The following is a 56,979-nucleotide window of genomic DNA, read 5'->3' on the forward strand; positions in this document are numbered from 1 at the left end:
TCGAAGAACAAAAGATCCCCTACGAGGCCTGGGCTGGCGCACTCTATCCTTTTATGGATATCCCGGCGCTGGTAACGGCGATCGTGGTGGCTAACATTTATCTTAACAAGAAGAAAAATAAACAAGCGGCCTACGACCATGAGTCTTTTAGCAAGCAGCCGGTGGCGGCCGGGGATTATTCCGATCAGCAGGATTATCCCAGCAGTCGGCAGGAGTATCTCAGCCTGCAGCAGCCGGCGGATAATCGGGTCAAGATCTGGCCGATCATTGAAGAAAGCCTTCGCGGACCGGCCCTATCGGCCATGTTATTAGGTCTGGCCCTGGGCATATTCACCCAGCCGGAAACTGTCTATAAAAGCTTCTACGATCCCCTCTTTCGCGGCTTGCTTTCGATCTTGATGCTGGTCATGGGAATGGAGGCTTGGTCAAGGGTGGGTGAACTGCGTAAGGTGGCCCAGTGGTATGTTGTCTATAGCGTCCTAGCACCGTTTGTACATGGGCTAATCGCCTTCGGTCTCGGTATGATTGCCCACTACGCCACTGGGTTCAGTTGGGGCGGTGTCGTGGTTCTGGCCGTCATCGCTTCCTCTAGTTCCGACATCTCTGGGCCGCCCACGTTGCGGGCCGGTATCCCCTCGGCTAATCCCTCCGCCTATATAGGCGCGTCCACGGCCATCGGTACGCCCGTAGCGATCGGCTTATGTATCCCGTTCTTCCTTGGTCTTGCCCAGGCCCTCAGCGGCGGCTAGGATTGTGGTCGGTGGGCGCTCCCTTGACGGGGCCTACCAAGCAAATAAGTGTACACATTTAAGGAGATAATCAACATGGCCAAACCAGCCAAAAAGCTCGTCATCGTCACAGAAAAGATTTTGCTGAAAAAAGTCGCCAAGATCATCGAAGAATGCGGGGCGACCGGTTACACGGTGATGGATACTGGCGGTAAGGGCAGCCGCAACGTGCGCTCTTCGGGACAACCCCACGTTTCCGAAACCGACAGTAATGTTAAGTTCGAGGTACTCACCCCCGATCGAATTATGGCCCAAAATATTGCCAAGCAGGTTGCCGATCAGTTTTTCCTCAATTTTGCGGGCATGATCTATATCTGTGACGCGGAGGTTCTGTACGGACAGAGTTTCTGTGGACCAGAGGGCTGTGGAATCTAGACAACTAATGCTTGTCTTGATCTGGGCAACCCCATCTGCAGCCTGACTGTCCTGGAGCGGTAGCCCTTTTTCCTATCCCCCAGTTTTATGACCACCTAAAACCTTTAACCCTCATCCCTTTAAACTGATGATTTTGTCCCCTATTCTGCCTCCTTCGATCGGGGAGATAGCGGCTCCCATGGCTCCGCTCCCCTTGCTCGCCACCGTTGTGGCCGAGGATTCACCGATTATTCTCTCCGGGGTATTGCTGACGCTGGTGGTGATTTATCTGGCCAGCAAGCTCGGCGCAGAGGCCGCCCGACGATTGGATTTTCCGCCCGTACTGGGAGAACTGGTCGCCGGTGTGATCGTCGGCGTTTCGGCCTTGCATCTGCTCATCTTTCCCGAAGGGGGACTATCGGCCTCCGACTCGCTGATTATGACGGTACTGCAAGGTTTGAATCAATTGGCCCCGGCTGCCGTAGACCGGATCTTTGAGTCCCAAAGTGAAGTGATTTCGGTTCTAGCTGAAATCGGTGTGATTATTCTGCTGTTTGAAATTGGCCTGGAATCGGATCTGCGACAACTCAAGGAAGTGGGAATTCAGGCCACGGTTGTGGCCTGTGTGGGGGTTGCAGCACCTTTTGCGGCAGGTACGGCCGGGTTAATGCTTGTCTTTCATGTGGCCGCCATCCCGGCGATTTTTGCGGGGGCTGCCTTAACGGCAACCAGTATCGGTATTACCTCGAAGGTGTTGTCAGAGTTAGGTCAACTCAAATCCAAAGAAGGGCAAATTATTGTCGGTGCGGCGGTGATCGATGATGTCCTTGGTATTATTGTTCTGGCTGTGGTCGCTAGTTTAGCCAAAACCGGTGAGATCGATGTGGTCAATGTTATTTATTTGATCGTCAGCGCTACGGCCTTTTTGATCGGATCAATTTTGTTAGGAGGTGTTTTTAACAAAAGTTTTGTGGCGATCGTGGAGCGGCTGAAAACAAGGGGAAATATTGTTATTCCAGCATTTGTCTTCGCTTTCTTTATGGCATTTTTGGGCAATGCTATTCATCTTGAAGCGATTTTAGGTGCTTTTGCTGCGGGTTTGGTGCTTGATGAAACTGATACCCGCAACGAGTTGGATGAGTTAATCAAACCGATCGCCGATTTGCTTGTGCCGATTTTCTTTGTGACGGTGGGAGCGCGTGCCGACCTCGGTGTTTTAAACCCAACGGTACCGGAGAATCGGGCCGGACTTTTGATTGCTGTCTTTTTGATGGTTGTGGCGATTATCGGTAAACTGGTGACGGGCTGGGCAGTTTTTGGTATATCCGGAATCAATCGTCTCGCCATCGGTGTGGGTATGATTCCCCGGGGTGAGGTGGGTCTAGTTTTTGCTGGGATTGGCTCGGCCAGCGGAATTTTGGATAAGCCTTTGGAGGTGTCGATTATTATTATGGTGATCCTGACCACTTTCCTGGCCCCTCCCTTCCTCAGAATCGCTTTTGGTAAGACGGAAGCTGTTCCCGAAACCCTAGAAAGCAAGGAACCGGCTAATCCTATTCCTTAATTTTGCGGGTAAAATCTGATTTTTTAGACGAGGCTGAAAATACTTCAGCCTTTTTTGTCGTTGATCACCGGCACGAGACAGGGCCGATGCCAATTTTGACATCCCGATTTAATCTTGACTGTCCCCTAACCGCTCCCTGAAATGAGGATAGTTCTGGGATTTATCGGTTAGAAAGAGCGCAGTTTCCCCGCGACCAACCCCATTCTTCCACTCCCACGGAAATTTGCGAACCGGGACGGACATCTCCTTTCGATAAGTCTATCAGAGTCACACTGACTGCGGCGAATAAACTGCCCCGATAAATCGGTTGTCCTTTGTTGTTAGTATTTTTAAAACTAAGGCTAGAAACTTGGGGGGGTTGACCGGAACGCGTCCAGCGAATGCGTTCAAAACGTCCATTGATAAATTCTGCCGAATAGGACCAACCGTTATTCATGCGGCCTCGACAAAAAAGCTGTTGTGTGGCTACGGTAGGGGGAATATTGACAGATAAACTCAGAAGGCTGAATGTAGCGAGAGCGATCGGCAAAAATTTCATAAAAGTTGGCACTATAGGGTCAAATAATCCTATTATAAGTTTTTAGTTCGCAAATTTAACTATCGCGGCCGCGGTAAGTTCCGGTTTTTCGAGATGGGGAACATGACCACAGCGAGGAATCCAGACCAGTTGATTATTGGGTAAGGCCTGCTGAAATATCTTCGCGTCTTTTGTGCCTAAAATTTGATCGTTTTCTCCCCAAATAATCAGCGTTTCTCGGTTTATTTGGCTTAATTTCGGTAAAAATGCCCCATAACCGCCACTTTTGGTAAAGGAGATTAAAGCCTCACTCCAGTGGGGACAATTCAGGTGCAGATTAGCACAGGTGCAAGCATCAACAGTGGCCAAAGTTGCATCAAAATAGGCGGTACGACTGATATTTTGACGCACGCGGGGATTGGCTAAAAAATTAGTTGCCCACTTATCGAGGGGAGAAAACATCAATTTACCCAAGACCGGGGGATTAGCTAGTCCTGCGCTGTCAATCAGGACTAATTTTGCCACTATTTCCGGGTAGGAGAGGGCGAAATCCAGGGCCACTGCACCCCCCATGGAAGCACCGACTAAAATTATCGGTTCTGCGATCGCAGTTCTCCAGAAATGGTAAAGATGGCTTTTAATAGTTTTCGGAGATACTTGTAAATCTGGGTATCGCTCAGTAAAACCGAAGCCGAGTAGATCTATCGCCCAAGTTTCCCTATTTCGGGCGAGTAAAGGTAGTAAACGCCGAAATTCCAGCAGGGAACTATCAAAACCGTGCAGGAGGACAAAAGGCGGTTGACCTTGCCCTTGTTGACTATAGGTAGTTAGAATCGAGCGGGGATAGATGGGGCTATCGATGGCAATTTGTTGGATATTTTCGAGGAGAGCAAGGGAGGTATCTTCACTCAATCCCTCCCTAACAGTGGGTAAAAAGTTAGGATAATTCACGGATGAGGGGGACAGTTTGATGAGGCAAGGGGCAAGAGGCAAGAGGTGTTTAGATATGTGTGGTTAATTAAACCTCTTGCATAATTAATTTTTGAGGGTTCAAAAACGGTAAGGATAAGGATTAAATTGCATAAAATCCTTAAATAGACCATTTAATTGATTATTGTTCATTCCTAATTCTCCTGACTCCTGACGACCGGCTACTGACTCCTAACCCTAACAACAATTTTTGATTTTTACAAGAGGTCTATTGTCTCTAGCTACAGATCCTAATAGCTAATTTCGAGGGTGACAGCAGCCCGCAGGGTTTGTTCCCCTCCGATAACCGGGCTACTGGCAGCATCGGCACTCCGAAAAACCGCTTCTGAGCGGGCTATTGGCACGGGATTACTGGTATTACCCACTTGGATAGAAACCGTTTCTTTCGGCACTAAACCGAGGGCTTGTAACACGATTGTAGCCTGTTCTCTAGCTTGTTCCGTGGCTTTGATGAGAGCGGTTCTTTGGGCAGCTGCGATCGCTGATTCTCCAGCAGTAAAACTGACCCCATCGATGCGTGTTGCCCCGACTTTGACCGCTTCATCGATTAAAATACCCGCTTGGGCTATATCAACCTGAAAACTAATCAAATTAGCCCCGATATAACCGATTAAACGTCTTTGATTGTTGCTGAAGTCGTAATTGGGCTGTAAACTGATGCCGGTGGTTTCCAATTTTTCCACTTGACGGGAACGGAGAAATTTAACCACCGCATCGCTACGATTGGCGGTTTCCCGCTGCACCTTACCCGCTTCTTTGCCTTGAATTTCTACCCCTAAGCGCACTATTGCTTGAGAAGTGGCGATATTTTCTATTCCTTCCCCCGTTACGGTAATTGTCCTCAATTCTCTTTCGTTTGCGTAACTAGGCATAACTAATCCAGTGTTGATGAGGATAAGGGACAGCAAAAAAGCCAAGCAAAATTTTCTGTAATTCATGAAAAATCCGTAGCGATCGATACTATATTTCGATTCTAGCCTTTATTTTGGGCAATTGAGTGGAAGATTATCCCTTTTCTGTCACTTTCGGAATATTAGTGACTAAGCTCTGGGAACTTGAGAAGGGGCCTTTAAGCAATGAGTGTGAAGAACCACAGAGACACAAAGAACACAAAGACCGATCGCTATTATAGCGGTTCTCGCATCTGTGCGGCACACTCAAACCTTTGCTGATTAAGCTGTTCAGGATCGGGAATGTACCTCTTGTGAATCAGAAACGCTATATATAAGCTAAACTTGTTACACAAAGAATAAGAGATCCGATTGGTTCGCACACTGGTGCTGTTGATTAAAAAGATAAATTCTCAAAACTTGCTATGATCTAACAAGATTGTTAATGCACTTTCTCGGCTTAATTATCCCCTGCAATGACGCGCCAAATTCACGACCAATTTGCCAAGGAATATTTAGAAGAACTCTTAGGGACTCTAGGGACGATTAAAAAGAGCAAGAAAGTCAAGAGTGAAGTCCAAGAAATCGATGTCTGGTTTGAACCAGCCAGTTCAGCATCAAGGACTGAATTACCCTTGGGCATACTCGCTAAAATGGCGGCGACTTGCTGCTTATTTGAACCCTTCCGTAACCCACCCTCCGAGGTAGAGATTCGCAGTTGCATCTCAAAGTTATATGCGGTTCATGGCGAAGTCTTAAGGAAGGCGAAAAGGACAAGCAAAACTCTAACAGAAGCTGAACTACCAGTTCTCTGGATTTTAACGCCTACTTTTTCGGCGAGAATGATTGAAGAAGTCGTGGGAATCCCCCCTTCATTCCTACCAGAAGAGGGGATGAAAGAGGAGTGGGGAAAAGGAGTTTATTTTTCCCCTAGCCTGTTCAAAACAGGAATCGTCGCCATCCATCAATTACCAATCAATGAGGAGACTTTATGGTTGAGGGTGCTAGGGAAAGGAGGTACACAGAAACGAGCAGTAGAAGAATTAGTGCAATTGCCTGAAGGTAATCCCTTCCAAGAGAATTTACTGGAAATTCTGGCCAACTGGCGCAAGAGTTTGGAATTAAGAGATAATTTAAGTGCCGAAGAACAGGAGGAGATTATGAACCTATCACCAGCTTATTTACAACAACGAGAAGAGTGGAAACAAGAAGGGATACAAGAAGGGATACAAGAAGGGATACAACGAGGCAGTTTAGAAGAACGGTATTCCCTGATAACCAGTCTTCTGGAAGGACGCTTTGGCAGCCTGGATGCAGAATTATCTGGTCTGGTGGAACAGATTGCCCAACTTCCCATCTCGGAACGCACCGGGTTACTTCTTTCTCTGGCTAATTTATCTCGCTCAGAACTGTTAGAAAGATTCAGGGAAAATTAAACTTTTAATACCCCTAAGCTAGGAAAAACTATTCCCAAGCATTAATAGAAAACGGGTTTCTCGGAGAAACCCGTTTTCTGTGCGTTACTCAACGGATTTAGTATGACAACTGATAAAAACACCTCCAATTAATGAAGGGGAATTGTGGGATTTTATTGATGGTTTTAGGAGACTTTTGTGGTTTCTTTTTCCGAAAAGACGGACAACAAAATGACAATACATATTTTGCTTTTTATAACTGTATTATAAGCTACATTTTTATAAATATTTTACATTCCTCTCCGTCAGGCTTCTTTGGCAAGGTTAAGAGCGATCGCATTCTATCTCTAGTAGTCATTAATGCCGTTGACTAGAGCTAAGTTAAGATTGAAGGGCATTCAGTTGTTAACTCATGTAATTCTTGAGTAGGGCGAAAATATGACGACACTACTTGTGCAAGCGACCTCGGCTCCTCTGATGATTGATCTTCCTTGGATTATGCCGATGACGGAGGAGCAGTTTTATGAATTTTGTTTAGCCAATCGAGATTTACGCATTGAACGCAGCGCTAGTGGAGAAGTGATCGTTATGCCTCCTGCTTTTTCAGATACGGGTAATCGCAATTTTAATATAGCTGTGCAACTGGGGAGTTGGTCAGAACTAGATGGAACGGGGCTTGGGTTTGATTCTAGTGCGGGTTTTACGCTGCCCAATGGCGCGACTCGTTCACCGGATGCTGCTTGGATTAAATTAGAACGCTGGAATGCTTTAACAGAAAAACAAAAAGCCTCTTTTGCCCCCATCTGTCCCGATTTTGTGATTGAATTGCGTTCTGCTAGTGATACGGTATCCAGTTTGCAGAAAAAGATGGAAGAATATATTGCCAATGGTACTTTATTGGGTTGGTTAATCGATCGCCAAAATCGCCAAGTCTATATTTATCGTCCCTATCGAGAACCGGAGATTTTAAATGCTCCTGAAACCATTAGTGGTGATCCAGAATTGCCGGGGTTTGTATTAGTAATGGCTAAGATTTGGTAAATGCGATCGCTGATGAAAGGTTCCGTCAATATAGAACAACTAAGCACGATTAACGCTGTTCTATCGGTGTTGCTCACGGGAATTCTCAACACTGATAGAACAGCGATAACTAATCATCCTGTTAAGATTGGGTCAGGGTAGCCAATTCTAAGGCTAAAGGATCAACCCGGCGTAAATTTGCCCCTAATGCTCTTAATTTACCCTCTAAATTATCGTAACCTCGATCGAGGTGATGGAGTCCCTGCACAATAGTAGTCCCCTGGGCTGCTAATCCTGCTACCACCAAAGCTGCCGAAGCGCGTAGATCCGTGGCCATCACCGGCGCTCCAGAGAGGAAAGGCACACCGCGCACTAAAGCCACATTTCCTTTGACCTTGATATCTGCTCCCAGACGCTTTAATTCGGCCACATGACGCAGACGGTTTTCAAAAACCGTCTCATTAACCACGCTACTGCCCTCGGTTAAAGTTAACAGAGCCATAAATTGGGCCTGCATATCCGTGGGAAAACCGGGATAGGGCAGGGTTTCGATATCGGTGGCTTTTAAGTCTTTAGGGATAATCCGGAGACGATTAGGGCCATCTTCCACCACTTCCGGACCGATTTCGTGCAGTTTGGCAATTACCGAAGCTAAATGGCTGGGAATCACGGGATAAAGACTAATTTCTGAGCGGGTAATCGCCCCGGCTATCAGTAAAGTCCCGGCTTCAATGCGATCGGGAATGATATTATAATCGGTACTGTGCAGACGGGAAACTCCCTCAATGACAATTGTATTGGTCCCAGCACCGCGAATTTTTGCCCCCATGGAAACACAAAAATTGGCTAAATCAATCACCTCTGGCTCCTGGGCCGCATTGCCGAGAATGGTTTCCCCGAACGCTAAAGTCGCCGCCATCATTAGGGTTTCCGTCGCTCCCACACTGGGATAATCCAGATAAATATTCGCCCCTTTCAGACGACCATTACCCTTAACGCGGGCGTGTACCATGCCACCATCGATTAATACATCTGCACCCATTGACTGTAGGCCCCTAACGTGCAGATCCACTGGTCTAGCCCCAATGGCGCAGCCGCCGGGGAGGGGAACTTTTGCTTCTCCTAAACGGGCTAAAATCGGTCCGATGGCGAAAAAACTGGCCCGCAACTGGGAGACGAGATCGTAGGGCGCTTGAGCTTGTTTGAGGTCTCTGCCATCAATCTCTAGTCTATCTCCAGTGCGACGGACCTGCACGCCTAGGGCCGAGAGAATTTGACTCATCCGCTCGATATCGGCCAGGGCAGGTACATTACTAATCTGGCACTCGTCGGAGCAGAGTAAAGCTCCCGCCATAATCACGAGAGCGGCATTTTTGGCACCACTGATCTTGACTTCACCCCGGAGAGAGTGACGACCTTGAATTTCTAAATAGGGATGCTCGGTATCGATGGTCATAGGATGATTCATTTATCTTAGTTGGGAGTCTTGGCTAAGGAAAGCTTCAGCAAAATGAGACTGCATCTTATCAGATTTTTGAACGAATTATCGGTGATTCTACCTCGAAAAACGATTTTTGTCTTAATTATCTCAACTATCTTGACTTATGGATTGTCCGATAGTATAATAAGAGATCGTGAAAGAAAAATGCGGAACTGGCGGAATTGGTAGACGCGCTAGATTCAGGTTCTAGTGTCTGCAAAGACTTTCGGGTTCAAGTCCCGAGTTCCGCATTATCTCCCTCAAAACGTAGTTATTTAGGGCAGCCCTAGCGGGGTGAAAAATCCGATTGGCTATGATTAGCAGTGTTCAAAACCCTTTAATCAAGCAAATTCGCAAGCTACACCGCACTAGAGAGCGACAGGAGCAGAATTTGTCCTTAATTGAGGGAACCCACTTACTAGAGACGGCTTTAGCGGTGAATTGTTCCCTAGAAACGGTCTGTTTGACAGAAAAGTGGCAGCAAAGACAGGGAGAATTAGCAGAGAAACTTCAAAATCAAGCCAGACGAGTCGAGATAGTTTCCCCGGAAGTCCTCGCTTCCCTAGCAACCACGGTTAATCCCGATGGTGTGATTGCCACTATTGCCCGTGATCACCTTCATCCAGTCCCCCAAAATCCGCTACAATTGGGCTTAGTTTTGGAAAGATTGCAGGATCCGGGTAATCTCGGCACTATTATCCGCACTGCCGTGGCTACAGAGGTACAGGGTATCTGGTTAAGTCTTGATAGCGTCGAAATCGATAACCCCAAAGTGATCCGCAGTTCCGCCGGGGAATGGTTTCGATCGCCCCTGGTGGTAGAATCGGATTTATCGGCTTTGGTGAAAAAATATCAAGCACAGGGGGTAAAAGCGATTGCGACTTTACCCACAGCCACAAAAAACCACTGGGAGATTGATTTTACCCGTCCGACTTTAATATTATTAGGCAATGAAGGAGCCGGTTTATCACCCCAATTAGCGACTTTAGCCGATGAAACGGTGAAAATTCCCCTCTTTGGTGGTGTGGAATCTTTAAATGTTGCGATCGCTACTGCTGTCATCCTCTACGAAGCTAGAAGACAATTATCCTACAGTAGGGTGGATTAGCGTCAGCGTAATCCACCGTTAAACTAGACAAGAATTAGAGATTTATGTATTCTCGTTTTCTGTCTCCCAATTTAAATCATCTAGCATCTTCAATAATAAATCGATGAATACGATAATTGCTCCACCCTCCTCTGGTTTAGGATCGATGAATCGATGAGCGTAACGGTTACGAAAAAGCTTCATTGTACCCGAATATAAATCACGGTATGCCTCTAATTCTTCTGATGGAAGCTTATCTTTTTGTACAGATTTATTACTTCCAAAAATTAGGTTAACAATACCATTACCCGTGGCTTTTTGATTAATATTATCAATATTTCCCAGTTTCCTCATGCGGTCCTCTAAAACCACTGTCGCATTGCGAATCGCAGTATCCCACGCTTTTGGATTATCTCCACCCGCACTCACAGAAAAACGGACTCTCTCCCATAGTTCGGAGTCTAAATGTTCAACTTCAGTCAAGGGAATTAGATGAGGAATAGCCGAGCGATTGGGTTCAGCAAAGTTAGAATCAACCGCTTCATAAGCTTTTCCTGTTAGAGTGCCTTTGTATTGATGCTGGCTTTTTTGTTGCCATTTAATATAACCATATTCTTCTAATATATCGAACGTTGCGAATGTGAAAGGAGGCCAGCTATCAGAACCCTTGTAATCAACCCAACCATAATCTGTAAGATTCCTAATGTACCAAATACTGTCCTCTTTAAGATTACCAGCCCGTACTTCTTTAACTATCCATTGCAAAAGGTTTTTTTGTTTTTCTGTTAAGGTCATATTTACGCCTCGAAAAATAAACAACAGTACCATTGTACTATGTAGTTTTGATTTTCGTAACGGGAATTTGCTAAAACCGACATCTATATAGGGTCTGCTGAAAAAGTACGGGCGAAGCATTCGGATAGAAAATCTACGGTTTCACCGATAGGTTATTGCCCGAATGCTTCGCCCCTACAGGACACGGGCCGATGAAGACGCAAGGTTTTGAACGACGATTCTCTCAAAATCTTGCACCTGTGAGAGCAAAACAGAACCCTAAAACCCTTACCTCGTCTATATTTCACATTTATTCAGCAAGCCCTATATAAATCCCTCGGATAGGTGAAACTGTTTCTATGAATAGTGAAATTTGAGACAGTCAACCAATTTTTTACACTTCCGTTTTTTTGGCAAGTTTTGGCGGAATTTGCTCGGCTGTTAAGGTGACGATTTGGCCATCTTTGAAAATGCTGATAGATTCTCCTAAGAGGCGGTGTCTCTCAATTGCTTCTGCGATTGCGACTCTAACACCTGTATCGATTTTCTGATGCAGTTCCGTTAAGGTGGGTTCAGTCATTTTGGTTTCTGGTAATGATTCGGAAGGTGTCTGGGTTATAAATAATAGGAGGTTGATTAAATCCTAACGCAGCAACTAAGTGCGGTTCATCCCCAGAATTATTATAGATCACCCAAGTATCGCATAAAGGTAAATACAACTGCATGAGGTTAATACGTCCCCGCTCATAACGACGACGAACCACATCTTCAGGAATATTATGACCGCCACTGGCTACCCTTCTGTGAACTCTCTCTAAAGCTAATTGTGGACTTTGTAGCCAAAAATAAATAAGATTGAGCCTATAGCCAGAACTGCGACAGTCTCTCAAAAAACGGGCAAAATGTCGGGCTGCCAGGGTGCTTTCAAAGGCAAAATCTATTCCTTGGCACTTCAGTGTTATCAGTCTTTCTAACATCAACCGTCCTGCTTGGATAGCAACCGACTCAGGATTAAAAGGTGAGAGTCCGGCGGCAATTTCATCGGCGTTAACGTACTCGATAACGCCTAAAAAGTTGGGTAAAATTTTTTTAGCGACGGTGGTTTTCCCGGAACCATTGGGGCCACCAATTAGATAAACATCAGACATGAGGGAAAAGGTCGTCCTCCAGATTATTTTGAGATAACCTCGAACTAACTATCAGTGGCTCTCAAATTTCCGTAAGAAAAGGTGCGATATCGATGGGGAACCAATCCCCGTCTAATACTTGTTCGAGAGTGAATATAGACTCTAGGGGAATTATATTTTTATCGACAATTCTCCCATCAATTAGGGTTTGTCTTGCGTCTGAATAGGCCTCCCCAAAGGAATTAATGGCATGATTTTTTAGCGTTTGGGTTTTGATCTTTTTTTTCAGTTGCACTCGAAAAGTGGCTATCTCTCCCAGCCAATGACGCGCATTTCGTTCTCTTTCCGTTGTCCAATAACTCAGTTTTAAAAGATGGATTAATAGTTGAGTTAATAAACTTTCGACAGCTTCGCGCTCGCTTCTCCCCATGCACTCCACTTCCTCGATCAGATTTTCCCAGTCCACTCTGTCAAACTCTTTTCGCTTTAAAAGTTCGGCGGTTTTTTCTGTCCAGAGAACAAAATCTTCCTCGTAGAGCATGAAGATCAATGGTGGGGTTTGTGCGGTCATAATAGATTTCTGGGGTTGCTGATTTGTGATAGGAATCTTCTTGTGTGGGGTTTTTAAAACCTGGAGCCAAACTAACTTTTGGATAGGATGCACAGTTGGCATTCATAGCTTGAGTCAGCAACACCGCAGAAAAATTAATTCTGACTCAAAAATAAACTGGGCAATCCGATAAGATTATCCTGCTTAAAAAAGATCGAATTTTGTTGTCGCAATTTACCGATTAATCTTGTTACTGTTACTCTGGTAGTGCCGATGGCGCTGGCAATTTGAGCGTGAGTTAGGGGATAGGGGAGATAATAGCCTTCCCCACAGGGTTGACCGTATTCTTCCAATAATAGAACCAAGAACCCCATTAATCGATCGAGGGAGCGTTTTTGACCGAGAATACTCAACCAAAATAACTTACGCTGGTATTGATGGCGAAAAGTTTCCATAACAGCCGATCGCAATTGCGGCCATTGTTGTAGGTCTTCCCAGTATAACCAGACTAACTCGGTTCCGTCTAGATGAGCTTGGGCTTGTAATTGAAAGGGAAATTGAGAAACAATCTCAAAAGGTTGACCTGCACCCACAAAACCGAGAAATACTTCCTCACTATCGGCAATAGGTGGTTGACGGGCGGATTTTTGGTCGATAACGTTAACTTGTGCCTTACCAACAATACGAATCGCCCCAGATTCGACAAAGTATAACAGTCCGGGGCGCGTGGCTACTTTTTCATCTTTGGCAAAGGTATGGTTACGATAATGGGATTTTGCCCAGTTAAAGATTTCTGTTTCTTGACCGATTAAGGGTACAAAATCCGACGAAGGAACCGAAGAAGACATTAAAATTAATAACCCACTGGGGCGTTGAGGGAACTGTAAACTAATGTAACAAAAAATTGCTGCGATTGGGGGGGTGTCTTGTGGCCGCTAGATGGTTATTGGTCAATAATGCCTAGAAGTCGCGGGGATTGGGCAGATAGGGGAATTATTAAGCATTCTTAACAGAATACCCGCCCCAATGTTACAAAAGCTAGATAATCAGCTTATCTATTCTTAACTTTTTCTCGCTTTTCTGGGGACTATGGCATAAGATAGGATGCGTAACTATTAGTTTTCTATCTATGATATAGCGTTTCTCTTAAAGATGAAGTATAAAGAAATTTGGCATTATCTCTTGGCGACCAGCTCCTGTTAACCGTTCCCTGTTCCCTAAAACCAGATACTTCGTACCTCACTATTAAGATAACTGCCATAGATGATAGTTGATAGATAATTTAAATTTATACTTTTCCTTAAAAACTTCGGTCAAACTTGTATGAATAGCATTAGACAAAAAGTGGAATCCCTCTTGAATCAATTACCCGATGATTGTTCAATTGAAGATATTCAGTATCATTTATACGTTCTGGAGAAGGTGCGTCAAAGTTTGAACGCTGCCTCTCTGGAGAATACAATCCCCCAAGAAGAAGTTGAGGGTCTTTTAAACAAATGGCTGATCGAGTGAATTATCGCCTTGTCTGGTCGCCCAAAGCAATTGAAGACGTGGATGCGATCGCATCTTATATCAGTCGAGATTCCCCGTCCTACGCGGCGGCCGTCGTGCGTCGAATTCTTGATATAAGCTATTCTTTAGAAAATTGTCCCCTAGAAGCGAAAAAATGCGCCGAATTTAGCGATGATACCATCCGAGAAAAGTCTGCCTATGCCTACCGTCTGATCTATCAAATTCAAGGGGCGGTAGTTATTATAGCGGCGATCGTCCATAGTAAGCATTTCTTGGATTGATCTAGTCAGTGATCAGTTATCAGTGATCAGTTATCAGTGATCAGTGGTCAGATTTGAATTTTCAGTTCACAAGGGCTGAATCTAATACCAAATTTGTTAAGCTAAAAGCTTTAATCTACTCAGTTTCTACCCTTCTTTTTAGGTAGGAGAATTGCCAGATTCTTTCTGGGAGCCTCTTGCCTCTTGCCTTCAGTTCACTGATTACTGATTACTGTTTACTGGACGGCTACGCCGTGCCTTTGGCAACACTGAAAAGTCCCCCACCCGCCAATTTTGAGCCTAATTCCCGCTTAATCCGGTTGAGAATCGAGGTTTCATCGAGGGAATCGAGAATACTGGCTACCACTGCCTTCGGGCCATCGGGTCCCCAGGTGGCCCCATTAGCGAGATAGGTTTTCGTCACTTGGCCGATCGCGTAACAGGATACACCGGCAACTCCCGCTTGAGTCAGGGCGATCGAAGTATAGGGAAGGAGAGAAATGCCGCCAGTGGCAGGAATCGAGAGGCCAAGCAGTCCTTTGAGGGAACTTAAGCCCAAAACCGCTAAAAATTCGCTGGCACTAATACCCCCCATATTGAGGGCAATTTTTTGTAAAAGAGCGATCGCCCCCTGACGAGTTAAATCGATGCCGTATAAGCGAGAAAGAGCGAGAATCATGGCCAGATCGATAACTGCTCCCGTAAACAGATCCAACACCGTCACTGGATTGAGAGCGATCGCCGATGCTTTGATCATCACTGCTTTTTGAATCAATTGATTAGCGCCACGATCACGGATAGCCATTTTGCGGGCGACAATTTGCTCGTTTACCTCGTCCGCATACAGCATAGAATTGAGTGCTACGAGCGATTTACCCTCTCGCTCTAGAATTTCCAAAATTTTGAGTTTCAGAGCTTCTATCTGGGGTTTTCCCCGAAATCGTTGCGTTTTTAGCCGCCCATCCTGCTCCTTGACGGTATCCGTCAGGAGGGGAGAGGCCGCCACCATAACAATCTCATCGGGGGAGAGTAATTCTTTCACCCGTTCTGAGGCGATTTTCTCATAGATAGCGAGGCGATCGACTTCCGGATACTGATCGATTTTATTAAAGACCAAAATCATCGGTTTTCCCGCTTCGCGTAACTTGGCCAGGGCGGAAAATTCCACTTTGGTCATATCACCGGAGATGATAAAAAGGATTAAATCCACCTGCTGCGCCACCTGACAGGCGAGAATTTCCCTCGTTTGCCCATCTACCTCATCAATACCGGGAGTATCAAGCAATTGCACCTGAGCATTACCCTGGCCGTTCAGGGTCAGACGCGCTAGATTGGGGAAGGTATCATCGCTGCTTAACTGCCAATTTACCCCTTTAATGGTGCGGGTAACTCCGTGTAGGGGACCGGTCGTAAAGATTTCTTGACCGACCAGAGCATTTAAAATCGAGGATTTTCCCCGGCCCACCAGGCCAAAAGCGGCAATTTGAATCAGGGATCGATCGAGTTTTTCTAGCAGGGCCACCAGGCGATCGATCTCCGCTTCTAGACCAATTTTCTCGATCGAGGTAAGATCCAGACGCTCGACAAGTTTGCTCAGAGAATTGCGTGCCTGATTATAGTTGAGTTCTTCTTGAATAGTGCCGACACCTCGAAGCGCTTGTTCTAGGTCTTCGGTATTCCAAGCTCGATCGAGAGACGGGTCAGAGGTCATTTCAGTTATCAGTTATCAGTGATTAAGTAGGTGGGTGTTAAAAATTGTCAGATACCCCCCTTATCAAGGGGGGATTAAGGGGGGATCAAGGGGGGATTAAGGGGGGATCAAGGGGGGATCAAGGGGGGATTTATCTTCAATTATAACCAGCTACTTTATTAAGGATAATCAGGATGAGTGTCATCTACGACTTGGAACACATCACCACCTATCATTATCGTAAACCGGTAACTTTTGGGGAACATCGGGCGATTTTTTTGCCTAGTGCCGGTCACGGTGAAAGAATTATCAGTTATTCTGTAGAAGCGAATATTGCCGCCAAAACGCGCTGGACTATGGATACTCTATCTAACAATGTGGTAGAGCTTGAATTTGCTGAACCAGCGTCAGAATTAATCGTTACCTGTCGATTACGGGCGGAACATTTTGGCTTAAAAGCGATCGCTGATTTTCCCCTCGCTCAACGGGCGATCGAAATTCCCATCCAGTACACCCCCGATGAATGGTTAGATCTAGTGGTGTTTATGCGTCCCCACGCTGAGGATGCCGACGGCAGCTTGGCAGCTTGGGCCAAAAGTTTTGTAGCGGGGGACCAAGATGATACCCTCGATGCCATGGCAAGAATGATGGCGGCTATCAAAGATAATTTTACTTACCAAGCCCGGGAGAGTGAAGGAACTCAATCCCCCGGAGAAACCCTGCGGCTAAAGTCGGGAACTTGTCGCGATTATGCTTGGTTAATGATCGAAGCTTTGCGAAGATTGGGTTTAGCCTGTCGTTTTGTCAGTGGCTATCTCTACGATGCTGCCCTCGACGGTGGTGAAGTGGGGATGACTGGCTCTGGTGCTACCCATGCTTGGTTACAGGTTTATCTACCGGGGGCCGGTTGGCGTAATTATGATCCGACTAATCAAATTACCGCCGGCTTTGATTTAATTCGAGTGGCGATCGCTCGTCATCCCGGTCAAATCATACCTCTTTCCGGTTCTTGGTTTGGTGATGCTGATGACTATTTGTCTATGGATGTTAAAGTGACCATTCGCAAGTTGGGGACGCTGCCAGATTTTGATCCGAGGGAATAGGTTGAATTATCGGGTTTTTTCTTGACCGGCGATCGCAAAAAACGGGTTTCTCGAAGAAACCCGTTTTCTACTCATGCAATAAAGCGAAGATTGCCGTTGGGTTATAGCATTTTTATCGATTTTTGTCAAGATATATTTGACACAATTTATTAGAAAAAGGGTTTCTTTTAGAAACCCTTTTTCTGCTTTCCAACTAATCCTAATTTGTAATTAATTTTGCTTAGGTACTTAACTATAAACGGGATTATTTCGGCCAAATTTTTTGAAATTTTCCCTCTTGACCATTATTCTCGTCTAGAAAACCTAGAAAATAAGCACAATCATCAGAGTCATCAGGAAAAATTGTTAATAATTCTAGGTATTGATGATTATTTTTGGGATACATTCGATGCCAAAGACGACCAACTTGATTGATATTTTTTGTTACTATTCCTGTCACCGAGGTTTTATAGATACTTAAATTATCCAATTTTTGATAGGCTTTGTGAAGCCATTTTATGGCTAGGGAATCATCTTTGTCTTCGGCAATTCTTCCCCAAACCTCGACATTTTTAGGATGCCAACTTTCTCGCCAGTTAGCACTATTATCGGGAGTTCTGAGGATATCTTTTTGTAAGGACATCCATTGTTTAGCAATAGTGCGAACATCTTTGATAAAGGGATGAACATGAGTTAAATCTCTGACTTTATTATCGTTGATTAAAGAACTTTTATCCCCCCATTGCCAATGACAGCCAATTAAGGGTTTATTGGGATAATAATCCTCATAAAAAATACTATGATCTGCTCGTCGCCATGATTTACCAAATCCTCCTAATAACATGGCAAAACGAGTGAGAAAACAAATTAATTTTTTTAAGCATTCTTGCTGGTTTTCGGGGAGAGATTGGGTGAGAATCCAGCGTAATTCTCCTGTTACTGTGTAGGTGGGTTCCTTGTAACCCTTGGCAAAGGTTCCTAAGTCTAGAGATTTGACACAAAAATCGACCGCTAGTAAACCTTGGGTTACTTCTCCGTCAATTCCTCCAAATAGCTGATTAACTAACTTTTCGGCATTTTTAGCATCAGTTAAACCGCCAAAAATACGCAAGGCATGACCGCGAATTGCTCCTCGAAAAATATTGGGTCGAAATTCCCTTGCACCATCGAGGCTTTTAGGAGCCATTCCTTGCCCTTTCAGAAAACATTTATATAAAGGTTCTTTTGAAGGTTTAATGTCTTTTGGTAAGCCGTAACCGCTACTAACACGGCATCCTAGACCAGATTCTAAAGCTCTTTCCCAGATAGTCCAAATCTCCTCCCAATCGGGTTGTTCTATTGAGGTAGAAATGCCAAATTTTAGGGTAGGTTGATAGAGAGAAATTAAAGCAAAACCACTTTCTCCACTGGGTTTTTGTCGAGTGTTTGGGGTTTTTACTTGCCATCCCTGTTGCGGGTGAACAATATCTAAAAGATTTTCCGTCCAATCATTAACGGGATAACCGCCATGGAAGCGCAAAAGACTAGGGTTATCGCTATCTTTTTCGAGGTGATAACGTTGTTTTTGTTCGGGGGTGCAAGCTTGACAAAAGGCTCCTTTCATGCTGGAACCGGGATAAAATGGTATGCCATAAGCACCCATTACAGGCCGAATTATTCCTTCATCTTGTCCCCCATTAGTGACAAATCGCCACGATATTTGATATTCTTTGGTTTTTACTTCTTGACCAAATTGGGGAGGATTTTCATCGACTCGTTCTATCCATTCCTTTACCCATTTTTGGCTATCATTTTCATCTTTTTTAGAGTCAATATATTGTAATTGCGATCGCCCTTTGGTTTGTGCGCGAAACATCAGGGGGATTTTGTCACCAATATCGGGAATATTAACCATATAATTTATCGCTCCTTTGTTCCTTTATATCTTTGAGTCCACCAAACTAAACAATCGCATAGTTGCGTTAAAACAGCGAGGGTAATTCTCTGGTCTTCTAGCTTTAATTCCCAGAGTTTTTCTGCCATTGCTTGAACAGATTCGGTATCATTTACCTGTACGGTATCGTTAGGGATAGGAATCCCCGCTTCTGCCATGGTTTCGACTAATTTATCCCAAGTTTCTTTCCAGTATTGTGCTTTATTGGGTTCCTTAGATTGTAAGCGCAGATGTTCACCCCAGAATCTTTCTAGTCCATAGGAAACGGATTCACGCATTTTAAAAGATTGATTGAGAGAATCTCGGTCTCGTAGTTTGGCAGCGAGAACTAATTTCTGAGCAATGCGATCGAGATTGTATTCTTTCCAAGCCATAATATTAGATAAAATGTAATTATTGATTAGCGTAGTTTAAAATAGTAACTTGGCAACGACCAAAACCGATGGATTCTAATCCTCCGAAATATAATTCTTTTTGGTTTACCGATTCTCCAAAAGGTTGCCATCCTGTTTCTTTGCAAGCAATGGGAAAAACTAAAATACTACCCACGGGTAAAGCTTCCACATTGAAAAAAGCTCCTTTTTCTGTATCCACTTTTTTCTGACCTTCTAGTAGTTTAACCCTGCTTTGTCGGTAGAGTGCCATATCGTGCAGCATGGATATATCGTTATCATCAACGACGACTAATTGAGAAGCTTTTAAATCCGCTTGCGGGGGAATCCACGAAGAAAGCTCCTCTAAGTGTTCAATTTCGAGAAATCCTAAGTTAAAAAATAAAACTTTGCTATTGCGGTTAACTCCCTGCACTACTCGCGCTTGTAAACTAGGGGAAGCAGTATAGGGATTGGGTACTTTTGCAGAGATTCCCGTGATTTGTTTGTAGCGTTTTAATAATAGGGGAGAAGTGACCCAAACTATCGGCTGTCCGGGACAAAATACCGGCAACCAAACGAGGGAAGCATATTCAAATTTAACTTTTGCTTCGGTGGTTCCTCCGTCTTCTTGTCCTGGGATTGTTTCGTGTCCGTACCATGTACGTTTTTCATCTATATTGTTCATATCGGCACGAAAACGGCCGCGAATAGAACTACCGGGGATAATTGCTGTTTGGGTAAATTGGTCACGAAAAATGAGGTTAAGATTACCCGTTTCTTCTCCTGCGGTTGCTCCCACATGAAGGGGTGCTAAGGTTTCAAGTATGCCATAACTTTTGTGATACATTTTTTGGTAAAAGTGAGTATTTTAGATGCTTGGGGATTATTCTAAACTAGGTTAATATTAATGTCAGGATTTTCTAAGATTTTGTTAATATTTTATCGTGGTATTTAGGCTATTAGGACAGCACAAAGCTAAGTAGGTGGGTGGAATTAAATATAAAATGAACGTAGGTTGGGTTGAAGCATGAAACCCAACGCCCGCATGGGTTACGCTACCGCTAACCCATCCTACAAATAATTGTGCCTACCTACTTAAGTAGGTGGGTGGAATTAAATATAAAATGAACGTAAGTACCTAAGCAAAATTAATTACACATATCTAACCACCTCTTGCCTCTTGTCTCTTGTCTCTTGCCTATCTTCACTAGGAAATTAATTTTGCACTACTACTTAGGTTGGGTTGAAGCATGAAACCCAACGCCCGCATGGGTTACGCTACCGCTAACCCATCCTACTGGACTGTTTCAGCTAAAATAGGGCAATAGCTCGAACAAGCAGAGGACATCAATCATGGGAAGAGGTCGGCGAGATAAAGTCAATCTAACAGGGGAACAAAGAGAAAACCTCGAACAAATCAGTCGTAATGGCTATGCACCGGCTAAAAAAATTCTCCACGCTCGGATTTTGCTGATGTGTGACGAGGGAGAACAGGCGAAAAGAAAATGGACAGATGAAGAAATAGCCGAAGCTTTAGAGGTCCATAGAAATACAGTGGGACGTATTCGTCAAAGATTTCTTCAAAAAGGCGAAAAACCAGCATTAGAACGGAAATCGAGAAAAACTCCCCCCACTCCAGCAAAAGTTGATGGAGCCGCCGCTGCCCAAATCATTGCCCTGTGCTGTTCGGAGCCACCATCTGGCCGAGCCGAGTGGACAATCCGACTATTAACCTCGGAACTCAAACAAAGACAAATTATCACCGAGATTTCCAGTCCAACGGTGTGGCGTACTCTAAAAAAAACCAATTACGCCCTTGGAAAACCCAAAGATACTGTATTCCGGAACAGGATTTAGCCCGATTTGTTGCCCAGATGGAAGTTGTCCTTGACCTGTATGGCACTCAGCCATCGGAAGAAGAACCGTTAATTGCGATGGATGAAGCATCAAAGCAACTACTTGGAGAAGTTTACCCTCCGATACCCATGCAACCTGGACAAGATAAAAAAGAAGACTATCACTATAGTCGTGAAGGGGTTCAAGCCTTGTTCATGTTTTTTGACCCCCATCGAGGATGGAGACGGGTGAGTAACCGAGATAGTCGAACCCGAATAGATTGGGCAGAAGAAATTCGTCAATTATTGGATGTGGACTATCCAAAGGCTCGAAAAGTCAAGCTCGTCTGTGATAATCTCAACACTCATAACATAGCCTCGCTTTATGAAGCATTTCCAGCACCCGTTGCTCATCGTTTAGCTAGAAGACTGGAAATTTATTACACACCTCGTAATGGTAGCTGGTTAAATGTAGCCGAAACTGAACTAAGCGTCTTATCGAGGCAATGTTTAGATAGAAGGATTTCTAGCAAGGAAGAACTGAAAAGGGAGATAGAAACATGGCAAAAAGAACGTAATCAGACTGCATCTACAGTAATATGGACGTTTACGACCAGCGATGCCAGGGTCAAGCTGAAACATCTTTATCCTGTGTTTGAGGAGGAGGAATCGGGAGAATCTATTGCACCAAATTAGCTGAAACAATCCACTACAAATAATTGTGCCTACCTACTTAAGTAGGTGGGTGGAATTAAATATAAAATGAACGTAGGTTGGGTTGAAGCATGAAACCCAACGCCCGCATGGGTTACGCTACCGCTAACCCATCCTACAAATAATTGTGCCTACCTACTTATAGGTTTATTCCTAATCAATTGCAACACCCTTTAATAATTCATCGATTTCTTTAGCCATTTCCTCTGTGTAAGGAGTGAGAGAAGAAGGGTTTTTAAAGGCATCTTCTACCAAAAAATCTAAAAACATACGCAGCATTTTATTTTTGCTAATTTTTGAGCCTTGATTATTACCACTTTTTCAATAATCTAATAAAGCTTTTCGGGGAAATATAGTTTTTAGTTTTGCCATAGCTATCACTTATGCTTGTCTCATTTACCCTACTCAATAATTATAGGCTTTATTTGGCAATATTTTCTAAGGGTAAGGCTAATCCGCAGCCCCAACGTTTGAGAGAAACCCCTTCGCTGGGGAACCAAGATTCCTGCCAATTTTGCCAAGATGGTAAGGGGTTTTTTAAGCGATAAACTGTTCCTGCGGGAACTGCATAACGTCCCCTAGATAAGCGCTTAACTTTATCTTTTCCTCCGAATCGATAACGATAGGTTATTGGTCTTTCGGTGTTGAGGGTTTCTAATTGCCAATCACTGGGATTGCGAGTTGATAGGCGATTTGTTCCCCAGATTGCGGCAGTAATGAGGGCAAAATATTGACCGACATCTTGATTAAATAAAGTTTGGAGATGGCTGCTTAGTTCAAGTGATTTAACTTCCACTAGATGGGATTCTCCACCAAAGCGATACCAGCCATTTTCTAGGGGTTGATTAGCTAAATAAACTAGACAAGCATCTGGATGTAACTGGACGGCATTTTCGAGGAATAATTCTCCAGTTTTTACCTTTCTTTGCTCCTCTAACAAACGCGGATGGAGATGGGGATGATATTGCCACGGAGAACCATAGGCTTTTTGAGGATTATACCATTGGTTGATAGGAATCCAACTATCTCGATCGAATTTTCCCTCAATTTGTTTACTGTCTTTCTCTTGCCATTTTTCTTGCCATGTTAAGGTGTGTTGAATTTTTCCATTGTCGTTATTTTCTTGGTCTTGAAAATAATTTGCGAGGGGTTTTTTAGCCAAATAAATAAAGGGAGTGGGGACAAAAAAGTTATCTGGTTGTTCACTGTTTGCCCAAAAAGGGCCGGCAATTTGTAAATCGCGAATATTGGTGGGATTGCTGTGAGCAAATAGTCCCGAAACTGTGGCAGCAGTGGGGGGAAAACGATTTCCTGAACGTCCAACTAGATTTTCTGGAGACAGAAACGGACCGGCGCTACCGTAGAGAAATCCCAAAGGTTTAATTATGATCAGATATTGCAGCATTTTTGTATGTTTAGGTGAGATGATTGGCCACTTTTGAGAGGTTAATTACCCAGTTATTTTTATCTTGGTGAGAGGTGGTATCAATGGGTATATTTTGATTAAAATAAAGGTTAAAAACTGCATTGGCAATATCGTGATTATCATCGGTAAAAGCGCGGCGATTTTCTAAAGTTGCTATATCATTATAGAAATGTGTCCAGTTTTTTCCTTCACTGCGATCGCAATAAATATCGAGGATATCTTTTAAGTTTTCCCAGGGACAAACCCACTCTAAATAGTTACCACTGTTAAAAAGGATTCGCACCGCTAGACGATTTTTACCTTGATTTTTAGCGGATTTTTCTGCTTCTCGACATTGTTGCAATATGTCACGCTGAGGAACTCCTGAAGCTGCCCAAACAAAACCGACGCTAACAGTTATATCCTGAGAATAACCGTGTTTTGGCCAGATTTCTCGATGAAATTGATCAAACCAATATAGACAATCTTGTAGGGTTAATTTTGGTTCTGATTTTTGTGAAAACAAAACCCCTAGAAAGTCATCTCCTCCCGCATAAATAATGCGACCAAAGTTAAGATAATTTTCTAGTTCTTCTCCCCATTGTCGCATTCTTTGACTAAATTCTTTTCTTGAGGATATGGACAGATTTTTTAGGTAATTTCCCATCCCGTCACCGTCCCCTTGAAACCATCCTGTATAGGATTTTTCCTCGTAGCGATTTAGTTCCACAAATTTTTTAGGAAGTTCTAGGTTTAAAGGCTTGCCAATATCATATAATGTAATCATTCTTTTGACTAATTCGGGAATGCTAAGACGTTCGGTTTCATCGAGGATAGCATTAGAAAGTTTTTGACTTAATTGTTGATAAAATTCAGTGATTTGCTGATTTTGTTGGGAAATACTAGAATATAAAGGATGGGTTTGATCCGTCATTCCATACCAAACAATGGCATCGGAACCCGATAAGCTAGAACTTTCTCCTTGCCAATTAATTCCCGTCCAATCTCGTTGATATTTTTTCTGTTGCAGACTTTTAAACGCACAATCGATCGAGTCCTCTTGCGCCCAGAAGAATTCCCAAGTATGATTAATCCATAGGTTCCATTCTCGTCGCCAAGTATAATTGTATTGTGGTAAATTTTGTTCAATCCAAACCCGACACTTATTAACCACTTTTTGCCATGCGTCATTGAAGACTTGTTCGGCTTCTTTTTTGGGAAAATTACCCGCGATTAAGATTTGGTTGGGAGTTCCTCTTTTAACGTCAATTAAAGCCGGAGAAATAAGGCTACATTCAGGATATTTATCCGCTGCCTGACAGATAGCATCGGCAAGATAGGATAATAAAAAAGAACCACCGTATAAGTCCCTTAGTTTACGCGATTTTTCGATGAATCCTTGCACAGGAGCAAAGGTAATTACAGTATAGTTCATTTTATCTTTATTGTCCTCGATAAAGTTTAAATTCCTGAAGATTAATAAGATTTCTGTAGGTAGAATTTTCGTATTGAGTTAGGAGAATTGGCCAGTATTGTTGAACGGCCATTCCGACAAGTATTCCCAAAGTTATAGGCATGGAATAAACTAGCTTAATCTCTTGATAGTTTTTTTGTTGAGCGATGTTGATAGTTTTAAAGATTTCTCTAGAATATTGTAGCCAATCTTCATTTTTTTCAATTGTACCACTGCCTTTACTTTTCAGATAAATTAAATCGCCGTAGTTTTCAATACTCTGATCATTAAGATTAATTTTATGGGAAGAAACATCGATGGCTATAGTTACTCTATCTTGACCTTTTTCGGTGACAACACGCTCAAATTTTTCGTATTCCTTAATATCTTCTTTAAGTTTGCGATCGCTAATTTCCACCACAGGATAATAACTATCAGAAGATTTATTATATTGAAAGATTTTTACTCCTTCGGTAGCGAGAATAGTGCCGACCATAATAGCGACGCTAATCGGACCGATATAGGCAAGATAAATAATAGTATTTTGGGGAGTTTTTTTCTTAAGTTTCTCTAGATTATAGCGTAGTATTTGCAGAAAAGCTTTCAGCATTTCTTGATCATAAATATCACAGGAGTAGTTAAAAATTAAATCTGTTTCGCTAATATTGAGATACTGGTCAAGATTATTTTTATGATCTTTGTATTTATTTTCTGTTTCGATGATATTAAAAAGCGATTGCAGAGCCTTATTACTATCGGCAGGATTAGCAATTTTAATCACTATCGGTAGAGGAATCGCCTGATGTTTATAGAGGTCGTATTTCTGAGATTCTAGCCAGATACCGATGATAACTAGAGCCAAAGTAATCAGAAAAATTAGATAATATCCCTGGCCAAATTGATCGGCAATTAGTGCTAAAATAGCGGCGATGGCTAATGCTGCATTGGTGAGGGGATTAAAGATAATATTATAGGGATATTGACGCAGATTACCCAGGACATTTTTAAGAGATTTCAGCATAATTTTACTAGAGATTTAGGGCATAATATCGAGAAGACACAGAGACAATTCGGGAAAAACTGCCGAACTAATGCGCTCATAAAGACGATATAATTTTTGTTGATATTCATCACCTTCTAGCTGATAAATAGTCAAAGTAGGCTGTTTGGGTTTACCGATAAAAGAGATGCCACCCAATCCACGAAAATCGACAATCCAATATTCAGCAATACCTAAAGATGAGTATTCTTCAACTTTGCGTGCATAATCATCTTGCCAATTACTACTAACCACTTCTACCACTAATTTAATTGCTGGGGAGCTAGTTAAAATTGGTTGTTTTTCCCAGAGAGGTTCGGTGCTAAAGTCCACTTCATCTAAAATGATGACATCGGGACGTAAAGCAGTAGCTTGACCGGATTCTGGACGGAGCAAACAGTTTTTAGGAATTGTCCAGGGTAGATGTAATCGCAAGATTTCTCCCCACAGTCTTCCTGCGATTTTTCCCGCTACGGATTCCTGATGTCCAGTGGGTTCCAAGTCTCGCAACTCCCCGTCAATTAATTGATAGCGTGGGTCATCTCCATACTGGTTTAAAAAGTCTTCAAAAGTGAATAATTTAGGAGATAGATAGGTCATGATTTTTATCGGATTAGACCTAAAGCTTGTTGTTGTTATCCATGATACTGATTGCTCGCCAGAATCGGGGGATTTTTGGGGTTAAAAAATCCTTAAAAAAAACTCCCACCCCCGCTACCCTCCCTAATCAGTAGCTAGACAATTAAGTAGGTAGGCGTTAAAAATTGTCAGATCCCCCCGCCTATCGGCACCCCCCTTATCAAGGGGGGCAGGGGGGATCGAACCTAAAATCCATTTTTAATTTAATTATAACCAGCTACTTAATTACAGATAATTACTTAAGCAAAATTAATTACACATCCAGAGGCGGAAACTGTACGCTAAAGTAGTAGAAAGGGTCAATCCTCAAGAGGATGATGTGCGCTTCTATGGGATTCCCGAAGAAGCTGTCTCTAGATTGTTGGTGATGGGAGGTTCTCCTCCTCAACCACCCCCAAATCTCTACATCATCTAGCTTGTCCCCTAACTCTTGACTGAAAATCGATGCACCCCCTCCCCGACCTAAAACCCCGATTCTCTGGTTGAGGTGCGTCGATTGCTCTCCCAGTCAGGGTTCTACCCTTTGGTATCGGGACTTTTACCCCCCCCAGGACCACTTTTTAACCCTCTTTTTGCAGGTGCGTCGATTTGGGGGTCTGTCTTCCCCTCTCGATGAGACTTTCCAAGGGGTACTCCTTACCTATTAGGTCAAATAGGATTAGTTGGAAACAAAAAACCTCCACTCGCCAGAATAAAATTCTGAGCAACCTTACCTATTAGGTCAAATAGGATTAGTTGGAAACATAGCGACTTTGTACGTTACCCCAATGATGGCTGCCTTACCTATTAGGTCAAATAGGATTAGTTGGAAACAGCAATAGCGCGCTTATGACACCTAGCGAATAAAACGCTCCTTACCTATTAGGTCAAATAGGATTAGTTGGAAACAGCTGGATAGCTGTTTGGATTTCGATGGCGGCACGGCCTTACCTATTAGGTCAAATAGGATTAGTTGGAAACTTGCTGGTTTGATGTCCACAGCCCGACCAAAAATATGCTCCTTACCTATTAGGTCAAATAGGATTAGTTGGAAACGAAGAAGCATCCCATGATAGGTGAACATGGATTACAACCTTACCTATTAGGTCAAATAGGATTAGTTGGAAACCCGATAATTTCGCCATTTTCAACTCTATCAGCTAAAACCTTACCTATTAGGTCAAATAGGATTAGTTGGAAACACCAAAGTGATTTGGTAGTAGTATGTGAAAAACCACCTTACCTATTAGGTCAAATAGGATTAGTTGGAAACAACATTTTACTAGCGAAGGCTCGCCTCGTAAGAAAAAAACAACCTTACCTATTAGGTCAAATAGGATTAGTTGGAAACCCATAGAAGTTTTCCTGCCAAATAGCGTCCAAATTGGACACCCCTTACCTATTAGGTCAAATAGGATTAGTTGGAAACGCGGCATCCTTTTTGTAACAATCTCCTTGGATAGACTCGAAGGACCTTACCTATTAGGTCAAATAGGATTAGTTGAAAGGCAGAAAAAGGGTTTCTAAAAGAAACCCTTTTTCTAATAAATCCTGGCAAATAAATAAGATAAAAAATGTCAAATATATCTTGACAAAAATCGATAAAAATGCTACAATTAGGCGTGAGTGTTCGCTAAAACTGAAAACATGGTTAAGAAAGTAATATGTTCAGCAATCCGTTAGGATTCCTAACAATAAAAAGTCATGACAGTCTTAGAAATGCTCACCGTTCCCTTTTGCTCTCCCCTTGCTGGCAGCCTTGGCGAATAGATAATTAAAATAACTCAAATAGGACTGCCCTAGCAGTTCTTTCTAGGTAAAGTTGCAATTTTTAATCAATTGTTAAAATATTAAAAGGATGCTAAAGATAGCGGCTAGGGTTTCCAGAGTGAGCTATCCTAGAGATACTACTTACTCCATTCTCCCCCATGCTCGATCGAGTTCTCCATAGTCGTTATCAAGTCCAACAGTTACTGGGAAAAAAAACTATCTTAGCTAGGGACAGACACACCACCCAGTTAGTTATCATTAAACTTATTTCTGTTCCTAGGGGACAAGGGAGTCAGTTTATCGAAGAAATAACCGGTAAAATTGCCCTATTGCGACAACTCTCCCACCCATCTCTCCCCAAATACCTCGATAGCTTTGAGATAGATTCATCCCAAGAACAAATCATCGCTATTGTCCGACCTTATTTATCAGCGCAGCCTTTAGAAAACTATCTTAACTCCAGTTATTTGTTAGCAGAACAAGATCTCAAACAAATTGCCAAATATCTTTTGGAGATTCTCTCCTATCTCCATCAGCAGGATGTCCCCATTAACCACGGCAATATTAAACTTAGTAATATCCTCTTTGATACCCAGTCCCATCGTTTTTATCTAGTTGATTTTGCCTTTGATTCCGATTCTCCCACCACGGACTTACAGGATATAGGTAAAAGTTTGATTAGTTTAGCCACGGGGATTAAGCATCGTTACATACCCGAAAACTTTGAACAAAAAACTAATCTAAGCGCTTTTTTCATCTATTGGTTAAAAAGATTATCAAACTCCCCCCCAGACTCTCATTTTCGTTCGGTGACAGAAGCTTTAGCCAGCTTATATAGTTGTCAATTGATCTTAGTATCTATTGGTAATCTGACCAAACCCTACGGCAGCGAAGTTACTGTTTATAAAAAAGATAATCTCCTGCAAATAAAAATCGCTAGTAAAACCAAACAAAAGTTTTTCAATAATCTCAAAACCCAGTTAAGACAGTTTTTACCATCCCTATTCTTTACGATCATTCTCTTAACCATAGTCGGTATTTATGATCTCAAACTGGTCGCTTTTTTAATCCCAATTATCCTAATTTTTCTGCTCAATTTAATCTCCTCTAGTTTATCTTGGCAGTTATGGAAATCTTTTTGGCAGGGGGAACTAGAGTTAAAAATTACCCCCAAAAAAGTTTCTCTCTATCAAAAACTCTGGGGGCTGAAATTTAAACTAACTGCCGATGCTGCTAGTTCCGAAATTTATAGTCTCATTCGTCGCAATGTCACTGTCACTATGCAGGGAGAAAATGTTAATATTATTCCTCCTTCTCTGGTTCTCGTTGCCAACCATCGAGAATATATTATCACTGCCAGTGAAGATGTTAGCGAAGCCGAATTAGATTGGTTGGCACAACAGTTAAGTGATTGGCTACGTTTACCGATTACGAGAATTTAAGGTGTATTAAGCTACGTTAACACACCCCAAATTTATCTATAAATTAACCGATAACATCTTCCGATTTAATCAGATGCGCTTCTAGGAACCAGAGACGTTTATCGATGTCCCGGGAAATTTCCGTATAGAGATCTGCTGTGTCGGCATCCCCTTGATTGCCAGTGGTATCAATAGCAGAACGAAGATGGGCGGCGTATAAGGCATAACGTTCGGCTAAAGCAACGATATGTTCACTACCATCGACGATATCAGCCGGATATTCCGGCAGAATCGAGTTAGCGGCGGCGATGCGCGCTGTTCCCAAAGCGGTTCCACCTAAAGCGGTAATCCGTTCTGCTACCATGTCCCCATAGCCTTCTAATTCCGTGGCCATTTCGTCAAAGAGGCTGTGCAATTGGTAGAAATTTAAACCTTTTACATTCCAGTGGGCCTGTTTAACCTGAGTTTTTAGGTCTAAACTAGCGGCAAGGGTTTGGCTTAGGATTTCAACCACAGCTTTGCGGATATCTAATGCTAAATCGATGCGGGTGGCGTAGTATTGTCCCGTGGTTTTGGTTTTGACTGGAGTGGCTACCATAATCTTTCTCCTTGATCAGTTAACAGAATAGCTGATTAATTATGCTCCTAAATGAGCTGCTAACTCTTCCGAACCGCCAATTAATTTGCCGTCAATGAAGACTTGTGGGGTGGTGGTATTGCCACTCATGGCCCGCAGAGAACGACTGGTGGCATCCCGTCCGAGGATAATTTCTTCGTATTGTAGGCCTTTTTCCTCTAACATTTTCTTAGCCCGGAGGCAGTAGGGACAGCCCACTTTCGAGAAAAGAGAGACTAAAGGCGGTTTTTTGGCTTCTGGGTTGATATAGTGTAACATCGTTTCCGCATCGGAGACTTTGAAAGGATCTCCCGGTTCTTCCGGTTCGATGAACATTTTCTCGATAACACCATCTTTGACTAGCATCGAATAGCGCCAAGAACGTTTACCGAAACCTAAGTCAGCTTTATCGACTAACATCCCCATTCCTGCGCTAAATTCGCCGTTACCGTCGGGAATCAAGACGACATTATCACATTCTTGGTCCTTTGCCCACTCGTTCATGACAAAGGTATCATTCACCGACAAGCAAACAATAGTATCTACGCCATTTTCCCGAAAAACTGGGGCTAATTCGTTATATCCGGGTAAATGGGAGGTGGAACAGGTGGGAGTGAATGCCCCGGGTAAGGCAAAAAGAACAACGGTTTTTCCTTTGAATAATTCCTCGCTGGTGATGTTCACCCATTGATTATTTTGACGCACGGGAAAGGTGACATCGGGAACTCTCTTCCCTTCTCGGTTTGGTAACATAATCATCAACTCCTAATTGCTAAGTCGTACTCATTTCGAGTTTATCTAAATTAAGTGTACTCATAACGACTATGAGTTGTCAACAAGTATTTATACTTAAATTAGTTACTGAAGGCAAGAGGCAAGGGCCTCCAAGAAAGAATCTGGCAATTCTCCCACCTAAAAAGAAGATTAGAAACTAAGTACATCAAAGCTTTTAGCTGAACAAATAAGGTTTTAGATTCGTCCGTTGTTATCAGTTACTTCTGTCTCCTGTATACTGTCTCCTGTCTCCCTTCTCCCCACTTCCCCACCTCCCAATTCATAATTCATAATTGATAATTCATAATTCCCACTTCTCCCCACACCCCACCCCTTTTTTTACTGAAAAATGATGTTTCCCTTCCTGAAAAAAAGCTATAAATGGCTAGGACTAGCGATAATAACGGTGATTTTGGCGATTACACCCGCCGTCATTGCCCAATCAACCACTAGCGCCATACCTCTGGCAAAAATTAACTGGTTACAGGCAATTTTTTTGGGATTCGTGCAGGGAGTGACGGAATTTTTGCCGATTAGCAGTACCGCTCATCTAAAAGCGATTCCCGTCTTTTTGGGTTGGGGAGATCCCGGTGTCACCTATACGGCAGTGATTCAATTGGGCAGTATTGCGGCGGTATTGTCCTATTTTTGGCAGGATTTAAGGCAAATATCCACGGGAATGGTGAAAGCTGTGGCTAGTTCCGATTATCGTTCCCAGGATTTTCGTTTGGCCGTGGGGATTATCCTAGGCACAATTCCGATCGTTTTCTTCGGTTTGTTAATGAAACTTTTCATTCCCGATTTAGATAATTCCCCCCTGAGAAGCATGACTGCGATCGCCTGTGCCTCTATAGTCATGTCTTTACTCTTAGGTACGGCCGAAAAAATCGGGAAACATAAACGCAGTTTTGAGACTTTGCGACAAAAAGACGGGGTTTTAATGGGATTAGCCCAAGCTTTAGCCCTAATACCGGGGGTATCTCGTTCTGGGTCCACCTTAACTGCCGGGTTATTCATGGGTTTAGAAAGGGCCGTAGCGGCGCGATTTTCCTTTCTGTTGGGGATTCCGGCGATAACTTTAGCCGGTTTAGTGGAATTTAAAGGAGTTCTCGACCAGATTAACACCAGTGAATTAATTCCCCTGGCTATTGGGGTAATTTCCTCGGCGCTATTTTCCTATCTTTCGATCGCTTGGTTATTAGATTATCTCAAAAAACAGAGTACCTGGGTTTTTGTCTGGTATCGTCTCTTTTTCGGGGTTACTATCCTGATTGGTGTGGCCTTGGGTCGTTTTTCCTGACCTTTTGGCATTCTAATTAATTTCTAAAAAATCTTGCAATTTTTGTAGATAAGTAGGGGCATCTTCTAACATGGGAAAGTGAGCAGTATTAGCCATCTCCACATACTGGATATTACTATTCAAATCCGCCGCCATTTTGCCCATTTTGGCGGGGATAATAATGTCTTTTTCCCCCGATACTAAAAGAGTTGGTATCTTAATCTCGGCAAATTTACCCGGCATAATTTCCACTGCCTTTTTACTCACAGATGTATAAATTGTGCCTAGGGCGGCCTCGTAATCTGCCGCTAAAAAATCCTCTAAAAAAGCAATTCTTTCTAATTTTGGGATCGATCGATGCAAGAATCTCGCCATAAATAATCGATCGGCAAAAGGTACTTTTAAAAACCAATCATAACGAAACTGTACCACATACTTACCGAATTTATGAAAGGCAGCAAAAGCCGCTTTATTATACTCAAAAATGCCATTACAGGTTAAAACTGCTTTCACCACTCTTTCGGGGTACATAGTAATAAAAAAAGTCGCCACCGATGCCCCCATAGAGTGACTATTGAGATAGATTTTTTCCATTTCCAAACTATCTAAAAACAATGCTAGATCAAGGGCATATTCTTCTAAATCGTAGGAAAGATCGGAGGATTTTTCCGGCAATTTAGACCGACCAAAACCCCGCATATCGTACAATAAACAATCAAAGCGATCGCAAATTGCCGCAGCCGTCGATCGCCAATAGCGTCCCGATCCTCCCCAACCATGAATAAACACCATCACTGGCTTTTTTTGGGGAGATTCCGACTGTCGAATCCACTCGTAATAATGGGGAACACCGCGAACAGTGATTGTTTTATCGATTATTTGAGTTTTCATGATAGATGTCGTCTTCCAGATTATCCCAAATCTTAGCCAGTGCAGTTTCGCTGACTTTTTGCCAGAAATCCGAGTTTGTCTCCTCCGGGATGAGGGTGACTAAAACCCTAGTACCCTCCGGAATCGGCACGGATTCGAGGAGTTCGATCCGGCCTTCTTTGATGATCGCAGGAACGGTGTTCAGCATGGTTAACCTCGATTTTTCCCCTTAAGCGGATTCTTGACTGGGTAGAGAGGAAGGATGAACCAATAGATCTGCCGTGGAACGTTTTTCCACCATTTCGCGGGTGATTAAACAGCGTTTCACGTCCTTGCGCGAGGGCAATTCGTACATGACATCGAGCATTAATTCCTCGACAATACCCCGTAGGGCCCGGGCCCCGGTTTTGCGACGATAGGCCTCTTGGGCGATCGCTAGGACGGCATCAGATTTAAACTCTAACTGTACATTGTCCATCTTCAACAGTTTTTGATACTGTTTCACCAAAGCGTTGCGGGGTTGCGTCAGGATAGCGATTAAAGCTTCCTCATCCAGGGGTGACAGTGCCGCTAGGACGGGAATCCGACCGACAAACTCTGGAATCATGCCAAATTTGACTAAATCATCGGGAGTCATTTGTTTTAATAACCCTGCCGCTACCTTATCCTTACTAGCTTGGCCATCTCCCGGTTGAATAAAGCCCATGGATTTTTTACCGAGACGCTGATCGATCACCTTATCTAAACCAACAAACGCCCCACCGCAGATAAACAGGATATTGCTGGTGTCAATCTGAATACAATCCTGATAGGGGTGTTTGCGGCCGCCTTGGGGGGGAACATTGGCGATCGTTCCCTCTAACATTTTCAGTAAAGCTTGCTGAACACCTTCTCCGGACACATCCCGGGTAATCGAGGTATTTTCGCTCTTGCGGGCAATTTTATCGATTTCATCGATGTAGATAATGCCCCGCTGCGCCTCTTCCACGTCTAAATCTGCCACTTGTAACAGACGCAAGAGAATATTTTCCACATCTTCCCCCACATAACCGGCCTCGGTTAACGTGGTGGCATCGGCGACAGCAAAAGGTACATCGAGGATTTTGGCCAGAGTTTGAGCCAGAAGGGTTTTTCCCGATCCTGTGGGACCAATTAACAGAATATTGGATTTTTGCAGTTCGATGCTATCTTCTGGACTACCGCCACCGGCTTTTTGGGTTTGGATATCTTTGAGGCGTTTGTAATGGTTATAAACGGCCACAGACAGCACTTTTTTCGCCTCATTTTGACCGATAACGTAGTCATCGAGGTATTTTTTAATCTCTCTTGGTTTGGGAATTTGTTCCCAAGTGGTTTTATTTTGGCCCGATCGCCGTTTGTTGGGACGTTCCTCCACTGGGGCGACCGGACTGGGCGGTTCCATCAACTCCTCATCGAGAATTTCGTTACACAGTTCCACACACTCGTCACAAATATAGACCCCCGGCCCGGCGATTAATTTTCGCACTTGTTCCTGGGATTTGCCGCAAAATGAACACTTGAGGTGGGAGTCGTATTTAGACATAGTTTATTAATTTACAGGGAAGTAACGGGAACGGTAGGATCGGGCAGTTCGGGACGGGAAATCACCAGATCGATTAACCCATATTCTTTGGCTTCGACGGCCGACATAAAAAAGTCCCGTTCGGTGTCGTTGGCGATGCGATCGTAGGGTTGACCGGTGTGGTGAGCCAGCATGGTATTGAGTCTCTGTTTAATATAGAGGATCTCTTTGGCCTGGATGGCGATATCACTAGCTTGACCTTGGGCGCCGCCGAGGGGTTGGTGAATCATGATCCGGCTACTGGGTAGGGACATCCGTTTACCTGCCGCGCCACCACAAAGCAGGAATGCTCCCATACTAGCGGCTAAACCGAAACAAATTGTCGCCACGTCGGGGCGAATTTGTTGCATGGTGTCGTAGATAGCCAGTCCGGCATAAACGGAACCACCGGGGGAGTTGATATAAAGTTGGATATCTTTTTCGGGATCTTCTGCCTCCAAGTAGAGGAGTTGGGCGACGATCGAATCAGCGACCTGATCATCGACGGGAGTTCCCAGAAAAACAATTCTCTCGCGCAAGAGTCGAGAATAGATATCAAAAGCCCGTTCACCCATGCCAGACTGTTCGATTACCACGGGTAAAACGTTAGCTAGGGAGTTTCTCCCCGTGTTGGCGTAGATAGCAGGGCGACAATTACTGGTAATTGGGTAGTCAGGTGATCTCGATTCGAGCATAATTTTTTCGGTTCCGCTATCACAATCTTAGGGTTTTTGCTTGGCTGTGGAGCTTTTACTGGCAAATGTGTCAGCATCTTTAGCACTTCTGTCCATCTATTATGCCCTAAGTTTCCCCCGGTTGGCAGGAATCAGTTATCAGTTATCAGTTATCAGTTATCAGTTATCAGTTATCAGTTATCAGTTTTAGACACAGCAAGCCTTTTAGGGATTTAAAGAACATTTAAAAGGGGGTTTTTGGGGCAATTCTGAGTGTACTATCATGCCTAAAAGCCTGAAGACTCGTAAAATGAACTTGTTAATCCCGTTGAATTTTACCCCGTATTACGTGAACTAAAACCTGAAACCCTTGCTACAGCGCAAATTTAGAATTGCTGAGTTATCAGGGAATGGGGGGATGGGGGAATGGGGGAATTAAACTAATACCCCAAAACCCTAACACCCCAACACCCCAACACGACTGCTAACTCCTTACGGTTATTCTTCCTCAGCCTCAGCTGCCAACACTTCCACTTCGGTGAATGCGAAGGTTTCTTCTGTTTCCTCCTCCTCGCTTGTTTCTTCCTCTAGGGAACCTTTGGGGACGAGGGTGATAGTAGCTTTTTCTTTCAGCCATGCCAGGGTGTTTTCCGCCAGGATTTCTTCGGTGATCACCTGCTCCAGACGCTGCATATCTATGTCGCGATCGGACAATTGCGCCATGATTTTGGCGATTTTTTCCGTTACCGCTTCGGCACTGACTTCAATGCCGGCGACTTTAGCCAATTCCTGCACCACCAGAGTCTGTTTCAGACTTTCGATCGCATCGGGACGGGTGCTTTCCCGCATTTTGGGAATATTATCTTTTGTAAACAAATGGTTGACATCTAGCCCCATTTGTTGGAACTGCATGAAGCTTTGGGTCAAAATATGCGTCACTTCCTTCTCGATCAGCGTCTCCGGTAAATCTAAAGTCGCACCCTTGACTAATTCCTGAGTTAAAGCATCATAAATGCTGTCTTTGGTTTCCTTCTCCGCTTCTTCTCGGAAACGTTTCTCTAAACTTGCTCTTAATTCGGCGATTGTTTCCTGATCGCTGACTTCTTGGGCAAAATCGTCGTCAAGCTCTGGTAATTCCTTGGCTTTTAACTCTTTCATCGTAATGGTAAAGATTACCGCTTTTGCCGCCACATCTTCTTTGGGATAATCTTCCGGGAAAGTTAAAGTCATCTCTTTGACTTCTTCCGGTTTCATGCCGACAATTCCTTCTACCATCCCCTCGATAAAGCGTCCGGTTTCCATATCCACCCGCAGATCTTCGCCGTCAATATCCGGGATATCCTCGCCGGTTTCGGCGGATTTGCCTCGATAATCAACAATCGCCACATCTCCCAGCTGCGCCCCGCGATCTTCCACGGGAACCAATGTTGCTAACTGTTCTTGACGCTCTTTAAACCAATTTTCCACGGATTCGGGATCATAAACAGTTTCTTCGGCAGTAACGCTCAGATTTTCGTAATCTCCGAGAACAATTGTCGGGGCCACATCCACGGAAACTGAAAAAGTCAAAGCTTTACCCGGTTCATAGGCAGCGATCAAATCCTCAAACTTAGACAATAGCTGGGGATTACCCAGGGACTCGATCCCCTCCTGTTTCAGGGCAGATTCGAGGCAATTTTCGATTAATTCCTCAATTACTGCCGCTTTTACCGCTTTAGTTCCCAATCTTTGCAGAAGAATCTGACGGGGAACCTTGCCGGGGCGAAAACCGGGTATATTGGCCGACTTCGCTAAATTCTTGACCACTTGCTCGTGGGTGTTTTTCGTGGTTTCGGCGGGAATTTCAATTTCTAAACCTATCTGACTGGCAGGAAGCTTTTCCTGAATAACTTTCATCGATTTTTCTAGCTCTTACGACAAGGAACGTTTATAATAGGGTGAGCGGTGTTTGCGCCGGCGCTGGATCCCTCCCGCTCATGATATTCTAGGGGAATAGCTGCAGTTGCTCCCCAAGCTGTCACAATCTTTTTATTTTAGCGGTCAATGGGGTATATTTAATTTATTCCGTCCTTGGGGCAGTTAAGCCCAATCAGAAAATTTTGCTGATCAAAGGCCGATGAATCCAAGTTTTAGAATAACTCGGTGGACAAAAAAGATTTTTTACTTTAACGATTTCTTCGGATCATTATCATCACCCAACTCGTCAGGAGGTCACACAATTTGAGTCAAAAAGTACGGGTCGCTATTTTAGGGGCCACCGGGGCCGTGGGAACGGAATTACTAGAGTTATTAGCTAGTCGTCAATTTCCTCTCGCTAGTCTAAAATTACTCGCTTCCGAGCGTTCTGCTGGAAAAAGCCTCGATTTTCAGGGCGAAAGTCTGCTAATCGAAGCGGTAAACGAGCGCTCTTTTCAGGACGTGGATATCGTTCTTGCTTCTGCGGGGGGGTCCACCTCGAAAGCTTGGGCGAAAACTATTGTCGAGTCGGGTGCGACGATGATCGATAACTCCAGCGCTTTTCGCATGAATCCCGAAGTGCCTTTAGTTGTCCCGGAAATCAATCCCGACAGTGTGGACAATCACCGAGGCATTATCGCTAATCCCAACTGTACGACAATTCTTTTAGGAGTGGCGATCTGGCCTCTCCACCAAGTACAGGCGATCAAGCGAGTAGTAGTTTCTACTTATCAGTCCGCCAGTGGTGCTGGGGCCCGAGCCATGGAGGAGGTAAAACAGCAAGCACAAGCAATTCTTGACAATCGGCAACCTCCCACTAATTCCTTCCCCTATCCCCTCGCTTTTAATCTTTTTCCCCACAATACCCCGATTAATGGTCAAGGGTACTGCGAGGAGGAAATGAAAATGGTCAACGAAACCCGCAAGATTTTTGCTTGTCCAGAGCTGCGGGTTAGCGCCACCTGTGTGAGGGTTCCCGTCCTGCGGGCCCATTCGGAATCAGTTAACCTAGAATTTAGTCGGCCTTTTTCTGTGGTGAAGGCTAGAGAAATTCTTCAGTCCGCTCCGGGGGTAAGATTAGTGGAAGATTGGGACGCTAATTATTTTCCCATGCCAATTGATGCTAGTGGTCGCGATGAAGTATTAGTGGGACGCATTCGTCAAGATATATCCCATCCTAACGGTCTAGAATTGTGGCTATGCGGCGATCAAATTCGCAAGGGTGCGGCTTTAAATGCCGTACAAATTGCCGAACTTTTAGTCAAGAAAAATCTCGTCGGTTCAAGATTAGCAACAGTTTGATAATTAAGCCATCGGCCTTCAGCTAGGTCAAGGCGATAATAATTAGACCTCTGGTAAAAATCAAAAATGGTTGTTAGGGTTAGGATCCGGTAGTCAGTAGTCAGGAGAATTAAGAATGAATAATTTTATGCAATTTAATCCTTATTTTTGCCGTTTTTGAAACCTCAAAAATTAATGAGGCAAGAGGTTAACTAGAAAAATAGCTAATTAATCGGATAAATAAAGGCTGATTGTTGAACGCTCAAAACCCGATAACAAAGACCGAATCTAAAACCTAATTTGTTAAGCTAAAAGCCTCGATGTACTTAGTTTCTAACCTTCTTTTTAGGTAAGCGGATTGCCAGATTCTTTCTTTTGCCTCTTGCCTTCAGAAGCTGATAACTGATAACTGATAACTGATAACTGATCAATGAGTGAAACAACATATTTTGGACGAGTAATTACGGCGATGGTGACTCCCTTCACCGTCGAGGGTCAAGTTAATTATGCTATGGTGGAAAAGTTGGCCGATTATCTAGTTACTCACGGTAGCGATGGTATAGTGGTCTGTGGGACGACGGGAGAATCCCCCACCCTAAGTTGGCAGGAAGAATACGAACTATTTAGTATTGTCAAAAAAGCAGTTAATGGTCGGGGAAAAGTGATCGCGGGGACGGGTTCTAATTCCACTTCCGAAGCGATCGAAGCTAGTCAACAGGCCGCTAAACTGGGTTTGGATGGTTCTTTACAAGTGGTTCCTTACTACAATAAACCTCCCCAAGAGGGTTTATACGAGCATTTTCTGACCATTGCCAAAGCTTGTCCCGATCTGCCGGTGATGCTTTATAATATCCCCGGTCGTACGGGTCAAAATATGACCCCAGAAACGATTATTAAACTGGCAGCAGTTGATAATATTGTGGCGGTAAAAGAAGCTAGTGGTAATTTAGAACAAACCTGCAAGATTTACTGTCATACTCCTGAAAATTTCGCTATTTATTCCGGGGATGATTTTCTCACCTTACCCCTGATGACCTGTGGTGCGGTGGGAGTGGTCAGTGTTGCCAGTCATCTAGTGGGAGAAGAAATCCAAGCAATGATTCAAGCTTTCTTAACCGGAGATGCGGCCAAAGCGACCGAGATTAACTTGAAATTATTTCCGTTGTTTAAAGGTTTATTCTGTGCCACTAATCCAATTCCAATTAAAGCGGCCTTAAATCTAGTTGGTTGGGAAGTGGGGGGTCTAAGACTTCCTTTATGTTCCTTAAGTCCCGATCTAGAAGAAGGATTAGCAAAAATTATGCAAGAATTGGCTTTAATCTAGAAAAATACTAGAAATTCTTGCTCACTAAACTAGGATTTTTTCGAGAAATAGGTTATAATGTTAATAGCTTAACTAGAAGAAAAATATAGTTTAGAACGGTCAGAAAGTATTGATATAAGTGAACTTAACTAGGTGTTATCCTCCTAGTTAAACTTAATTCCAACTATTCATTTTTTGAGATTTACCATCTACAAAAACCACCGAAAAAATCACCATAACTTACCATCAAAGGATACCTAATGAGTCAAGATAAAACCCAAGCAAAACTAAAGATCATTCCCCTAGGAGGATTACACGAAATCGGCAAAAACACCTGTGTTTTTGAATACGATGATGAGATTATTCTCCTCGATGCTGGTTTAGCTTTTCCTTCCGATGATATGCACGGGGTGAATGTAGTGCTTCCCGATATGACTTATCTAAGGGAAAATCGCCATAAAATTAAGGGTATGATCGTCACCCACGGTCACGAAGATCATATCGGTGGCATTCCCTACCATCTCAAACAATTTGATGTACCAATTATCTACGGTCCGCGCCTAGCGATGGCTTTATTGCGGGATAAATTGGAAGAAGCAGGATTAGCAAATCGTACCAAATTAGAAACCGTTGCTCCTCGGCAAATGGTGCGTTTAGGTAAATCTTTCATGGTGGAATATATCCGCAATACCCACTCGATCGCCGATAGTTTTTGTGTAGCAATTCACACTCCTTTAGGGGTAGTTATTCACACAGGAGATTTTAAAATTGACCATACTCCCGTGGATGGTGAGTTTTTTGATCTACAAAAAATTGCCGAACATGGCGAGAAAGGGGTGCTATGTTTATTGAGTGATTCCACTAACGCAGAAGTACCCGGTTATACTCCCTCGGAAGCTTCCGTTTATCCTGGGTTAGAGCGGGTTTTTAACCAAGCAACGGGACGGATTATGATCACTACCTTTGCCTCCTCGGTGCATCGGATTAATCTGGTGTTGAAATTGGCCCAGAAATTTAACCGGAAAGTGGTGGTAGTGGGTCGATCGATGTTAAATGTCATCGCTCATGCGCGTAATTTGGGGTATATAAAATGTCCCGACGATCTATTTGAACCCTTAAAAGCGACCCGCAATTTAGCCGATGATAAAATCGTCATTTTAACCACAGGCTCCCAGGGGGAACCTTTAGCGGCCATGACGCGGATTTCTAAGGGTGAACATCCTCATATTCGCGTGCGTCAGGGGGATACGATTGTCTTTTCCGCTAATCCGATTCCGGGTAATACCATCGCCGTGGTCAATACAATTGATCGCCTGATGATGCAGGGTGCTAACGTGGTTTACGGACGCGATAAGGGAATTCACGTTTCCGGCCATGGTTCCCAAGAAGACCATAAATTGATGCTATCTTTGACCCGGCCGAAGTTTTTTGTGCCAGTGCATGGAGAACACCGAATGCTGGTCAAACACGCTCAGATGGCCCAAAGTATGGGTATTCCCGCCGAAAATATGGTAATTGTCAAAAATGGTGACACGATCGAGTTAACTGGCGATCGCATTGGTCTCGGCGCGCCAGTGCCTTCGGGAATCGAGTTAGTCGATCAAGCGGGTGTAGTCCACGAACACATTATGCAGGAAAGACAACAGTTAGCTGAAGATGGTGTGATTACGATCGCGGCCTTCGTTAACGGGGAGGGACAATTAAGCGCACCTCCAGAGATTAATTTGCGCGGTGTGGTGACAAAAGTGGAAATCTCGCTGCTGAATCAGTTAATTATTCGGGCGATCGAACGCTGTTTAAGCGATCGCATCGGTGAATTTAAAACCGCCACGGGGATTCAGGATTGGGCCGGTTTGCGGGCCGAAATCGAGACGACTTTGCAGCGTTTAATCAAACGGGAGTTACAGAGTCAACCTCTAGTGATCTTCCTCCTACAAGCGGCGGCAACGGAACCAGCGAACAATCGTACTTATCGCCGCCGTCGTCCCGCAGCCACCATGGCCTCCTAATAGCAGTGAGCAGTGAGCAGTAATCAGTAATCAGTGATCAGTAAACAGTGAAAAGATGGCAAGAAACTGCTATTTAATACTGGTCACTTAACACATACTGCTCACTTAAAACTCAAATCTGATAACTGTTAACTTACCCACTGATAACTGATAACTGATAACTGATAACTGATAACTGTCATGTTCCATGCTGCCGATTTGCGATCGCTGCTGACCGCGGTTGCCAGGGGAGAAATTAACCCGGAGACAGCCTTAGATAAACTTAAACATCTGGCCTTTGAACCGGTGGAAGACTTCGCTAAGATTGACCATCATCGTCAATTAAGGACGGGATTTCCGGAGGTTATCTGGGGGCCGGGTAAAACCACCGCTCAAATCGCCCAAATTATCCATGTTTTGCGTCAAAATAGTCCCGTGGTTATGGCCACCCGCATTGAAGCAGAGATAGCAGCCCAGCTACAGGAACAGGTAACAGACTTAGTTTATTATCCCTTAGCTCGCATCTGTGCCATTGCCGCAGCCGCTCCAGAAAATCCCCCAAAAGGGATAATTTCCATCCTAACGGCGGGAACTGCCGATATTCCCGTAGCGGAGGAGGCGGCGGTTACTGCTCAATTATGCGGTTTTTCCGTGCAGCGTCTCTGGGATGTGGGGGTGGCGGGAATTCATCGCCTTTTGAATCATCGCCATCTACTGGATGCCGCCGATGTGTTAATTGTTGTTGCGGGAATGGAAGGAGCCTTACCAAGTGTGGTAGCGGGATTAGTTGATCGCCCGGTGATCGCCGTTCCCACCAGTATCGGTTACGGAACCAGTTTCGGCGGTATTGCTCCTTTGTTAACTATGCTCAATTCCTGCGCGGTCGGCATCGGTGTGGTTAATATAGATAATGGTTTTGGGGCTGCCATGTTAGCCGGCCAAATTTTACGCACGGCGGCCAGATTAGCCTAGATTTTCCCTCATCTCAGGCTGAAAATCCTATACAGTTGGTATAGGGATAAACTACTTTGAGAAAGAAGCCGATATGCAACTAAGTGAAATTACTCATCCCAACCAGTTACATGGTTTGTCAATCCGTCAATTAGAAGATATTGCCCGTCAGATTCGCGAAAAACACCTCCAGACGATCGCCGCTACCGGTGGACATTTGGGACCGGGTTTAGGAGTCGTAGAACTAACGATCGCCCTTTACCAAACCCTGGATCTCGATCGCGATAAAGTTCTTTGGGACGTGGGACACCAAGCTTATCCGCACAAACTCCTCACCGGTCGCTATAACGATTTTCACACCCTGCGCCAAAAAAATGGCGTTGCGGGCTATCTAAAACGTTGCGAGAGCAAATTTGACCATTTTGGGGCTGGACACGCCTCCACGAGCATTTCTGCTGGGTTAGGAATGGCTTTAGCCCGGGATGCCAAGGGGGAAGATTTCAAGGTAGTATCGATTATCGGGGACGGGGCTTTAACCGGGGGTATGGCCCTAGAAGCGATTAACCATGCTGGACATTTACCGAACACCAACATCATGGTTATCCTCAACGATAACGAGATGTCCATTTCCCCCAACGTCGGGGCAATTTCCCGCTATCTCAATAAAGTTCGTCTGAGCGAACCCGTCCAGTTTATCGCCGATAATCTCGAAGAACAATTTAAAAATCTACCCTTCTTCGGTGACTCCCTCACTCCCGAAATGGAACGAGTCAAAGAAGGAATGAAACGGTTAGCAGTTCCCAAAGTTGGCGCAGTGATTGAGGAATTGGGCTTTAAATATTTTGGCCCGATTGATGGTCATAATATTCCCGAATTAATCGCCACTTTTAAACAGGCCCATAAGGTCCACGGACCGGTTTTCGTCCACGTTGCCACCGTTAAAGGCAAAGGCTACGAATTAGCTGAAAAAGATCAAGTGGGTTATCATGCCCAAAATCCCTTTAATTTAGCCACGGGTAAACCGATTCCCTCCAGTAAACCGAAACCTCCCGCTTATTCCAAAGTTTTCGGGCATACTCTCACTAAATTAGCGGAAAATGACCCGCGCATTATCGGTATCACCGCCGCCATGGCCACCGGGACGGGATTAGATAAATTTCAGGCAAAACTGCCGAAACAGTACATCGATGTGGGAATTGCCGAACAACACGCTGTTACTCTCGCCGGTGGTCTTGCTTGCGAAGGAATGCGCCCGGTTGTCACTATTTACTCTACTTTCCTGCAGCGGGCTTTTGATCAGATTATTCATGATATCTGCATTCAAAATCTCCCGGTTTTCTTCTGCATGGACCGGGCCGGTATTGTCGGGGCCGATGGACCGACCCACCAAGGGATGTACGATATCGCCTACCTGCGTTGTATCCCCAATATGACCATTATGGCCCCGAAAGATGAGGCGGAACTGCAAAGAATGGTCGTAACGGGGATTAATCATACCAGCGGCCCCATTGCCATGCGTTACCCCCGGGGCAACGGTTTAGGGGTTCCCCTGATGGAAGAGGGTTGGGAAGCTTTACCCATCGGTAAGGGCGAAATTCTCCGCAGTGGCGATGATATTCTCCTGTTAGGATACGGCACTATGGTCAACACTTCCCTACAGGTGGCCGAAATCCTCAGCGAACACGGCATCGAAGCCACAGTGGTTAATGCTCGTTTTGTCAAGCCCCTTGATACAGAACTTATCTTTCCCCTTGCCCAACGTCTTGGTAAAGTGGTGACTTTGGAAGAAGGTTGTTTGATGGGTGGTTTTGGTTCTGCGGTTTTGGAAGCTTTACAGGATGCTAATATTCTAGTTCCGGTCAAGCGTTTCGGGGTTCCCGATAAATTAGTGGACCACGCAACACCAGAGGAATCCTTCGCTGATTTGGGTTTAACCAGTCCCCAGATTGCCCAACAGGTTTTAGCGGCATTTTTTAGCCAAAAACAAACCGCTAACGTCGGTTAAAATCTCAAGATTAGCTTGGCCAGTTTTCCCGAAAAATTAGGGAAGACTGGTTTTTTTTGCTCTAGATAGTCAATGAAGACTGCCGGCAATAAATAGTGAGGGGAACGAACCACAGAGACACAAAGGACACAAAGATCGATCACTACTATATAAGTCAAACTTATCACACAAAGAATAAGAGAGTCCAGTAGCTTTAAGAGCATCAGCCATGAGTTGGTCATCAATGACAGTGTTAGTTCTCGTAGTATCCCTAGTTGTGTATAGTAGATTAAACCCCTTGCATAATTAATTTGTGAGGGTTCAAAAATGAGAAAAAAGGTTAAATTTTGTCAAGAAATTGCTTAAAGTTTTCTAAAGCCACTTGACTTAAAGACAGAATTGTGCATAGTAGAAGTAGGCGGAGAGAAGATTGGACGATTACAAGCAACTGAATTACCTATGGAAAACCAACTTTGGCAGCGAATCACACTCGATTTAAATATCTGTCATGGTAAACCTTGCCTTCGAGGATTGCGTTATCCTGTTGAATTTATCCTAGAATTACTTAGTTCTGGCATGAGTATCGAAGATATTTTAGCCGACTACGATGATTTGGAACGGGAGGATATTCTAGCGGCGTTATTGTTTGCCACTCGATTAACTCAGGTAAAAAGCATCTACCAAATTGCACCATGAACTTTTTAGTCGATGCCCAATTGCCAGTTGGTTTAGCCCGTTTTTTGCAAGCTGCTGGTCATGATACAATTCATACTAAAGATTTACCCCAACAAAATGCCACGACAGATGCAGAAATTAACGCTCTTTCGATTCAACAAAATCGTATTGTTATTACCAAAGACACAGATTTTCTTGATTCATTTTTGATTAGTCAAGAACCTTATAAGCTTCTGCTAGTGACTACGGGTAACATTACGAATGTTGAATTAGAAGCATTATTTCAGAATAATCTACCCCAAATAAAAGCACTTTTTACTCAACATTCCTTAATAGAAATGAGTCGCAACTCAATCATCGTTCATCAATAATTTTACGCAGGGTGCTGTGTATGGTTTCATCAGTTCATCTTATGGCTTCTGGCTGGGATTTAGCAGTTAATAACCGCAATGGTCAACTCGCTCTTGTGGTTGAGGTCAAGTGCAAAACCAACGTATCCCAAGAATGGGCGGCAAAACTCCGACGCAATATTCTGGCACACGGTACTTTTGCCAAGGCTCCCTATTTTTTGCTGGTCTTTCCTGACAGATTTTACTTATGGAGTAATGTTGGGGCTTTTCAGGAGCAGAGTGAACCTAGTTATATGATTGATGCCAGTCCCATTCTTCAGCCTTATTTTCAACGAGCAGGGGTAACGAATGACCAAATTAGTAGGCAAAGTCTTGAACTAATTGTTGCTTCTTGGTTGGGAGAGATTATTTATTCTGAAAAGCCGCCTGAAGCTCTCGATGATTCTCAGCGTTGGTTGATTGATTCAGGGTTGTATGCTGCTTTAGCTGGGGGAAAATTTCAGCGTGAGGCAGCGGCGTGAATATCTATGTTGAAACAAATTTTGTTTTAGAGCTAACCTTCGAGCAAGAGCAGTGTCTAAGCTGTGAGCAGATTCTGCAACTTTGTGAAACAGGACAAGCCAAACTAATTATTCCAGCATATAGTCTAGCTGAACCTCACGAAAAACTGACTCGTCAAGCAAAGAGTCGTCGGGAACTTCAACAGTTACTAGATACTGAGTTACGTCAACTTTCACGCACAGCTTCTTATGCAAGTCGGATCAAGAGTATTCAAGATATTGCTAGTTTAATGGTGCAAAGCAATGAAGAAGAACGACATCGTTTTAATAAATATCGAGAACGCCTCCTCAAGGTAGGAGAAATTGTGGCACTTACTGCTGATATTTTAATCGAAGCAGCATCTTATGAAAAGATATATGATTTAACGCCACAAGATGCTCTTGTCTATGCCTCGGTACTTCATCATTTACGACGTTATCAGCCACAGCAGGCGTGTTTTTTGAATCGAAACTCAAAAGACTTTGATAGTCCTGACATTGTTGAAGAACTGAATCAATTCAACTGTAGGATGATTCCCCGATTTGATCGTGGTTACAGTTTTCTTCAGTCGCAGTTATCGTCCTAGTAGCTGAGATCAAGCTTTTCGGTTGAGTTGAGCGCTTTAATACTTAGGAGAAAACTGCTCGATTCAATAATTTGAGCGAAACCCAACATTCTTTAACGACATCGTAAGAATCATTGATTGTGCCTCATTTCCTCAAGGTTTCCTTCCCATTTAAGCTTACCTTTAAAGGCTTTAATTTTCTCCTGTTGTTTGAGCCGAATCAAAGTCTTAAGACCCAATTCAACAACTTCTTGTTTAGTCTTTAAACCAGTAGCTTTAAGAGCATCAGCCATGAGTTGGTCATCAATGATAATGTTAGTCATCATCCTATCCCTAGTTGTGTATAGTAGATTGTTAATATACACATTATATAGGGTTTGCTGAATAAATGTGAGATGTAAGCAAGGTAGAGATTTTGTGGCTTTTCTCGCTCCCACAGGTGCAAGATTGTGAGAGAATCGTCGTTCAAAATCTTGCGTCTTTATCGGCCCGCGTCCTGTAGGGGCGAAGCATTCGGACAATAACCTATCGGTGAAACTGTAGATTTTCTATCCGAATGCTTCGCCCGTACTTTTTGCCGCATACCCTATTTAGGAGAAAACTGCTCGATTCAATAATTTGATCCAAAACCCAACATTTTTAAAGATATCGGTGCAGTTTCCCGCAAGTGTCGCTCATTTTTGATAGACAAAAGTTATTGCTGTCACCCCAAACACAAGTTTACTGTCTCACTCGCCAAATTTTGATAGTTTTGTCAGCACTCCCACTAGCTAAATAGCGGCCATCGGGACTATATGCTACTGAGAAAACTGTCTCAGAATGACCGGTAAGGGTACGCAATTCGTTTCCCGTTGCTACCTCCCAAATTTTGATAGTTTTATCCTGACTCCCACTAGCTAAATAGCGTCCATCGGGACTATATGCTACTGACCTAACTACCTCAGAATGACGAGTAGGGGTACGCAATTCTCTTACCGTTGCTACCTCCCAAATTTTGATAGCACCGTCACCAATCCCACTAGCTAAATAGCGACCATCGGGACTATATGCTACTGATAAAACCCCCTCGGAATGACCAGTAAGAGTACGCAATTCTTGTCCCGTTGCTACTTCCCAAATTTTGATAGTTTTGTCAAGACTCCCACTAGCTAAATAGCGGCCATCGGGACTATATGCCACTGACCAAACCGTCATAGAATGACCGGTAAGGGTACGCAATTCTTTTCCCGTTGCCACCTCCCAAATTTTGATAGTTTTGTCACTACTCCCACTAGCTAAATAGCGGCCATCGGGACTATATACCACTGACAAAAACTCGCTAGAATGACCAGTAAGAGTACGCACTTTTCCCGTTGCTACCTCCCAAATCTTGATAGTTTTATCCTGACTCCCACTAGCTAAATAGCGGCCATCGGGACTATATGCCACTGACAAAACCACCCCGGAATGACCAGTAAGGGTACGCAATCCTTTTCCTGTTGCCACCTCCCAAATTTTGATAGTTTTGTCAAGACTCCCACTAGCTAAATAGCGACCATCGGGACTATATACTACTGAGTTAACCCGGTAAGAATGACCAGTTAGGGTTTTATCTAAGGGTGAAACCGAAGAATTAATCTTAGGAATAACTGGCGATTGTTTTTGAGTTACAACAGGCTGCGGATTTGGTGGTGGAGATGTTATAGTAGGAGTTATAGGAGGTAACTTTAATTGCCGTTCAATCTCATCCAAACGCTGTAAAATAACCCTAGTATTAGCCGGTCTATTCTTTGGCAATCTTCCCATCAACTCATCAATAAAATCCAACAATAACGGGTGAATATTTTCCGTTTCTTCTCGCCAAGATAAAACATCATTAACCGCATCATAAATTTCTAAAGGATGTTTTCCCGTTAATAAATGCACAAAAGTTCGTCCTAAAGCATGAAAATCTGATTGAATCACCGCTTGGCCATGTTGTTGTTCATTGGGTGTATATCCGCGTGAGATAATACCTGTTACCTGTTGACCTTTTACCTTTTGATGATAGGTTTGGGTTTCTTCCCTTGCTGTGCCAAAATCAATTAACACCAACTCGCCACTATTCCGCAGCATGATATTAGGGGGTTTAATATCTCGATGCAGCCAATTCTGTTGATGAATTTTATCGAGAATTAAAGTGATTTCTCTCAGCCATTTTAAGGCTCGTTTTTGACTTAACTTATCATACTGCTTTAGCCACTGTTCTAAATTAATTCCCTCCACTTTTTCCATAACTAAACAGTGTAATATTTTCCCTTCCCTTGTGGAATATTGAAAATAGGCATCTGCGCGAGGAACACCGGTGACATTTTGACGACTCAACTCTAATAAAACGTCATATTCCCGTTTAAATAATTCCACTGCCTTCGGGTCATTATTCCATTTTTCTTGTAATACCTTGAGGATTTTGGCTGTAAAACCCTCAAAAGCTTCATAAACAACCCCAAAACCGGTCGTATCACTCAATAACCGACTCACTCTATATTGACCATTTAACAACAACTCAGAGCCGCAACTTTGACAGTAACGAGTATTCGAGTTATTATTACTCGGATGGTCTGGTTGATAACAATTGGGATTAATACAGTAACAGGGTTTCATCTCGGCTATCAGTTATTTTATTGAGTGAATAATTGCAAGTTTTCCCTTACCTGTCTTTGAAGGCATTTTATCATAAGTAAGCTAAAACGGATTTTAACCGCCTATCCTTAGATTAGCTGTCTCGGAGTCTCGACTAGAAAATTAATTTTGCACAACTACTTAAGTGGGTGGGTGGAATTAAATATAAAATGAACGTAGGTTGGGTTGAAGCATGAAACCCAACGCCCGCATGGGTTACGCTACCGCTAACCCATCCTACAAATAATTATGCCTACCTACTTAACTAACACTCCATTCAGAAAAATTTCGGCAATACCTTCGGCCATTTCTTGTAAAGCTAAGGGGGAAGCATTGCTATCTAAAATAGTTTCACTGGAAAAACCGGCAATTGCGAACATTCCTAGAAAAACTTGGGCGACAATTTTCGGATTCATGGGACGATAGATACCACGATCGATCGCTGTTTGAAAAAAAGCCTCGGCCACATCGGTCATTTTAGCAATTACCTCCGATTGAATTCGCTCTTTTAATTCGGGATGAAATTGTGCCTCTATAAAACAAACTCGCAATAAATCGCTATTTTCTCGCATTCTCAACACCCTACGTCGCATCACCTGCGCTACCGCTTTATAACTGCCCATTTCGCTCAATTCCGTCAGCAAGTCGGTGAGAATATCCACCCATCCCCTAGTGGCCACTTCGATTAAAATCGCCTTTTTGTTGGGAAAATAACGAAATAAAGTTCCTTCTGCCACATTTGCTTTTCCTGCTAGGTCTTTGGTCGTGGTTCCTTCATAACCCTTAGCGGCAAATAAACGTAAAGCGGCCTGTAGAATACGACTACGGATATCTTCTTCCCCAGAATTGGTCTCAGCTAGGGAACGTTGAAAAAGACTTTGCATAATCATTGACAGCTAGAACGGGATAGAGCCATTGTCATCGATCAAGTCAGGTGTTTGCTCAAATGCTTCATAAAATTTTGAGTAATTGGGGTTAGAGATTGTTCAAGGGAATGGAGTAACTTGGCCTTGAACAACGAGCGCAGCAGCATAAATAGATTTCCTCTAGGTTGTTTTGACGGAGATACCAGCAAAGGAATCTTTAAGAAATTACCCAAAATCCCTGCGTATAGGTATTGACGGCGCTAGACTCCCAACGTATAGATAAATACTGTTTCTGGAAGCCCATGACTGTGAGCTACGAAAAAATCACCCCACCGACAACAGGCTCGACAATTACTTTTTCTGACGGAAAACCTCTCGTTCCCGACGATCCCATCATTCCCTTCATTCGCGGTGACGGTACGGGGGTCGATATCTGGCCCGCAACCGAAAAAGTTATCGATGCAGCGATCGCCACAGCCTACGCTGGTCAAAGGAAAATCCATTGGTTTAAAGTCTATGCTGGCGATGAAGCTTGCGAAATCTACGGGACTTATCAATATCTACCCCAAGATACATTGACAGCGATCAAAGAATATGGTATTGCCATCAAGGGTCCCTTGACCACTCCCATCGGTGGCGGCATTCGTTCCCTGAATGTGGCTTTGCGGCAAATTTTTGACCTCTATGCCTGTGTTCGTCCCTGTCGTTACTATGCGGGAACCCCTTCCCCCCATAAGACCCCGGAAAAACTCGATGTCATCGTCTATCGGGAAAATACCGAGGATATCTATCTCGGCATCGAATGGAAACAAGGCACGGAAATCGCCGATAAACTGATTAATTATCTCAACACGGAACTAATTCCCGCCACTCCCGAACACGGGAAAAAACAAATTCCCCTTGATGCGGGTATCGGGATCAAACCGATTAGTAAGACGGGTTCCCAAAGATTAGTCCGCCGGGCGATCGAACGAGCGCTGACTTTACCGAAACCGAAAAATCAGGTTACTCTCGTCCATAAGGGTAACATTATGAAATATACCGAAGGGGCGTTCCGGGATTGGGGTTATGAATTAGCTAAAAGTGAATTCCGGGATGTGTGCGTTACCGAGATGGAATCATGGATCCTGAGCAATAAGGAGAAAAACCCTGATCTGAGCATCGAAGATAACGCCCGCATGGTGGAACCAGGTTATGATGCCCTCACGGATGAGAAAAAAGCCAAAATCTGCCAGGAAGTGACCAGTGTTCTCGATGCTATCTGGGAAACCCACGGCAATGGGCAATGGAAAGATAAAATTATGGTTAACGATCGCATTGCCGATAGTATCTTCCAACAGATCCAAACCCGTCCCGATGAATACTCGATCCTCGCTACCATGAACCTGAATGGTGATTATCTCTCCGATGCGGCAGCGGCGATCGTGGGTGGCTTAGGGATGGGACCTGGGGCGAATATTGGCGATACTTGCGCTATTTTTGAGGCAACCCACGGCACGGCCCCTAAACACGCCGGTTTAGACCGAATTAACCCCGGTTCGGTGATTCTTTCTGGGGTGATGATGTTGGAATACATGGGATGGCAAGAAGCGGCCGATTTGATTAAAAAAGGCATCGCAGCAGCGATCGCTAATCGACAAGTTACCTACGATTTAGCGCGTCTGATGGAACCTCCCGTTAATCCTCCTCTGAAATGTTCCGAATTTGCCGATGCGATTATCTCCCATTTTGGGGATTAATTTTCCGGTTAGGGTAGCCTGAAAACTGCCCTATTTTTCGTAAAATCCCCAAAATTACCCCTGTCTCCGTTAATGCAGACGTTTTAAGCGTTCTTGGAGAATTTGGGCTTGTTTTTCGGACTCTGCTAAAGCTTGCTTCGTTTTTTCGATTAAAGCTTCTGGAGCTTTTTCGACAAAGCTAGGTTTATTCAAGCGATCGCTCAAACTCTTGATTTCCCCTTCTACTTTAGCTAAATTTTTCGCTAATTTCCCAGCCAATACCGATATATCAACCAATCCGGACAGGGGGATGAGGATTTCTACCGTAGCGACAACACCAGCGATCGCCTGATTGACTTCCTCGGTCAATTTTGCCGTCAAAATTAAGTTTTCGATCTTGGCCAAGTCTTTTAAGTACACTTGTCCGCGTTGCAAAATAGCTAATTCTTGGCTGTTTTCTGTCTGTAAAATTGCTGTGATCGTTGCCCCCGGTTTAATCCCCGCTTCGGCCCGCAAATTACGCAACACCCGAATACTTTCAATTAATAACTCAAAAGTATTTTCTAAGTCTAAATCGATCAGAGAACTATCAGCTATTGGATAGGTTTCTAAAGCTAAAACCTGCTGATTTTCTTGGGTTAAATGATGCCAAATTTCTTCGGTAATATGGGGCATAAAAGGATGTAATAGTTTTAATGTCCCTGCCAAGATAAAAGCCAAAGTTTGCCGGGCCGTGGCACAGGAAACTGATTCTTTATCCTTCCATAAACGAGTTTTTACTAACTCGATATACCAATCACAGAAATCGCGCCAGATAAATTCGTATAGACCTTTAGCCGCTTCTCCCATGCCATAATTTTCTAGATAATCTCTAGTTTTTTGCACTGTTTGATGATAACGAGATAAAATCCAGCGATCAGATAATTCTAAATTTTCTAAAGCTGGTTCTCCCAATTCTTCTGGGGTTTTTCCCTCCAGATTCATCATGACAAAACGGGAAGCATTCCAAATTTTATTGGCAAAATTTCGGGCTGCTTCTACGGATTCCGATTCATCGGTTTTACGGTTATATTGCAGACTGATATCCTGTCCTGCTCCTGCCACTTCTCGGATTAAGGTATATCGTAAAGCATCGGTTCCGTATTTATCAATTAAAATTAGCGGATCGATGCCGTTATTGGCAGATTTAGACATCTTTTTGCCGTTTTCATCCCTAACTAAACCGTGAATATAGACATCTTTAAAGGGCATTTGTCCCGTAAAATAGCCCGCCATCATCGTCATTCTGGCCACCCAGAAAAAGATAATATCAAAACCGGTGACGAGGGTTGTGGTGGGATAATAGGTGTCTAGATCAAGGGTTTTTTCTGGCCATCCCATAGTCGAAAATGGCCACAATCCCGAAGAAAACCAAGTATCTAAAACATCGGGGTCTTGTTGAATAATTATATCCTCTCCATACTCTTGTTTAGCCTTGGCTAAAGCGGAGGTTTCATCTGGGGCAACGACGAAGGGAGTATGGTTAGTAATTTCGTTGTTAGTTTCACTGATAATATACCAAGCGGGAATTTGATGACCCCACCACAGTTGTCGAGAAATACACCAATCTTTTAGTTTAACTAACCAATCGCGATAAACTTTTGTCCATCTTTCTGGCACAAAACGGGGCGAGTTTTCCTGATCTAAACAGGTTAAAGCTTTTGTGGCTAAAGGTTCAATTTTAATGAACCATTGGGTAGATAAAAGGGGTTCCACGGGAACTTTACCTCGATCGCTATAGGGGACGCTATGGCGATAGGCTTCAATCTTGACTAAAAAGCCGTCTTCATCGAGTTTTTTAACAACATTTTTGCGGGCAACAAAACGATCTTGACCTGCGAATATTCCGGCATTTTCGTTTAAACTGCCGTCTAAATTCATGATATTAATAAAGGCCAAATTATGGCGTTTACCCATCTCAAAATCCTTGGGATCGTGGGCCGGCGTAACTTTGACGCAACCGGTACCGAATTCGGGATCCACCAATTCATCGGCAATAATCGGGATTTCTCGCCCCATTATCGGTAAAGTGACGGTTTTGCCGATTAAATGGCGATAACGGGGGTCTTGCGGGTTGACAGCGACACCAGTATCACCGAGCATGGTTTCGGGTCTTGTGGTGGCTACTTGAAGATAACCGCTACCATCGCTAAGAGGATAGCGAAAATACCAGAGATTTCCCTCAATATCCTTGTTTTCCACCTCTAAATCGGAAACGGCCGACCGGGATTCGGGACACCAGTTAACTAAGTATTGACCGCGATAGATTAATCCGTCCTCATAGAGTTTGATAAAAGCAGTACGGACAGCATGGGAAAGTCCCTCATCCATAGTGAAACGTTCCCGCGTCCAATCGACGGATACCCCCAAGCGTCGCAGTTGATTAACAATGGTACTACCAGACTCCTCTTTCCATTGCCAAGCGCGTTCGAGGAATTTTTCCCTTCCTAGTTGATAACGGTCGGTTTTTTCGGCTTTTAATTGGCGATCGAGTATAGCTTGTACTGCAATACTAGCGTGATCTGTGCCGGGCAGCCAGAGGGTATTTTTGCCGGTCATGCGCTTGTAGCGAACAAGTGTATCAATCAAGGAACTCTCGAAGGCGTGACCCATGTGGAGACTACCGGTAACATTGGGAGGGGGGATGACTATGCAGTAGGTTTCGCCGCCTTTTTCGGGGTTTGCTGTAAATATTTCTTGATTTTCCCAATATTGCTGCCATTTCGTTTCTGTGATCTTGGGATCGTATTGCTTCGATAGTTCCGAGGTCATGATGGGGGGATTCTACAATTCTTAGTTCTTTGTCAATTGTCCCACATTTGGGAGAGATCAAATTCCTGTTTAGTTGCTGGCTAAAAAATTTTAAGAGTCCTATTAAAATAGCTGTTATCTTTTCCTCGGCTAAACCTAGCTAATTTATGGTAACTTTTTTGTATCTCACCAGTACAATAATTGCTATAATCAATTGGGGGACTCAATCAATAAATTATGACCATAGCAACAGATAAAAATATCTATAGCTTTGCCGAATATTTACAACTAGAGGAAACGGCAACCTATAAACATGAGTATCAAGATGGGGAAATCGTACCGATGACAGGAGGCACTACTGATCATAATAAAATTGCTCTCAATTTTGCCGCTTATTTAAAATTTGCCCTCAAAGGACAGAAATATAATATTTTTATCGGTGACGTTAAATTATGGATAGCACAATATCGTCAAGCAACCTATCCCGATGTGATGCTAATTGAGGGAGAACCGATTTATTATGAAACTGGCAAGACAACTATTACCAATCCCAAATTAATAGTAGAAGTCCTCTCAAAATCAACTCAAAATTATGACCAGGGCGATAAATTTCTCTATTATCGTTCGCTGCCGGAATTTCAAGAATATATTCTGATCAGTCAAAGTCGTCCCCATGTCATGCAGTATAACAAAACTGAAGAAAATAAATGGCTATTAACGGAATACGAGGGCGGAAATGCCAGTTTATCTTTAACTTCTGTCAATTTCGCTCTCAGTTTTCAGGAAATTTACGAAGGAGTTACTTTTGATATAATCAATGATTAAAGCAGTTGTTTTAATCAGCTTAAGTTAACCAAAGAATCAATAAATTATGACCATAGCAACAGATAAAAGTACCTATAGCTTTGCCGAATATTTAGAACTAGAGGAAACGGCAGCCTATAAAAATGAGTATCAAGACGGGGAAATCGTACCGATGACAGGAGGCACTACCGATCATAATAAAATTGCAGGTAATTTTTACTTTTATTTACGCCTAAAGTTACCGCAGTCTCACTATAAAATATTTATCGGTGATGTAAAATTATGGATAGCACAATATCGTCAAGCAACCTATCCCGATGTGATGCTAATTGAGGGAGAACCGATTTATTATGAAACTGGCAAGACAACTATTACCAATCCCAAATTAATAGTAGAAGTCCTCTCAAAATCAACTCAAAATTATGACCAGGGCGATAAATTTCTCTATTATCGTTCGCTGCCGGAATTTCAAGAATATATTCTGATTAGTCAAAGTCGTCCCTATATCATGCAGTATAACAAAACTGAAGAAAATAAATGGCTATTAACGGAATACGAGGGCGAAAATGCCAGTTTATCTTTAACTTCTGTCAATTTCGCTCTCAGTTTTCAGGAAATTTACGAAGGAGTGATAAGTAGCTGGTTATAATTAAATTAAAAATGGATTTTAGGTTCGATCCCCCCTTAGTCCTAGGGTTGATTCATAGTAGGGTTGATTCATAGTAGGGTTGATTCATGAATCAACCCTACCTTAATAAGTGTGGTGTCTGATAATTTTTAACGCCTACCTACTTATTTAACGATTTGCGTTGAATTTTCGTTTTTTTGCCGGTATTCTCGCCAAGGAAGTCCAGAAATCTATCTCTACAGACCCAATTTCGCCGCTAAAGCGATCGCTACCGGGAAAATGCGATGTTCTTGCACTTGAATGCGTTCGTGGAGACTGGTCGCGGTATCATCCGGGAGAATGGGAACCACTGCTTGCATTAAAATCGGGCCGCTATCTACCTCCGCGCGAGCGATATGCACAGTACATCCGGTCACTTTTACCCCCGCAGCTAAAGCTTGTTCCACGGCACGCACACCCTTAAAACTGGGTAGTAAACTAGGA

At 43.6% G+C, this 56,979-nt stretch carries 56 protein-coding genes, 1 tRNA gene and 1 CRISPR repeat array (2 of these 58 running past the window's edge); of the genes, 26 read left to right on the forward strand and 31 right to left on the reverse strand.

What is annotated here, in order from left to right; translation table 11 throughout:
- The 3 genes from B5D77_RS12160 to B5D77_RS12170 form a co-directional block, all read left to right on the forward strand.
- On the forward strand, window positions 1-749 hold the 3' portion of the coding sequence (locus B5D77_RS12160; protein WP_106908901.1) for a sodium-dependent bicarbonate transport family permease. 373 nt of this gene lie to the left of the window's left edge; the window shows 749 of its 1,122 coding nt (coding positions 374-1,122); its start codon lies off the left edge, out of view; the stop codon is at window positions 747-749.
- Between the two features lie 75 nt (window positions 750-824).
- Window positions 825-1,163, forward strand: coding sequence for a P-II family nitrogen regulator (locus tag B5D77_RS12165; protein WP_008207213.1), 339 nt, complete (start codon window positions 825-827; stop codon window positions 1,161-1,163).
- Between the two features lie 127 nt (window positions 1,164-1,290).
- The gene (locus tag B5D77_RS12170; RefSeq protein WP_106908902.1) at window positions 1,291-2,706 is read left to right on the forward strand and encodes a cation:proton antiporter; all 1,416 of its coding nucleotides are present in this window, start codon (window positions 1,291-1,293) and stop codon (window positions 2,704-2,706) included.
- A gap of 160 nt (window positions 2,707-2,866) precedes the next feature.
- Here the strand turns inward: B5D77_RS12170 and B5D77_RS12175 are convergent, their stop codons facing one another.
- The 3 genes from B5D77_RS12175 to B5D77_RS12185 all read right to left on the reverse strand — a co-directional run bounded on the left by B5D77_RS12175 (window position 2,867) and on the right by B5D77_RS12185 (window position 5,151).
- Entirely contained in the window at window positions 2,867-3,244 is a 378-nt protein-coding gene (locus B5D77_RS12175) for a hypothetical protein (protein ID WP_008207217.1), read from the reverse strand.
- A gap of 42 nt (window positions 3,245-3,286) precedes the next feature.
- Window positions 3,287-4,174, reverse strand: a complete 888-nt coding sequence (locus B5D77_RS12180; RefSeq protein ID WP_008207219.1) for an alpha/beta fold hydrolase — start codon at window positions 4,172-4,174, stop codon at window positions 3,287-3,289.
- A 269-nt stretch (window positions 4,175-4,443) separates the two neighbouring features.
- Entirely contained in the window at window positions 4,444-5,151 is a 708-nt protein-coding gene (locus B5D77_RS12185; protein WP_004268195.1) for an SIMPL domain-containing protein, read from the reverse strand.
- Window positions 5,152-5,579: 428 nt separating this feature from the next.
- On the opposite strand from B5D77_RS12185, the gene B5D77_RS12190 reads away from it, so the two are divergent.
- Both B5D77_RS12190 and B5D77_RS12200 read left to right on the forward strand, forming a co-directional pair.
- Window positions 5,580-6,539, forward strand: a complete 960-nt coding sequence (locus B5D77_RS12190; RefSeq protein ID WP_106908903.1) for a hypothetical protein — start codon at window positions 5,580-5,582, stop codon at window positions 6,537-6,539.
- Between the two features lie 417 nt (window positions 6,540-6,956).
- Window positions 6,957-7,559: a Uma2 family endonuclease gene (locus B5D77_RS12200; protein ID WP_106908904.1), complete on the forward strand. Its 603-nt coding sequence runs from the start codon at window positions 6,957-6,959 to the stop codon at window positions 7,557-7,559.
- A gap of 121 nt (window positions 7,560-7,680) precedes the next feature.
- Here B5D77_RS12200 and murA read toward each other — a convergent pair whose 3' ends face one another.
- Window positions 7,681-8,994 carry a UDP-N-acetylglucosamine 1-carboxyvinyltransferase gene (murA, locus tag B5D77_RS12205; RefSeq protein WP_106908905.1) on the reverse strand — a complete coding sequence of 438 codons (1,314 nt, stop codon included), beginning with the start codon at window positions 8,992-8,994 and terminating at the stop codon, window positions 7,681-7,683.
- A gap of 191 nt (window positions 8,995-9,185) precedes the next feature.
- Between murA and B5D77_RS12210 the strand changes: the two genes are divergently transcribed.
- Window positions 9,186-9,269, forward strand: a tRNA-Leu gene (locus B5D77_RS12210).
- 62 nt (window positions 9,270-9,331) lie between these two features.
- On the forward strand, window positions 9,332-10,126 hold the full coding sequence (locus B5D77_RS12215; RefSeq protein WP_106908906.1) for an RNA methyltransferase: 795 nt from the start codon (window positions 9,332-9,334) through the stop codon (window positions 10,124-10,126).
- Between the two features lie 42 nt (window positions 10,127-10,168).
- On the opposite strand, the gene B5D77_RS12220 is transcribed toward B5D77_RS12215, so the two are convergent.
- From B5D77_RS12220 to B5D77_RS12245, 5 genes are all read right to left on the reverse strand, one after another.
- Entirely contained in the window at window positions 10,169-10,900 is a 732-nt protein-coding gene (locus tag B5D77_RS12220) for a TIGR02391 family protein (RefSeq protein WP_106909997.1), read from the reverse strand.
- 373 nt (window positions 10,901-11,273) lie between these two features.
- Window positions 11,274-11,459, reverse strand: coding sequence for a hypothetical protein (locus tag B5D77_RS12225; protein WP_002794338.1), 186 nt, complete (start codon window positions 11,457-11,459; stop codon window positions 11,274-11,276).
- Window positions 11,452-12,027 carry a zeta toxin family protein gene (locus B5D77_RS12230; RefSeq protein ID WP_008207240.1) on the reverse strand — a complete coding sequence of 192 codons (576 nt, stop codon included), beginning with the start codon at window positions 12,025-12,027 and terminating at the stop codon, window positions 11,452-11,454. The genes B5D77_RS12225 and B5D77_RS12230 overlap by 8 nt, the downstream gene beginning before the upstream one ends.
- 61 nt (window positions 12,028-12,088) lie before the next feature.
- Window positions 12,089-12,577: a DUF29 domain-containing protein gene (locus B5D77_RS12235; RefSeq protein ID WP_039900719.1), complete on the reverse strand. Its 489-nt coding sequence runs from the start codon at window positions 12,575-12,577 to the stop codon at window positions 12,089-12,091.
- Between the two features lie 134 nt (window positions 12,578-12,711).
- Entirely contained in the window at window positions 12,712-13,404 is a 693-nt protein-coding gene (locus tag B5D77_RS12245; RefSeq protein ID WP_008207246.1) for a Crp/Fnr family transcriptional regulator, read from the reverse strand.
- A gap of 475 nt (window positions 13,405-13,879) precedes the next feature.
- Here B5D77_RS12245 and B5D77_RS12250 point away from each other — a divergent pair, with 475 nt between their 5' ends.
- Window positions 13,880-14,068: a hypothetical protein gene (locus B5D77_RS12250; protein WP_002737442.1), complete on the forward strand. Its 189-nt coding sequence runs from the start codon at window positions 13,880-13,882 to the stop codon at window positions 14,066-14,068.
- Window positions 14,053-14,349, forward strand: a complete 297-nt coding sequence (locus B5D77_RS12255) for a type II toxin-antitoxin system RelE/ParE family toxin (protein ID WP_002737690.1) — start codon at window positions 14,053-14,055, stop codon at window positions 14,347-14,349. Before B5D77_RS12250 ends, B5D77_RS12255 begins: the two co-directional genes overlap by 16 nt.
- A gap of 226 nt (window positions 14,350-14,575) precedes the next feature.
- On the opposite strand, the gene B5D77_RS12260 is transcribed toward B5D77_RS12255, so the two are convergent.
- Window positions 14,576-16,039 (reverse strand): GTP-binding protein, encoded by a 1,464-nt coding sequence (locus tag B5D77_RS12260; RefSeq protein ID WP_008207249.1) that lies wholly within the window; start codon window positions 16,037-16,039, stop codon window positions 14,576-14,578.
- A 173-nt stretch (window positions 16,040-16,212) separates the two neighbouring features.
- Here B5D77_RS12260 and B5D77_RS12265 point away from each other — a divergent pair, with 173 nt between their 5' ends.
- A complete protein-coding gene (locus tag B5D77_RS12265; RefSeq protein ID WP_106908907.1) occupies window positions 16,213-17,121 on the forward strand; it encodes a transglutaminase family protein in 909 nt (302 codons plus the stop codon).
- A gap of 244 nt (window positions 17,122-17,365) precedes the next feature.
- Here B5D77_RS12265 and B5D77_RS12270 read toward each other — a convergent pair whose 3' ends face one another.
- Genes B5D77_RS12270 through B5D77_RS12280 form a run of 3 tightly spaced genes read right to left on the reverse strand, consistent with a single transcriptional unit; the run spans window position 17,366 to window position 20,254 of the window.
- Window positions 17,366-18,994 (reverse strand): RAMP superfamily protein, encoded by a 1,629-nt coding sequence (locus B5D77_RS12270; RefSeq protein WP_106908908.1) that lies wholly within the window; start codon window positions 18,992-18,994, stop codon window positions 17,366-17,368.
- 5 nt (window positions 18,995-18,999) lie between these two features.
- Window positions 19,000-19,407 carry a hypothetical protein gene (locus tag B5D77_RS12275; RefSeq protein ID WP_106908909.1) on the reverse strand — a complete coding sequence of 136 codons (408 nt, stop codon included), beginning with the start codon at window positions 19,405-19,407 and terminating at the stop codon, window positions 19,000-19,002.
- 19 nt (window positions 19,408-19,426) lie between these two features.
- Complete coding sequence (locus B5D77_RS12280) at window positions 19,427-20,254, reverse strand: RAMP superfamily CRISPR-associated protein (protein ID WP_002736838.1); 828 nt, start codon at window positions 20,252-20,254, stop codon at window positions 19,427-19,429.
- A gap of 506 nt (window positions 20,255-20,760) precedes the next feature.
- On the opposite strand from B5D77_RS12280, the gene B5D77_RS12285 reads away from it, so the two are divergent.
- A protein-coding gene (locus B5D77_RS12285) for an IS630-like element ISMae25 family transposase (RefSeq protein ID WP_106908886.1) occupies window positions 20,761-21,938 on the forward strand; the annotation gives its coding sequence in 2 pieces (ribosomal slippage) (window positions 20,761-21,202 and window positions 21,202-21,938; 1,179 coding nt in all).
- Between the two features lie 171 nt (window positions 21,939-22,109).
- On the opposite strand, the gene B5D77_RS27735 is transcribed toward B5D77_RS12285, so the two are convergent.
- The 5 genes from B5D77_RS27735 to B5D77_RS12305 all read right to left on the reverse strand — a co-directional run bounded on the left by B5D77_RS27735 (window position 22,110) and on the right by B5D77_RS12305 (window position 26,453).
- Window positions 22,110-22,235, reverse strand: a complete 126-nt coding sequence (locus tag B5D77_RS27735) for a hypothetical protein (RefSeq protein WP_002757501.1) — start codon at window positions 22,233-22,235, stop codon at window positions 22,110-22,112.
- A 142-nt stretch (window positions 22,236-22,377) separates the two neighbouring features.
- On the reverse strand, window positions 22,378-23,361 hold the full coding sequence (locus B5D77_RS12290; RefSeq protein WP_004268164.1) for a type III-B CRISPR module-associated Cmr3 family protein: 984 nt from the start codon (window positions 23,359-23,361) through the stop codon (window positions 22,378-22,380).
- A 10-nt stretch (window positions 23,362-23,371) separates the two neighbouring features.
- Window positions 23,372-24,796, reverse strand: coding sequence for a type III-B CRISPR-associated protein Cas10/Cmr2 (locus B5D77_RS12295; protein WP_106908910.1), 1,425 nt, complete (start codon window positions 24,794-24,796; stop codon window positions 23,372-23,374).
- A gap of 7 nt (window positions 24,797-24,803) precedes the next feature.
- A complete protein-coding gene (locus tag B5D77_RS12300; protein WP_106908911.1) occupies window positions 24,804-25,835 on the reverse strand; it encodes an SAVED domain-containing protein in 1,032 nt (343 codons plus the stop codon).
- A 15-nt stretch (window positions 25,836-25,850) separates the two neighbouring features.
- Window positions 25,851-26,453 (reverse strand): Uma2 family endonuclease, encoded by a 603-nt coding sequence (locus B5D77_RS12305; RefSeq protein WP_002737639.1) that lies wholly within the window; start codon window positions 26,451-26,453, stop codon window positions 25,851-25,853.
- 673 nt (window positions 26,454-27,126) lie between these two features.
- A CRISPR array of direct repeats spans window positions 27,127-27,980; the repeat unit is 36 nt; unit sequence CCTTACCTATTAGGTCAAATAGGATTAGTTGGAAAC.
- A gap of 419 nt (window positions 27,981-28,399) precedes the next feature.
- Between B5D77_RS12305 and B5D77_RS12310 the strand changes: the two genes are divergently transcribed.
- Window positions 28,400-29,683, forward strand: a complete 1,284-nt coding sequence (locus tag B5D77_RS12310; protein WP_106908912.1) for a protein kinase — start codon at window positions 28,400-28,402, stop codon at window positions 29,681-29,683.
- Window positions 29,684-29,726: 43 nt separating this feature from the next.
- On the opposite strand, the gene dps is transcribed toward B5D77_RS12310, so the two are convergent.
- The gene (gene dps / locus B5D77_RS12315; protein WP_106908913.1) at window positions 29,727-30,260 is read right to left on the reverse strand and encodes a DNA starvation/stationary phase protection protein Dps; all 534 of its coding nucleotides are present in this window, start codon (window positions 30,258-30,260) and stop codon (window positions 29,727-29,729) included.
- Window positions 30,261-30,299: 39 nt separating this feature from the next.
- Window positions 30,300-31,031, reverse strand: coding sequence for a glutathione peroxidase (locus B5D77_RS12320; RefSeq protein WP_106908914.1), 732 nt, complete (start codon window positions 31,029-31,031; stop codon window positions 30,300-30,302).
- Between the two features lie 370 nt (window positions 31,032-31,401).
- Here B5D77_RS12320 and B5D77_RS12325 point away from each other — a divergent pair, with 370 nt between their 5' ends.
- Window positions 31,402-32,352 (forward strand): undecaprenyl-diphosphate phosphatase, encoded by a 951-nt coding sequence (locus B5D77_RS12325; protein ID WP_008207294.1) that lies wholly within the window; start codon window positions 31,402-31,404, stop codon window positions 32,350-32,352.
- A gap of 12 nt (window positions 32,353-32,364) precedes the next feature.
- On the opposite strand, the gene B5D77_RS12330 is transcribed toward B5D77_RS12325, so the two are convergent.
- Genes B5D77_RS12330 through clpP form a run of 4 tightly spaced genes read right to left on the reverse strand, consistent with a single transcriptional unit; the run spans window position 32,365 to window position 35,478 of the window.
- On the reverse strand, window positions 32,365-33,222 hold the full coding sequence (locus B5D77_RS12330) for an alpha/beta fold hydrolase (protein WP_106908915.1): 858 nt from the start codon (window positions 33,220-33,222) through the stop codon (window positions 32,365-32,367).
- Window positions 33,200-33,409, reverse strand: a complete 210-nt coding sequence (locus B5D77_RS12335; protein ID WP_004160464.1) for a hypothetical protein — start codon at window positions 33,407-33,409, stop codon at window positions 33,200-33,202. The genes B5D77_RS12330 and B5D77_RS12335 overlap by 23 nt, the downstream gene beginning before the upstream one ends.
- A 21-nt stretch (window positions 33,410-33,430) precedes the next feature.
- Window positions 33,431-34,765, reverse strand: coding sequence for an ATP-dependent protease ATP-binding subunit ClpX (gene clpX / locus B5D77_RS12340; RefSeq protein ID WP_008207299.1), 1,335 nt, complete (start codon window positions 34,763-34,765; stop codon window positions 33,431-33,433).
- Window positions 34,766-34,776: 11 nt separating this feature from the next.
- Entirely contained in the window at window positions 34,777-35,478 is a 702-nt protein-coding gene (clpP, locus tag B5D77_RS12345) for an ATP-dependent Clp endopeptidase proteolytic subunit ClpP (RefSeq protein WP_002736918.1), read from the reverse strand.
- A gap of 67 nt (window positions 35,479-35,545) precedes the next feature.
- Here clpP and B5D77_RS27740 point away from each other — a divergent pair, with 67 nt between their 5' ends.
- Window positions 35,546-35,668 carry a hypothetical protein gene (locus B5D77_RS27740; RefSeq protein ID WP_256386928.1) on the forward strand — a complete coding sequence of 41 codons (123 nt, stop codon included), beginning with the start codon at window positions 35,546-35,548 and terminating at the stop codon, window positions 35,666-35,668.
- Window positions 35,669-35,955: 287 nt separating this feature from the next.
- Here the strand turns inward: B5D77_RS27740 and tig are convergent, their stop codons facing one another.
- Window positions 35,956-37,353 carry a trigger factor gene (gene tig, locus B5D77_RS12355; protein WP_106908917.1) on the reverse strand — a complete coding sequence of 466 codons (1,398 nt, stop codon included), beginning with the start codon at window positions 37,351-37,353 and terminating at the stop codon, window positions 35,956-35,958.
- Between the two features lie 324 nt (window positions 37,354-37,677).
- Between tig and B5D77_RS12360 the strand changes: the two genes are divergently transcribed.
- The 5 genes from B5D77_RS12360 (at window position 37,678) to dxs (ending at window position 44,941) form a co-directional block, all read left to right on the forward strand.
- Window positions 37,678-38,715 (forward strand): aspartate-semialdehyde dehydrogenase, encoded by a 1,038-nt coding sequence (locus B5D77_RS12360; RefSeq protein WP_008207301.1) that lies wholly within the window; start codon window positions 37,678-37,680, stop codon window positions 38,713-38,715.
- Between the two features lie 409 nt (window positions 38,716-39,124).
- Window positions 39,125-40,018, forward strand: a complete 894-nt coding sequence (gene dapA / locus B5D77_RS12365) for a 4-hydroxy-tetrahydrodipicolinate synthase (RefSeq protein WP_008207302.1) — start codon at window positions 39,125-39,127, stop codon at window positions 40,016-40,018.
- A 239-nt stretch (window positions 40,019-40,257) separates the two neighbouring features.
- Complete coding sequence (locus B5D77_RS12370; RefSeq protein WP_008207303.1) at window positions 40,258-42,006, forward strand: ribonuclease J; 1,749 nt, start codon at window positions 40,258-40,260, stop codon at window positions 42,004-42,006.
- 180 nt (window positions 42,007-42,186) lie between these two features.
- Window positions 42,187-42,957: a nickel pincer cofactor biosynthesis protein LarB gene (gene larB, locus B5D77_RS12375; RefSeq protein WP_008207304.1), complete on the forward strand. Its 771-nt coding sequence runs from the start codon at window positions 42,187-42,189 to the stop codon at window positions 42,955-42,957.
- Window positions 42,958-43,030: 73 nt separating this feature from the next.
- Window positions 43,031-44,941: a 1-deoxy-D-xylulose-5-phosphate synthase gene (gene dxs / locus B5D77_RS12380; RefSeq protein ID WP_008207305.1), complete on the forward strand. Its 1,911-nt coding sequence runs from the start codon at window positions 43,031-43,033 to the stop codon at window positions 44,939-44,941.
- Here the strand turns inward: dxs and B5D77_RS27210 are convergent.
- Window positions 44,938-45,144, reverse strand: a complete 207-nt coding sequence (locus tag B5D77_RS27210) for a hypothetical protein (RefSeq protein WP_253257750.1) — start codon at window positions 45,142-45,144, stop codon at window positions 44,938-44,940. The two genes, dxs and B5D77_RS27210, sit on opposite strands and share 4 nt — an antisense overlap.
- A 235-nt stretch (window positions 45,145-45,379) precedes the next feature.
- Here B5D77_RS27210 and B5D77_RS12390 point away from each other — a divergent pair, with 235 nt between their 5' ends.
- The 4 genes from B5D77_RS12390 to B5D77_RS12405 are packed head-to-tail and all read left to right on the forward strand — an operon-like array spanning window position 45,380 to window position 47,071.
- Window positions 45,380-45,616, forward strand: a complete 237-nt coding sequence (locus B5D77_RS12390; protein WP_002758607.1) for a DUF433 domain-containing protein — start codon at window positions 45,380-45,382, stop codon at window positions 45,614-45,616.
- Entirely contained in the window at window positions 45,613-45,966 is a 354-nt protein-coding gene (locus B5D77_RS12395) for a DUF5615 family PIN-like protein (protein WP_106908918.1), read from the forward strand. Before B5D77_RS12390 ends, B5D77_RS12395 begins: the two co-directional genes overlap by 4 nt.
- Before the next feature lie 20 nt (window positions 45,967-45,986).
- Complete coding sequence (locus B5D77_RS12400; protein WP_008207308.1) at window positions 45,987-46,466, forward strand: hypothetical protein; 480 nt, start codon at window positions 45,987-45,989, stop codon at window positions 46,464-46,466.
- On the forward strand, window positions 46,463-47,071 hold the full coding sequence (locus B5D77_RS12405) for a PIN domain-containing protein (protein WP_002752169.1): 609 nt from the start codon (window positions 46,463-46,465) through the stop codon (window positions 47,069-47,071). Before B5D77_RS12400 ends, B5D77_RS12405 begins: the two co-directional genes overlap by 4 nt.
- Before the next feature lie 110 nt (window positions 47,072-47,181).
- Here B5D77_RS12405 and B5D77_RS12410 read toward each other — a convergent pair whose 3' ends face one another.
- The 3 genes from B5D77_RS12410 to B5D77_RS12420 all read right to left on the reverse strand — a co-directional run bounded on the left by B5D77_RS12410 (window position 47,182) and on the right by B5D77_RS12420 (window position 50,574).
- Window positions 47,182-47,376 (reverse strand): type II toxin-antitoxin system VapB family antitoxin, encoded by a 195-nt coding sequence (locus tag B5D77_RS12410; protein ID WP_002752171.1) that lies wholly within the window; start codon window positions 47,374-47,376, stop codon window positions 47,182-47,184.
- 394 nt (window positions 47,377-47,770) lie between these two features.
- Entirely contained in the window at window positions 47,771-49,672 is a 1,902-nt protein-coding gene (locus B5D77_RS12415; protein ID WP_106908919.1) for a serine/threonine-protein kinase, read from the reverse strand.
- 275 nt (window positions 49,673-49,947) lie between these two features.
- Entirely contained in the window at window positions 49,948-50,574 is a 627-nt protein-coding gene (locus B5D77_RS12420; protein ID WP_039900722.1) for a TetR/AcrR family transcriptional regulator, read from the reverse strand.
- 284 nt (window positions 50,575-50,858) lie between these two features.
- On the opposite strand from B5D77_RS12420, the gene B5D77_RS12425 reads away from it, so the two are divergent.
- Window positions 50,859-52,295 (forward strand): NADP-dependent isocitrate dehydrogenase, encoded by a 1,437-nt coding sequence (locus B5D77_RS12425; protein WP_002758657.1) that lies wholly within the window; start codon window positions 50,859-50,861, stop codon window positions 52,293-52,295.
- Window positions 52,296-52,364: 69 nt separating this feature from the next.
- Here B5D77_RS12425 and B5D77_RS12430 read toward each other — a convergent pair whose 3' ends face one another.
- A complete protein-coding gene (locus tag B5D77_RS12430; protein ID WP_106908920.1) occupies window positions 52,365-55,085 on the reverse strand; it encodes a valine--tRNA ligase in 2,721 nt (906 codons plus the stop codon).
- Between the two features lie 216 nt (window positions 55,086-55,301).
- Between B5D77_RS12430 and B5D77_RS12435 the strand changes: the two genes are divergently transcribed.
- Window positions 55,302-55,889, forward strand: coding sequence for a Uma2 family endonuclease (locus B5D77_RS12435; protein ID WP_106908921.1), 588 nt, complete (start codon window positions 55,302-55,304; stop codon window positions 55,887-55,889).
- Between the two features lie 46 nt (window positions 55,890-55,935).
- A complete protein-coding gene (locus B5D77_RS12440; RefSeq protein WP_106908922.1) occupies window positions 55,936-56,517 on the forward strand; it encodes a Uma2 family endonuclease in 582 nt (193 codons plus the stop codon).
- Window positions 56,518-56,732: 215 nt separating this feature from the next.
- Here the strand turns inward: B5D77_RS12440 and purN are convergent, their stop codons facing one another.
- Window positions 56,733-56,979, reverse strand: partial view of a phosphoribosylglycinamide formyltransferase gene (purN, locus tag B5D77_RS12445; RefSeq protein WP_106908923.1) — the final stretch only. The gene runs 389 nt beyond the window's last position; 247 of the gene's 636 nt are visible here — the last part of the coding sequence; the start codon falls outside the window, past its right edge — the gene reads right to left on this strand; its stop codon occupies window positions 56,733-56,735.

This window comes from Microcystis sp. MC19 (assembly GCF_003019735.1).
Taxonomy (GTDB): domain Bacteria; phylum Cyanobacteriota; class Cyanobacteriia; order Cyanobacteriales; family Microcystaceae; genus Microcystis.

Excerpts from the sequence above, each read along its gene's own strand:
- B5D77_RS12165 (WP_008207213.1), top strand. The coding sequence starts at position 825 with ATGGCCAAACCAGCCAAAAAGCTCGTCATCGTCACAGAAAAGATTTTG.
- B5D77_RS12170 (WP_106908902.1), top strand. The coding sequence starts at position 1,291 with ATGATTTTGTCCCCTATTCTGCCTCCTTCGATCGGGGAGATAGCGGCT.
- B5D77_RS12175 (WP_008207217.1), bottom strand. The coding sequence starts at position 3,244 with ATGAAATTTTTGCCGATCGCTCTCGCTACATTCAGCCTTCTGAGTTTA.
- B5D77_RS12185 (WP_004268195.1), bottom strand. The coding sequence starts at position 5,151 with ATGAATTACAGAAAATTTTGCTTGGCTTTTTTGCTGTCCCTTATCCTC.
- B5D77_RS12190 (WP_106908903.1), top strand. The coding sequence starts at position 5,580 with ATGACGCGCCAAATTCACGACCAATTTGCCAAGGAATATTTAGAAGAA.
- B5D77_RS12200 (WP_106908904.1), top strand. The coding sequence starts at position 6,957 with ATGACGACACTACTTGTGCAAGCGACCTCGGCTCCTCTGATGATTGAT.
- murA (WP_106908905.1), bottom strand. The coding sequence starts at position 8,994 with ATGACCATCGATACCGAGCATCCCTATTTAGAAATTCAAGGTCGTCAC.
- B5D77_RS12215 (WP_106908906.1), top strand. The coding sequence starts at position 9,332 with ATGATTAGCAGTGTTCAAAACCCTTTAATCAAGCAAATTCGCAAGCTA.
- B5D77_RS12220 (WP_106909997.1), bottom strand. The coding sequence starts at position 10,900 with ATGACCTTAACAGAAAAACAAAAAAACCTTTTGCAATGGATAGTTAAA.
- B5D77_RS12225 (WP_002794338.1), bottom strand. The coding sequence starts at position 11,459 with ATGACTGAACCCACCTTAACGGAACTGCATCAGAAAATCGATACAGGT.
- B5D77_RS12230 (WP_008207240.1), bottom strand. The coding sequence starts at position 12,027 with ATGTCTGATGTTTATCTAATTGGTGGCCCCAATGGTTCCGGGAAAACC.
- B5D77_RS12235 (WP_039900719.1), bottom strand. The coding sequence starts at position 12,577 with ATGACCGCACAAACCCCACCATTGATCTTCATGCTCTACGAGGAAGAT.
- B5D77_RS12245 (WP_008207246.1), bottom strand. The coding sequence starts at position 13,404 with ATGTCTTCTTCGGTTCCTTCGTCGGATTTTGTACCCTTAATCGGTCAA.
- B5D77_RS12250 (WP_002737442.1), top strand. The coding sequence starts at position 13,880 with ATGAATAGCATTAGACAAAAAGTGGAATCCCTCTTGAATCAATTACCC.
- B5D77_RS12255 (WP_002737690.1), top strand. The coding sequence starts at position 14,053 with ATGGCTGATCGAGTGAATTATCGCCTTGTCTGGTCGCCCAAAGCAATT.
- B5D77_RS12260 (WP_008207249.1), bottom strand. The coding sequence starts at position 16,039 with ATGACCTCTGACCCGTCTCTCGATCGAGCTTGGAATACCGAAGACCTA.
- B5D77_RS12265 (WP_106908907.1), top strand. The coding sequence starts at position 16,213 with ATGAGTGTCATCTACGACTTGGAACACATCACCACCTATCATTATCGT.
- B5D77_RS12270 (WP_106908908.1), bottom strand. The coding sequence starts at position 18,994 with ATGGTTAATATTCCCGATATTGGTGACAAAATCCCCCTGATGTTTCGC.
- B5D77_RS12275 (WP_106908909.1), bottom strand. The coding sequence starts at position 19,407 with ATGGCTTGGAAAGAATACAATCTCGATCGCATTGCTCAGAAATTAGTT.
- B5D77_RS12280 (WP_002736838.1), bottom strand. The coding sequence starts at position 20,254 with ATGTATCACAAAAGTTATGGCATACTTGAAACCTTAGCACCCCTTCAT.
- B5D77_RS27735 (WP_002757501.1), bottom strand. The coding sequence starts at position 22,235 with ATGCTGCGTATGTTTTTAGATTTTTTGGTAGAAGATGCCTTTAAAAAC.
- B5D77_RS12290 (WP_004268164.1), bottom strand. The coding sequence starts at position 23,361 with ATGCTGCAATATCTGATCATAATTAAACCTTTGGGATTTCTCTACGGT.
- B5D77_RS12295 (WP_106908910.1), bottom strand. The coding sequence starts at position 24,796 with ATGAACTATACTGTAATTACCTTTGCTCCTGTGCAAGGATTCATCGAA.
- B5D77_RS12300 (WP_106908911.1), bottom strand. The coding sequence starts at position 25,835 with ATGCTGAAATCTCTTAAAAATGTCCTGGGTAATCTGCGTCAATATCCC.
- B5D77_RS12305 (WP_002737639.1), bottom strand. The coding sequence starts at position 26,453 with ATGACCTATCTATCTCCTAAATTATTCACTTTTGAAGACTTTTTAAAC.
- B5D77_RS12310 (WP_106908912.1), top strand. The coding sequence starts at position 28,400 with ATGCTCGATCGAGTTCTCCATAGTCGTTATCAAGTCCAACAGTTACTG.
- dps (WP_106908913.1), bottom strand. The coding sequence starts at position 30,260 with ATGGTAGCCACTCCAGTCAAAACCAAAACCACGGGACAATACTACGCC.
- B5D77_RS12320 (WP_106908914.1), bottom strand. The coding sequence starts at position 31,031 with ATGTTACCAAACCGAGAAGGGAAGAGAGTTCCCGATGTCACCTTTCCC.
- B5D77_RS12325 (WP_008207294.1), top strand. The coding sequence starts at position 31,402 with ATGATGTTTCCCTTCCTGAAAAAAAGCTATAAATGGCTAGGACTAGCG.
- B5D77_RS12330 (WP_106908915.1), bottom strand. The coding sequence starts at position 33,222 with ATGAAAACTCAAATAATCGATAAAACAATCACTGTTCGCGGTGTTCCC.
- B5D77_RS12335 (WP_004160464.1), bottom strand. The coding sequence starts at position 33,409 with ATGCTGAACACCGTTCCTGCGATCATCAAAGAAGGCCGGATCGAACTC.
- clpX (WP_008207299.1), bottom strand. The coding sequence starts at position 34,765 with ATGTCTAAATACGACTCCCACCTCAAGTGTTCATTTTGCGGCAAATCC.
- clpP (WP_002736918.1), bottom strand. The coding sequence starts at position 35,478 with ATGCTCGAATCGAGATCACCTGACTACCCAATTACCAGTAATTGTCGC.
- tig (WP_106908917.1), bottom strand. The coding sequence starts at position 37,353 with ATGAAAGTTATTCAGGAAAAGCTTCCTGCCAGTCAGATAGGTTTAGAA.
- dapA (WP_008207302.1), top strand. The coding sequence starts at position 39,125 with ATGAGTGAAACAACATATTTTGGACGAGTAATTACGGCGATGGTGACT.
- B5D77_RS12370 (WP_008207303.1), top strand. The coding sequence starts at position 40,258 with ATGAGTCAAGATAAAACCCAAGCAAAACTAAAGATCATTCCCCTAGGA.
- larB (WP_008207304.1), top strand. The coding sequence starts at position 42,187 with ATGTTCCATGCTGCCGATTTGCGATCGCTGCTGACCGCGGTTGCCAGG.
- dxs (WP_008207305.1), top strand. The coding sequence starts at position 43,031 with ATGCAACTAAGTGAAATTACTCATCCCAACCAGTTACATGGTTTGTCA.
- B5D77_RS27210 (WP_253257750.1), bottom strand. The coding sequence starts at position 45,144 with ATGCTCTTAAAGCTACTGGACTCTCTTATTCTTTGTGTGATAAGTTTG.
- B5D77_RS12390 (WP_002758607.1), top strand. The coding sequence starts at position 45,380 with ATGGAAAACCAACTTTGGCAGCGAATCACACTCGATTTAAATATCTGT.
- B5D77_RS12395 (WP_106908918.1), top strand. The coding sequence starts at position 45,613 with ATGAACTTTTTAGTCGATGCCCAATTGCCAGTTGGTTTAGCCCGTTTT.
- B5D77_RS12400 (WP_008207308.1), top strand. The coding sequence starts at position 45,987 with ATGGTTTCATCAGTTCATCTTATGGCTTCTGGCTGGGATTTAGCAGTT.
- B5D77_RS12410 (WP_002752171.1), bottom strand. The coding sequence starts at position 47,376 with ATGATGACTAACATTATCATTGATGACCAACTCATGGCTGATGCTCTT.
- B5D77_RS12415 (WP_106908919.1), bottom strand. The coding sequence starts at position 49,672 with ATGAAACCCTGTTACTGTATTAATCCCAATTGTTATCAACCAGACCAT.
- B5D77_RS12420 (WP_039900722.1), bottom strand. The coding sequence starts at position 50,574 with ATGCAAAGTCTTTTTCAACGTTCCCTAGCTGAGACCAATTCTGGGGAA.
- B5D77_RS12425 (WP_002758657.1), top strand. The coding sequence starts at position 50,859 with ATGACTGTGAGCTACGAAAAAATCACCCCACCGACAACAGGCTCGACA.
- B5D77_RS12430 (WP_106908920.1), bottom strand. The coding sequence starts at position 55,085 with ATGACCTCGGAACTATCGAAGCAATACGATCCCAAGATCACAGAAACG.
- B5D77_RS12435 (WP_106908921.1), top strand. The coding sequence starts at position 55,302 with ATGACCATAGCAACAGATAAAAATATCTATAGCTTTGCCGAATATTTA.
- B5D77_RS12440 (WP_106908922.1), top strand. The coding sequence starts at position 55,936 with ATGACCATAGCAACAGATAAAAGTACCTATAGCTTTGCCGAATATTTA.